The sequence below is a fragment of the Sandaracinobacter sp. T42 genome (assembly GCF_059115405.1).
The window spans coordinates 636412-694082 of the sequence record NZ_CM181101.1; the positions used below are offsets into that span (position 1 = coordinate 636412).

At 66.7% G+C, this 57671-nt stretch carries 51 protein-coding genes, 1 tRNA gene and 1 pseudogene (2 of these 53 only partly in view); 34 read left to right on the forward strand and 19 right to left on the reverse strand.

Annotation, left to right across the window (positions count from 1 at the left end):
- Both ACW9TV_RS03045 and ACW9TV_RS03050 read right to left on the reverse strand, forming a co-directional pair.
- Positions 1-641: the 5' end (the start) of an efflux RND transporter permease subunit gene (locus ACW9TV_RS03045; RefSeq protein WP_494304384.1), read on the reverse strand. 2464 nt of this gene lie to the left of the window's left edge; the window shows 641 of its 3105 coding nt (coding positions 1-641); it begins with the start codon at positions 639-641; its stop codon lies beyond the left edge, outside the window.
- A 1-nt stretch (position 642) separates the two neighbouring features.
- Positions 643-1683, reverse strand: coding sequence for an efflux RND transporter periplasmic adaptor subunit (locus ACW9TV_RS03050; RefSeq protein WP_494304385.1), 1041 nt, complete (start codon positions 1681-1683; stop codon positions 643-645).
- 92 nt (positions 1684-1775) lie between these two features.
- Here ACW9TV_RS03050 and ACW9TV_RS03055 point away from each other — a divergent pair, with 92 nt between their 5' ends.
- The 7 genes from ACW9TV_RS03055 (at position 1776) to ACW9TV_RS03085 (ending at position 9324) form a co-directional block, all read left to right on the forward strand.
- Positions 1776-2432 (forward strand): response regulator transcription factor, encoded by a 657-nt coding sequence (locus tag ACW9TV_RS03055; protein ID WP_494304386.1) that lies wholly within the window; start codon positions 1776-1778, stop codon positions 2430-2432.
- Positions 2429-3805, forward strand: coding sequence for an ATP-binding protein (locus ACW9TV_RS03060; protein ID WP_494304387.1), 1377 nt, complete (start codon positions 2429-2431; stop codon positions 3803-3805). The genes ACW9TV_RS03055 and ACW9TV_RS03060 overlap by 4 nt, the downstream gene beginning before the upstream one ends.
- Before the next feature lie 413 nt (positions 3806-4218).
- Complete coding sequence (locus ACW9TV_RS03065; protein WP_494304388.1) at positions 4219-5442, forward strand: OsmC family protein; 1224 nt, start codon at positions 4219-4221, stop codon at positions 5440-5442.
- Between the two features lie 65 nt (positions 5443-5507).
- A complete protein-coding gene (locus ACW9TV_RS03070) occupies positions 5508-6179 on the forward strand; it encodes a TonB-dependent receptor plug domain-containing protein (protein WP_494304389.1) in 672 nt (223 codons plus the stop codon).
- Between the two features lie 5 nt (positions 6180-6184).
- Complete coding sequence (locus ACW9TV_RS03075; protein WP_494304390.1) at positions 6185-7708, forward strand: TonB-dependent receptor; 1524 nt, start codon at positions 6185-6187, stop codon at positions 7706-7708.
- A gap of 44 nt (positions 7709-7752) precedes the next feature.
- Positions 7753-8604, forward strand: coding sequence for a thioredoxin family protein (locus ACW9TV_RS03080; protein WP_494304391.1), 852 nt, complete (start codon positions 7753-7755; stop codon positions 8602-8604).
- Positions 8605-8760: 156 nt separating this feature from the next.
- Positions 8761-9324 carry a hypothetical protein gene (locus tag ACW9TV_RS03085; protein ID WP_494304392.1) on the forward strand — a complete coding sequence of 188 codons (564 nt, stop codon included), beginning with the start codon at positions 8761-8763 and terminating at the stop codon, positions 9322-9324.
- 79 nt (positions 9325-9403) lie between these two features.
- Here the strand turns inward: ACW9TV_RS03085 and ACW9TV_RS03090 are convergent.
- Positions 9404-9490 (reverse strand) — tRNA-Leu (locus tag ACW9TV_RS03090).
- Positions 9491-9595: 105 nt separating this feature from the next.
- Between ACW9TV_RS03090 and ACW9TV_RS03095 the strand changes: the two genes are divergently transcribed.
- The 6 genes from ACW9TV_RS03095 (at position 9596) to gltB (ending at position 18643) form a co-directional block, all read left to right on the forward strand.
- Positions 9596-10537 carry a complex I NDUFA9 subunit family protein gene (locus ACW9TV_RS03095; protein ID WP_494304393.1) on the forward strand — a complete coding sequence of 314 codons (942 nt, stop codon included), beginning with the start codon at positions 9596-9598 and terminating at the stop codon, positions 10535-10537.
- A gap of 7 nt (positions 10538-10544) precedes the next feature.
- The gene (locus tag ACW9TV_RS03100) at positions 10545-11351 is read left to right on the forward strand and encodes an undecaprenyl-diphosphate phosphatase (protein ID WP_494304394.1); all 807 of its coding nucleotides are present in this window, start codon (positions 10545-10547) and stop codon (positions 11349-11351) included.
- 161 nt (positions 11352-11512) lie between these two features.
- Complete coding sequence (locus ACW9TV_RS03105) at positions 11513-12988, forward strand: NAD(P)-dependent oxidoreductase (RefSeq protein ID WP_494304395.1); 1476 nt, start codon at positions 11513-11515, stop codon at positions 12986-12988.
- On the forward strand, positions 12985-13560 hold the full coding sequence (locus ACW9TV_RS03110; protein WP_494304396.1) for a DUF2059 domain-containing protein: 576 nt from the start codon (positions 12985-12987) through the stop codon (positions 13558-13560). The genes ACW9TV_RS03105 and ACW9TV_RS03110 overlap by 4 nt, the downstream gene beginning before the upstream one ends.
- Positions 13557-14081, forward strand: a complete 525-nt coding sequence (locus tag ACW9TV_RS03115; RefSeq protein ID WP_494304397.1) for a DUF2059 domain-containing protein — start codon at positions 13557-13559, stop codon at positions 14079-14081. Before ACW9TV_RS03110 ends, ACW9TV_RS03115 begins: the two co-directional genes overlap by 4 nt.
- A 20-nt stretch (positions 14082-14101) precedes the next feature.
- Entirely contained in the window at positions 14102-18643 is a 4542-nt protein-coding gene (gene gltB / locus ACW9TV_RS03120; protein ID WP_494304398.1) for a glutamate synthase large subunit, read from the forward strand.
- Positions 18644-18894: 251 nt separating this feature from the next.
- Here gltB and ACW9TV_RS03125 read toward each other — a convergent pair whose 3' ends face one another.
- The gene (locus ACW9TV_RS03125; RefSeq protein WP_494304399.1) at positions 18895-19677 is read right to left on the reverse strand and encodes a glycosyltransferase family 25 protein; all 783 of its coding nucleotides are present in this window, start codon (positions 19675-19677) and stop codon (positions 18895-18897) included.
- Between the two features lie 8 nt (positions 19678-19685).
- Entirely contained in the window at positions 19686-20627 is a 942-nt protein-coding gene (locus tag ACW9TV_RS03130; protein ID WP_494304400.1) for a ribose-phosphate pyrophosphokinase, read from the reverse strand.
- A gap of 143 nt (positions 20628-20770) precedes the next feature.
- Here ACW9TV_RS03130 and ACW9TV_RS03135 point away from each other — a divergent pair, with 143 nt between their 5' ends.
- Positions 20771-21493, forward strand: coding sequence for an SGNH/GDSL hydrolase family protein (locus tag ACW9TV_RS03135; protein WP_494304401.1), 723 nt, complete (start codon positions 20771-20773; stop codon positions 21491-21493).
- Here ACW9TV_RS03135 and ACW9TV_RS03140 read toward each other — a convergent pair.
- The 3 genes from ACW9TV_RS03140 to ACW9TV_RS03150 all read right to left on the reverse strand — a co-directional run bounded on the left by ACW9TV_RS03140 (position 21462) and on the right by ACW9TV_RS03150 (position 25310).
- Entirely contained in the window at positions 21462-22883 is a 1422-nt protein-coding gene (locus ACW9TV_RS03140; RefSeq protein WP_494304402.1) for an SLC13 family permease, read from the reverse strand. The genes ACW9TV_RS03135 and ACW9TV_RS03140 overlap by 32 nt on opposite strands.
- Positions 22884-22999: 116 nt before the next feature.
- Positions 23000-24127, reverse strand: coding sequence for an acyltransferase family protein (locus tag ACW9TV_RS03145; RefSeq protein WP_494304403.1), 1128 nt, complete (start codon positions 24125-24127; stop codon positions 23000-23002).
- 61 nt (positions 24128-24188) lie between these two features.
- A complete protein-coding gene (locus tag ACW9TV_RS03150; protein ID WP_494304404.1) occupies positions 24189-25310 on the reverse strand; it encodes an acyltransferase family protein in 1122 nt (373 codons plus the stop codon).
- Positions 25311-25376: 66 nt separating this feature from the next.
- On the opposite strand from ACW9TV_RS03150, the gene ACW9TV_RS03155 reads away from it, so the two are divergent.
- Positions 25377-26363, forward strand: coding sequence for an NAD-dependent epimerase/dehydratase family protein (locus ACW9TV_RS03155; protein WP_494304405.1), 987 nt, complete (start codon positions 25377-25379; stop codon positions 26361-26363).
- A gap of 4 nt (positions 26364-26367) precedes the next feature.
- On the opposite strand, the gene ACW9TV_RS03160 is transcribed toward ACW9TV_RS03155, so the two are convergent.
- Positions 26368-27345, reverse strand: coding sequence for an acyltransferase family protein (locus ACW9TV_RS03160; RefSeq protein ID WP_494304406.1), 978 nt, complete (start codon positions 27343-27345; stop codon positions 26368-26370).
- A gap of 176 nt (positions 27346-27521) precedes the next feature.
- On the opposite strand from ACW9TV_RS03160, the gene ACW9TV_RS03165 reads away from it, so the two are divergent.
- From ACW9TV_RS03165 to ACW9TV_RS03180, 4 genes are all read left to right on the forward strand, one after another.
- Positions 27522-28427 (forward strand): glycosyltransferase, encoded by a 906-nt coding sequence (locus ACW9TV_RS03165; protein WP_494304407.1) that lies wholly within the window; start codon positions 27522-27524, stop codon positions 28425-28427.
- A gap of 28 nt (positions 28428-28455) precedes the next feature.
- Positions 28456-29700 carry a NosD domain-containing protein gene (locus ACW9TV_RS03170; protein ID WP_494304408.1) on the forward strand — a complete coding sequence of 415 codons (1245 nt, stop codon included), beginning with the start codon at positions 28456-28458 and terminating at the stop codon, positions 29698-29700.
- Between the two features lie 158 nt (positions 29701-29858).
- A complete protein-coding gene (locus tag ACW9TV_RS03175; protein WP_494304409.1) occupies positions 29859-31274 on the forward strand; it encodes a lipopolysaccharide biosynthesis protein in 1416 nt (471 codons plus the stop codon).
- Positions 31271-32110, forward strand: a complete 840-nt coding sequence (locus ACW9TV_RS03180) for a hypothetical protein (protein WP_494304410.1) — start codon at positions 31271-31273, stop codon at positions 32108-32110. The genes ACW9TV_RS03175 and ACW9TV_RS03180 overlap by 4 nt, the downstream gene beginning before the upstream one ends.
- Positions 32111-32136: 26 nt before the next feature.
- Here ACW9TV_RS03180 and ACW9TV_RS03185 read toward each other — a convergent pair whose 3' ends face one another.
- The 5 genes from ACW9TV_RS03185 to murA all read right to left on the reverse strand — a co-directional run bounded on the left by ACW9TV_RS03185 (position 32137) and on the right by murA (position 38646).
- Positions 32137-33063, reverse strand: a complete 927-nt coding sequence (locus tag ACW9TV_RS03185; RefSeq protein WP_494304411.1) for a polysaccharide pyruvyl transferase family protein — start codon at positions 33061-33063, stop codon at positions 32137-32139.
- Between the two features lie 4 nt (positions 33064-33067).
- Positions 33068-34669, reverse strand: a complete 1602-nt coding sequence (locus ACW9TV_RS03190) for a hypothetical protein (RefSeq protein WP_494304412.1) — start codon at positions 34667-34669, stop codon at positions 33068-33070.
- A 135-nt stretch (positions 34670-34804) separates the two neighbouring features.
- Entirely contained in the window at positions 34805-36700 is a 1896-nt protein-coding gene (locus ACW9TV_RS03195) for a right-handed parallel beta-helix repeat-containing protein (RefSeq protein WP_494304413.1), read from the reverse strand.
- A gap of 243 nt (positions 36701-36943) precedes the next feature.
- Entirely contained in the window at positions 36944-37357 is a 414-nt protein-coding gene (locus ACW9TV_RS03200; protein WP_494304414.1) for a DUF2948 family protein, read from the reverse strand.
- 5 nt (positions 37358-37362) lie between these two features.
- Positions 37363-38646 carry a UDP-N-acetylglucosamine 1-carboxyvinyltransferase gene (gene murA / locus ACW9TV_RS03205; protein ID WP_494304415.1) on the reverse strand — a complete coding sequence of 428 codons (1284 nt, stop codon included), beginning with the start codon at positions 38644-38646 and terminating at the stop codon, positions 37363-37365.
- A gap of 76 nt (positions 38647-38722) precedes the next feature.
- Between murA and ACW9TV_RS03210 the strand changes: the two genes are divergently transcribed.
- Both ACW9TV_RS03210 and ACW9TV_RS03215 read left to right on the forward strand, forming a co-directional pair.
- A complete protein-coding gene (locus ACW9TV_RS03210) occupies positions 38723-39355 on the forward strand; it encodes a glutathione S-transferase family protein (RefSeq protein WP_494304416.1) in 633 nt (210 codons plus the stop codon).
- A gap of 210 nt (positions 39356-39565) precedes the next feature.
- The gene (locus ACW9TV_RS03215; protein WP_494304417.1) at positions 39566-40918 is read left to right on the forward strand and encodes a NosD domain-containing protein; all 1353 of its coding nucleotides are present in this window, start codon (positions 39566-39568) and stop codon (positions 40916-40918) included.
- A gap of 56 nt (positions 40919-40974) precedes the next feature.
- Here the strand turns inward: ACW9TV_RS03215 and ACW9TV_RS03220 are convergent, their stop codons facing one another.
- Positions 40975-41268 carry a DUF952 domain-containing protein gene (locus tag ACW9TV_RS03220; protein ID WP_494304418.1) on the reverse strand — a complete coding sequence of 98 codons (294 nt, stop codon included), beginning with the start codon at positions 41266-41268 and terminating at the stop codon, positions 40975-40977.
- Positions 41269-41340: 72 nt separating this feature from the next.
- Between ACW9TV_RS03220 and ACW9TV_RS03225 the strand changes: the two genes are divergently transcribed.
- Together ACW9TV_RS03225 and ACW9TV_RS03230 are read left to right on the forward strand one after the other, a co-directional pair.
- On the forward strand, positions 41341-42147 hold the full coding sequence (locus ACW9TV_RS03225) for a glycosyltransferase family 2 protein (protein WP_494304419.1): 807 nt from the start codon (positions 41341-41343) through the stop codon (positions 42145-42147).
- Between the two features lie 4 nt (positions 42148-42151).
- The gene (locus ACW9TV_RS03230) at positions 42152-42799 is read left to right on the forward strand and encodes an alpha/beta fold hydrolase (RefSeq protein ID WP_494304420.1); all 648 of its coding nucleotides are present in this window, start codon (positions 42152-42154) and stop codon (positions 42797-42799) included.
- 345 nt (positions 42800-43144) lie between these two features.
- Here the strand turns inward: ACW9TV_RS03230 and ACW9TV_RS03235 are convergent.
- Positions 43145-44122: pseudogene (locus tag ACW9TV_RS03235) on the reverse strand (alpha/beta hydrolase); the annotation flags it as partial.
- 159 nt (positions 44123-44281) lie between these two features.
- On the opposite strand from ACW9TV_RS03235, the gene ACW9TV_RS03240 reads away from it, so the two are divergent.
- The 3 genes from ACW9TV_RS03240 to uvrA all read left to right on the forward strand — a co-directional run bounded on the left by ACW9TV_RS03240 (position 44282) and on the right by uvrA (position 48086).
- The gene (locus tag ACW9TV_RS03240; RefSeq protein WP_494304421.1) at positions 44282-44764 is read left to right on the forward strand and encodes a hypothetical protein; all 483 of its coding nucleotides are present in this window, start codon (positions 44282-44284) and stop codon (positions 44762-44764) included.
- A gap of 42 nt (positions 44765-44806) precedes the next feature.
- Positions 44807-45040, forward strand: coding sequence for a hypothetical protein (locus tag ACW9TV_RS03245; protein WP_494304422.1), 234 nt, complete (start codon positions 44807-44809; stop codon positions 45038-45040).
- Between the two features lie 166 nt (positions 45041-45206).
- Positions 45207-48086 (forward strand): excinuclease ABC subunit UvrA, encoded by a 2880-nt coding sequence (uvrA, locus tag ACW9TV_RS03250; RefSeq protein WP_494304423.1) that lies wholly within the window; start codon positions 45207-45209, stop codon positions 48084-48086.
- A 375-nt stretch (positions 48087-48461) separates the two neighbouring features.
- Here the strand turns inward: uvrA and ACW9TV_RS03255 are convergent, their stop codons facing one another.
- Positions 48462-48788: a UrcA family protein gene (locus ACW9TV_RS03255; protein ID WP_494304424.1), complete on the reverse strand. Its 327-nt coding sequence runs from the start codon at positions 48786-48788 to the stop codon at positions 48462-48464.
- Positions 48789-49071: 283 nt separating this feature from the next.
- Here ACW9TV_RS03255 and ACW9TV_RS03260 point away from each other — a divergent pair, with 283 nt between their 5' ends.
- The 8 genes from ACW9TV_RS03260 to ACW9TV_RS03295 all read left to right on the forward strand — a co-directional run bounded on the left by ACW9TV_RS03260 (position 49072) and on the right by ACW9TV_RS03295 (position 55822).
- On the forward strand, positions 49072-49389 hold the full coding sequence (locus ACW9TV_RS03260) for a TraR/DksA family transcriptional regulator (protein WP_494304425.1): 318 nt from the start codon (positions 49072-49074) through the stop codon (positions 49387-49389).
- 61 nt (positions 49390-49450) lie between these two features.
- The gene (locus ACW9TV_RS03265) at positions 49451-49942 is read left to right on the forward strand and encodes a DUF2721 domain-containing protein (RefSeq protein WP_494304426.1); all 492 of its coding nucleotides are present in this window, start codon (positions 49451-49453) and stop codon (positions 49940-49942) included.
- 16 nt (positions 49943-49958) lie between these two features.
- Complete coding sequence (locus ACW9TV_RS03270) at positions 49959-50222, forward strand: DUF6489 family protein (RefSeq protein ID WP_494304427.1); 264 nt, start codon at positions 49959-49961, stop codon at positions 50220-50222.
- A gap of 63 nt (positions 50223-50285) precedes the next feature.
- Positions 50286-51509 (forward strand): tRNA uridine-5-carboxymethylaminomethyl(34) synthesis GTPase MnmE, encoded by a 1224-nt coding sequence (gene mnmE, locus ACW9TV_RS03275; protein WP_494305025.1) that lies wholly within the window; start codon positions 50286-50288, stop codon positions 51507-51509.
- Positions 51510-51646: 137 nt separating this feature from the next.
- The gene (gene mnmG / locus ACW9TV_RS03280) at positions 51647-53470 is read left to right on the forward strand and encodes a tRNA uridine-5-carboxymethylaminomethyl(34) synthesis enzyme MnmG (protein ID WP_494304428.1); all 1824 of its coding nucleotides are present in this window, start codon (positions 51647-51649) and stop codon (positions 53468-53470) included.
- Between the two features lie 117 nt (positions 53471-53587).
- On the forward strand, positions 53588-54148 hold the full coding sequence (gene rsmG / locus ACW9TV_RS03285; protein WP_494304429.1) for a 16S rRNA (guanine(527)-N(7))-methyltransferase RsmG: 561 nt from the start codon (positions 53588-53590) through the stop codon (positions 54146-54148).
- Complete coding sequence (locus ACW9TV_RS03290) at positions 54148-54915, forward strand: ParA family protein (protein WP_494304430.1); 768 nt, start codon at positions 54148-54150, stop codon at positions 54913-54915. Before rsmG ends, ACW9TV_RS03290 begins: the two co-directional genes overlap by 1 nt.
- 196 nt (positions 54916-55111) lie before the next feature.
- Positions 55112-55822 carry a ParB/RepB/Spo0J family partition protein gene (locus ACW9TV_RS03295; protein WP_494304431.1) on the forward strand — a complete coding sequence of 237 codons (711 nt, stop codon included), beginning with the start codon at positions 55112-55114 and terminating at the stop codon, positions 55820-55822.
- A gap of 27 nt (positions 55823-55849) precedes the next feature.
- Here the strand turns inward: ACW9TV_RS03295 and ACW9TV_RS03300 are convergent, their stop codons facing one another.
- A complete protein-coding gene (locus ACW9TV_RS03300) occupies positions 55850-56587 on the reverse strand; it encodes a class I SAM-dependent methyltransferase (protein ID WP_494304432.1) in 738 nt (245 codons plus the stop codon).
- A 77-nt stretch (positions 56588-56664) separates the two neighbouring features.
- Positions 56665-57671, reverse strand: partial view of a dipeptidase gene (locus tag ACW9TV_RS03305; RefSeq protein WP_494304433.1) — the 3' portion only. Its footprint extends 238 nt past the window's final position; 1007 of the gene's 1245 nt are visible here — the last part of the coding sequence; its start codon lies off the right edge, out of view — the gene reads right to left on this strand; it ends in the stop codon at positions 56665-56667.

Here is a 57671-nt window from a genome sequence, read left to right on the forward strand (position 1 = left end):
TCGTTGCGGTTGCCGGCCCGCACGGCTTCGGCAAGATCCGACAGGCTGATCCCGGCGGCCGCCATGGCCTTCAGATCCGGAACGACCTCGAAGGTTTCGACATACCCGCCCAGCGCATTCACATCAGCGACGCCCGGAACGGTGCGCAGGGCCGGCCGGATCGTCCAGTCGAGCAGGCGGCGCTTTTCGGCGAGGCTCAAGGGGCCCTCGATGGTGAACATGAACATATCCGACAGCGGGGTCGAAATCGGGGCGAGGCCGCCCTCGACACCCGCCGGCAGGTCCGCCTGGGCAGCCGCGAAGCGTTCGGCGACCTGGCTGCGCGCCCAGAAGATGTCCGTCCGGTCCGTGAAATCGATCGTGATGTCGGCGATTGCGTATTTGGCGACCGAACGGAGCATCCGCTGCTCGGGAATCCCCAGCATCTGCTGCTCGATCGGCGTGATCACCTTCGCCTCGACCTCCTCCGGTGTCATGCCGGGGGCCTTCAGGATCAGTTTGACCTGGGTGGGCGCGATGTCCGGAAAGGCATCGATCGGCAGCGTCAGGAACGACCACAGCCCGGCTGCGGCCACCAGCAGCGACATGAGCAGCACGACAAGCCGGTTGGACAGCGACCATTCGACAAGGCGGCGAAGCATGTCAGTCGGCCGCCTGCGACTTCAGTTCGGGAAGGTTCGAGATCGCGACCGTGGCCCCGGGCTGCAACCCGTCGATGATGTAGGTCATGCCGTCCGCCGTCGCGCCGACGACGACAGGCGCCGGCTGAAAGCCCTTCGCGGCCTTCACGAAAACCACGTCGCCCCCCGCGAGTCTTGCAACGGCTGCGGAAGGCACGGCTGTCGAGCCGCTCTTGCCGTCCCCCAGTATCGTGACGTTGACGGAACCGCCCGCCAGAAGTCCCGGCGCCCCGTCCAGGGCGGCAATGGCCTGGGCAGACCGCGTGGCCGGATCAAGCCCCGGCGCGACCGAGAGGATCCGCCCGCGCGTTCCATCGGCCAGCAAAACCGCCATGCCCGGCCGGACCTGCCGCACGAGCCGCTCCGGCAGTTGCAGATTCAGCGTATAGCGGCCGCCACCTTCGATCACGAACGGCGCCGTCATGCCGTCCAGCGGGCCGCCCGTCTCGACGGCGATCTTCGACACGCGACCGGCGATGGGCGCGACAAGCCGCACCATCCCGTCGGTGCCGGCGCCGGCGCGGGCCAGCGCACGCGCTGCTTCCGACTGGTCAACCAGCGCCTCGCGCAGGGCCGCCTTCGCCTCGTCCGCACGGGCGCCCGCCACGACACCCTCCGCGGCCAGCTGGCCGATCCGGTTCGCATTGGCCCGCGCCAGATCCACGCGCGCATCGGCGCGGGCCCCATCGGACGCGAGCGACAGCGCCTCCCGGCTGACGACGGTGGCGAGAAGCTGCCCCTTCCTGACGTCCTGGCCCTCGATGACGTGCAGCTGGCGGATCGCCCCGGAAAAGGCGGCGGTCACGGCGACCCGCGCAGCAGGCGGAAAGCTGATCGTGGCGGGCACGATGCCCAGCGGCACCTCGTTCGCGGCCCGCGCAACTGCGGTCTTCGGCTGCTGGGGGGTCACCGGCTCCGGCGGCGCGGCATCCTGGGACTTGCCACATGCCCCCAGCGCGAGTGGCAGCAGCGCGATTATGCAAAGATGGCCCGGCTTAATCATGCCGCGTCGATGCCCGATGAATCTTGCACGAACCTGTCAATCTGTCAGCTTGCTGCAAGGGATGGCGGCTAAGCTGCCCTTCAGGAGGATCGATGCGCCTGCTTCTGGTCGAGGATGATGCGGAACTGTCGGGCCGGCTGAGACGGCGGCTGGAAGCGGCTGGCTTTTCGGTCGACCAGGCCTTCGATGGCGAAACGGCGGCCGACTGGCCGGATCTGGGGCAGCTTGCCGTACTGGTGCTGGATCTCGGGCTGCCGGCCCTGCCAGGCATCGATGTGCTGCGGCACTGGCGTTCCAGGGGCGTGCGCACGCCGGTCATCATCCTCACGGCCCGGGGCAGCTGGCAGGAAAAGGTGGAGGGGCTGAACGCGGGGGCCGATGACTTCGTCGTGAAGCCGGTCCAGTCGGAAGAGCTGATCGCGCGCATCCATGCGCTGGTGCGACGGACACAGGCCGGCGGCGCGCCCCTGCTGCAGGCCGGCGGCATCACTTTGGATCCGGTGGCGCGCACCGCAAGCCGGGGCGGGCAGCCGCTCGATCTCAGCCGGCAGGAATTCCGCCTGCTGGAACTGTTCCTCCGGCGACCCGGCCATATCCTCTCACAGGAAAGCCTGCTGGAACAGCTCTATGCGCTTGAGGAGGAGCGCGACCGGAATGCGCTGGAAGTGCAGGTGAGCCGCCTGCGGCGCAAGATCGGGCGTGAGGCCATCGCGACCATGCGCGGGCTCGGCTATCGGTTTCAGTCATGAAGCCCGCACACGCCGCAGGCAGCCTCAGGCTGCGCTTCCTGCTGGCGATGCTGGTCTGGATCAGCGCCGGGCTGGTGGTGATCGGCCTCAGCACGTCCGCCCTCTTTCGCCGGCATGTGGAAAAGCAGTTCCACGAGGAACTTGAGGTGCACCTGACCGAGCTTGCGGATCTCACCCGGCTGGATGCGGACGGGCGGCCGGTGCTGGAACGCCCCCTCTCCGACCCGCGCTACGCACAGCCGGATTCCGGCTTCTACTGGCAGGTGGTACGGGATGGTCACCCCCCGTTGACATCCGCGTCCCTCACCTCCGGCGCGCTGGAAACGTCGCTGGCGCATCAGCCGAATATCGTGCACCGGCTGGCGCCGGGGCCGACGGGCCCGTCGATGACCTACGGCTTTGCCAGGCCCGTGCCGGGCGGCGGCAGTCTGCACTTCCTGATCGCGACGGACGAGCGGCACCTGGATTCGGTGATCCACGCCTTCGACAGGGAATTGCGGCGCTGGCTCCTGCTGCTGGCGCTGGGGGTTCTGGGCACGGGGTTCCTGCTGGTTGTTTACACGCTGCGGCCGCTGGGCCGGCTGGGCCAGGCGGTCGCGGATGTGCACGCCGGGCGCGCCCGCCGCATGGACGGCGAATGGCCGACCGAAATCGCACCTCTCGTCGCCGATCTGAACGGACTGCTGGACATCAACGAGGACATGGTGACGCGCGCCCGGATTCAGGCGGGGAACCTGGCCCACAGCCTGCGCACCTCGCTCGCGATCCTCACCGACGAAGCGGAAACGCTGGCGCGCAGCCGGGCCGGGGACAGCGCGGTGACCCTGCTGGAACAGTCCAGACGGATGGCGCGACAACTGGACTGGCATCTGGCCCGGGCCCGGGCAGGCGTGCGCCACGGCGCAAGGACAGAACTGCCCGATGCCGTCCGGTCGATTGCCGGCGCGATGGAACGCCTCCATGCCGGCAACGCCATCCGCTTCCATGTTCAGGACGGAACGCCCGTCGCCCTGGCCATCGAGCCGGAGGATTTCGCGGAGATCCTTTCGAACCTCGCCGACAATGCCGGCAAATGGGCCCGAAGCGAAGTCCGCATCAGCTGGGCGGTCGCGCAGGGCAGGGCCCTGATCCATATCGAGGATGACGGGCCGGGCATCGCGGAGGCGCTGCGAAACCAGGTGTTCGACATCGGCAATCGCCTGGACGAACAGACGCCCGGCCACGGCCTGGGGCTTGCGATCGCAAGGGATCTCGCCGTCCTGCACGGGGGCGAGATCCGGCTTGGCGCCCGCACGGACGGGCAACCGGGCCTTTCTGTCCTGCTCTCGCTGGACATCAGCGGCCAGCCAGACACACGCATCACCGAGGCGTGACACCCGCGGCCGGGCCGGCGGGCTCGGCCGGAACGAGCCCCGCATCTCAAATTGTCAACCAAATAGATTAGCTTTCTTTCCGGCTGATCGCCGATGCCATAATCCTGTGCGCAGACGGCCGATCCGGCCGCGTTTCCCGCTGAGACGTCATCGTCAGGCCCCATGGCAAATCTTCCAGGAGGTGCTTCAGACGATGCCGTGCCGGATCCCTTTCCACACCCCCGACGCACCGATGGCTGACGCCTTGCGCAGAGCCTGGATGCGCCCGCCGCCATCCTGAGGCCGCGCCCGCCGCCTGACCGACACAGACCTGATGAAACGACCGGCGGGAAGCGCCCTTTCCCGAAGGCGCCCGCGTGCGCGCGTCGCACATCGCCGAACAACGACAACCGATCCGCATGGGAGAAGCCGACATGTTCACACAAGACGCCGCAGGTCGCAGCGGCAACAGGGGGAAAATCCGGTCCGCAAGCCGTCGGCGTGCGCTGCTGGTGGCTGCAACGGCCGGGCTGGCGCTGCTGGCAGGCACACCGACGGCGTTCGCCGCGGCCGGCGTCTCTCCGCTGAGAGAGGTGCAGGCGAAGAAGCGGGCGGCCCTGCAGCAGCCGGCGGCGCAATCGCACTTCGAGATCAAGGTGCGCACCACGGCGGAAAGCCGGTCCGGCGTCCGCCGGCTTCGCATCGGGGATTTCCAGTATCTGAGCGACAGCGACCGCGACTATGCCGGCTATGATCTGGGCGCAGGATCCTGGGACACCTTTGCCGCCATTGTCGCGAGCGCGCTGGCGGATGAATTCCTGATCCAGGCGACGGCGGCGAACATCCCCGTCGACGCCATCGACGTGATCTTCACCAGCACGCCCGACACGCCGGAAGTCGCGAAGACACGCAAGGTCTCCTACCCGCGCAACCTGGCCTATGTGGCGCATATCGATTCGCCCGCCACCGATGCGCAGCTGGAACAGTTGCGCCAGACGGTCGAGCGCGTCTCGCCGGTGCTGAGCATCGTGCGCGACAGCCAGCAGATCGGCCATGGCCCCGTGAAGCTGACGGCCAGCCCGGCCCTGCGCGATCCCGATCTGCCCCCCGGGCTCCGGGACTTCCTGGTGGAGAAGCGGCAGGCGATCCTGCGGCGGCAGGCGCGGCGGGAAGCGGCGGCGAAGGCGCCCGTGCGGTCCGGGGCGCAAGCGGCTGGGCTCAGGGCGCATGCCCATGTCGAGCCGAACACCGGCATCCGCAACACGCGGACAGGCACGGGCAACTACCAGATCGTGCACGACAGCCGGGCCGGGCAGCTGGGCTATGGCCTGGCGCCGACGGTGGAAGAACATCAGATCGGCGTGCTCGGCACCTGCCTGACGCACATCTTCGAGATCGAGGCCGCGAAGCGGCAGGTGATGCTGGATTCGTTGGAACTGCGCACAGAAGCGACGCTGTCGCCTCGCGTGGACGGAGGAGCAGCGAACCCGCCGCGCTTCCGGAACATTTCCTATAGCGTCCACATCGAATCCCCGGCGCCCGCGCCGGTGATCGAGGAACTGCGGACCGCGGTCGAGGGCTCATGCCCGATCTACAACCTGCTGAAGGATTCGCAGCCGATCGACGGCCGGGTCGTTCGCGGACGCTACGCAGGCTGAACCGCCTGCATCCGAACGGGCGGCCGTCGCCGCCCCCTCAATGCATGAAATCCAGGGGATATCTGATGACTTATCGTTTGGCCCTGTCGGCCATTGTCCTGGCGACCCTGCCATTCCCGGCCACGGCCGCATGGGCCGTAAAGGACGAAGACCCGCGCGAGGCCGGTGGCGAAACGGGCGGCGAAACGGGCGGAGAGACTGCCGGTGCCGGGGATGCCGGAGACTATGCCGACACGATCGTGGTGACCGGCCAGGCCGAACGGGGCGGCGGCGAGATCAGCTCCGGCGCGCTGGGCACGCGCACCAGCCTGGACACGCCTTTCTCGCTGTCGGCGGCGACCGCCGATGACATCGAAAAGCTGCGGGCATTCACCACGGCCGACTATTTCGTGGCCGACGCAAGCGTCTCCCGCGATGGCGGCAGCCGCTACAATATCCACGCGCAGTGGGTGACGGTGCGCGGGGCTGCCGTTCGCACGCACCTCTACAACGGCGTGCCGCTGCGGGATTCGCAAGGTGCGGATACCCCGCCCGAGTTTCTCGAACAGGTGCAGCTGCTGAAAGGCGCGGGCGGCTTCATCTATGGCTTTGCGGCGCCCGGCGGCATCATCAACTATGTCACCAAGCAGCCGACCGAGAACCAGCTGCTGGACTTCAGCTTCGGCTATCAGTCCAGATCGCAGTTCCGCCAGCATGTCGATGTCGGGAATACGCAGGGCCCGTCGGCTATCGGGTGAATCTGGTGCAGGAATTCGGCGACACCTATGCCGGCAGCAACGTGCTGCGGCAGGGGGCCGCCGTCAGCCTCGCACTGAAGATCAGCGAACAGCTGACCTGGCGCGGGGACGCCTTCTACCAGCACAACCGGATCAATCTCGCCGAGCCGAGCTGGGTGGTGGGCGGCAATGCCGCGCCCTTCGTCCCCAGCTACCAGGACAGGAACGTCCCGGCCCCCGTCAGCGGCCGCACGCGCTTCGCATCCGACGACACCTATACCGATGGCCGGCTGCATTCGGCGACCACAAGCCTGACCTGGCAATTCGATCCGGACTGGCACGCCCGCGTCAGCGCCGGCACGGTCGGCAGCAACCACCGGCTCCCGTACGAGCGCATCCTGCTGATCAACCAGCAGGGTGACTATGCGCTGCGGCTGTTCAACGGCCTCAACATCTACAAGAACAACATGATCTCCTTCTATGCGGAAGGGAAATTCGAGACAGGGGGGCTGTCGCACCAGCTTTCGGTCGGCGCGGACTGGCGCGACAGCGAGGGCAAGCATGGGCAGAACCTCGCCACCGTCCAGCCGGGCGGCAACATCTTCAACCCCGTGCCTGCGACCTGGACCTTCGACAACAGGCGCGACCTCGAAGCGCGCAAGACCGGCTGGAACGAAGAGAAATCCGCCTACGTCAGCGACACCGTCACCCTGGTCGACAAGCTGAGCGTCCTCGCCGGGCTGCGCTACACCAGCTACAAGTCAAAGTCGTGGAACTGGCTCTCGCAGGCTTTGACCAGCGACTACAGGACCGACGGCTTCACCCCCACCTTCGCGCTGCTGTTCAAGCCCGATCCCGGCACCACCATCTATGCCAGCTACATCCAGGCGCTGGCGGAAGGGACCATCGTCGGCGACGTCTATGCGAACAAGGGCGAGATCCTCCCCGCGCTGACCAGCAAGCAGTATGAGATCGGCGCAAAATGGCAGCGCACCGACTGGGATGCGACCGTGGCGCTGTTCCGGCTGGACCGGGGCGCCAACCTGATCACCGACGACAACCGCCTCGTGCAGGATGGCGTCGAACGCTATCAGGGCCTCGAGGTCGCCGGGCGCTACCGGGTGAACCCCGCATGGTCGTTCGGCCTTTCCGGCGTCTATGTGGATGGCACCCATCAGAAGGCCGCCAACAGCTGGCTGATCGGCCGCCCGCTGCACGGCACGGCGAAGTTCAGCGGTGTTGCCGATGTCGCCGTCTCGCCGGCCTTCCTCGAGGGGCTGAGCCTGCGCGGGCTGCTGCGCTACCAGGGCAAGGCCGCCATCTACAACAATCAGGCGAAGAACTGGACGGTCTATACACCAGACGTGCTGCTGGCGACGGCGGGCGGCGAATATGCCTTCGAGCTGGGCGGCCGCGAACTGACGCTGAGGGGGCAGATCCAGAACCTCTTCGACACCCGCTACTGGAACAGCGGCACCAGCACCTGCTGCTACTCGCTGTCGCCCGGGCAACCGCGCACCATCAGCCTTGATCTGAAGATCAGCCTTTAATCCCCACCCGCCCCCTGTCCCCCTCTCCCAGCGGAGTTGCCAACATGGTCACGACGTATCCCTCGCGCCTGCGCAAATCCCACCTGCTGGCCGTGCCGGTCGCCCTTCTTTCATCGGCGCTTGCCCTGCCCGGGTGCGGGAAGTTGCAGCCGGAAAAGACCGCCACCAGCCAGCAGGCGAGCGAAATCGCCTGGCGTCAGGGCGATGTCGCCGATGCCTTCGCCGAAGCCGTCGAGCAGAAGAAGCCGGTACTGCTCTACTGGGGTGCTGTGTGGTGCCCGCCGTGCAACCGGCTGAAAGCCGGGCTGTTCAAGGACCCCGAATTCGTTGCCCGCACCCGGGATTTCATCCCCGTCTATCTGGACGGGGATTCAAAGGGCGCACAGGCTTGGGGGGAACGCTTCGCCATCAAGGGCTATCCGACGCTGATCGTGCTTCGCCCGGACCAGAGCGAGATCACCCGGCTTTCGGGCGGGGGCGAACCCGATCAGGTGGCCGCGGTTCTGGCAGCAGTGCAGAAGGGCACCGGCAGCTTCGCGGAACTGGTGCAACGGGTCCGGACCGACCCCGGGAGCCTTTCCGACGCAGACTGGACACTGCTTGCCGGCTATGGCGGCTGGAGCAACGAGGAAGGGTCTGGCGGCCCTGCGGCCGTGCTGCCCAAGCTGGCCGCGGCCGCCCCGACGCCGGAACTGCGCCGGCAGTTCGCGCTGCAGGCGCTGGCACGCCGTTCGCCGAAGGATCCGCCGCCGGCGCCCGCCGCGCAGGCCGTGGCAAGGACCGTGCTGGAAGCGGTTCTGGCGAACCCCGCGGAACTTCGGGCCAATCGCGCCACGCTGGCGCAGAATGCCGTTCCGCTGGTGCAGGCAGCCGCCCCCGCCGGCCCCGCGCGCTAAGCGCTCGCGCGCAGGCTGACGACCGCGCTGGAGAGCTTTCAGGGCGACGAGGGCCTGACAGCTTCGGATCGACTTTCCGCGGTCGGGGCCGAGATCGCGCTCTTTCAGGCGGCGGCCGGAAAGGAAGCGTCGCTGCCGGCCGAACTGGTGCGGAAGGTGCACGAACGTGTGGCCTGGGCCGACAAGGCGGCGCGCAACCCCCACGAGCGGCAGTCGCTGATCAGCACAGCCGCGCGGCTGCTTTCCCAGGCCGGGGACAGCAAGGGCGCGGAAGCGCTGCTGAAGGCCGAACTCGGGAAGTCGGCGGCGCCCTATTACTATATGCCGACACTGGCGAAACTGGCCGAGGAACGCGGCGACAGGGCGACAGCGGTGGACTGGTTGCGCCGCGGCTACGAGACGTCCGAAGGGCCGGCAAGCCGGGTGCAGTGGGGCGTGACCTATGTGGAAGGCCTGCTCCGGCTGACACCGGAGGATGACGCCGTCATCGAGAAGGCGACGGGCCAGGTAATCGGTGAACTGGCTAGCCAGCCAGATGGATATCGCCAGCGGACCCGCCAGCGGCTGGAGGGGCTTGGAAAATCCCTGCAAGAGTGGAGCAACACGCATAACGGGGCAGGAACGCTGCAACGGCTGCGCGCCCGCACGGCAGAGGCCTGCGCGGCACAGGCCGACAGCAAGGTGCTGGACGCGTGCCGGAACTGGCTGAACGCCGCCTGATCAGCTCGGCCGCCCGTATGCCGGGAAGGCGCCACAATCGCTCTGTCGGGAAATTCTGGCGCCCCCGAAAGGGGGCGCCTGGTGCCCAGGAAAGGACTCGAACCTTCACGGCCTCGCGGCCACAGGTACCTGAAACCTGCGCGTCTACCAATTCCGCCACCTGGGCACTGGGGCGTCACCCGCAGCCGGCCATGGCTGACTGCGAGGCGCGCTCGTTATTGGGCGTCCTCGCGATTGTCAACAGGCCAATCGCCCGGCTAAGGGCTGCGGCATGCAGATCGCTCCTTCCCCAGGCCTCGCGGTGCTCATCGGTGGCGCCGGTTTCATCGGAACCGCAGTTGCGGAATCGCTCGCCCGCGCAGGCTGGCAGCTCCGGATCGCCAGCCGCAATCCGGAACGTGCCCGTCGGCTGAAGCCGCTGGGGGATGTGGGCCAGATCAGCTTCGCCCGCGCCGATCTCAGGGTGCCGGCCAGCGTCGCGGCGGCCGTCCGCGGGGCGGATGTCGTGGTCAACCTCGTCGGTATCCTCGACGAAAAGGGCGGCCAGCGCTTCAGCGAAATCCAGGCACAGGGCGCAGGCGTCGCCGCGCAGGCCGCAGCCGCAGCCGGTGCGCGCGCCTTTGTCCAGCTGTCGGCCATCGGCGCAGATCCCGCCAGCCCGTCGGCCTATGGCCGCACCAAGGCCCAGGGCGAAGCGGCGGCGCTTGCGGCCTTCCCGCTGGCCGCGATCGTCCGCCCCAGCCTGGTGTTCGGCGCAGAGGACGGCTTCACCAATCGCTTCGCGTCATTGATCGCATCCGCGCCGGTCGTTCCGGTGATTGCCCCTGAAACCCGCTTCCAGCCGGTCCATGTGAAGGATGTGGCCGCGGCGGTTCATGCCATCATCGCCGGTGGGCGCAGCGGCGTTCACGAACTGGGCGGCCCGGAAGTTCTCAGCATGCGCCAGATCATGCGCTTCATCGCCGATGAAACAGGGAATGCGGCAAAGGCCCTGGTCGATACACCCGATATCGCCGCACGCTTCATCGCGGGGCTGGGCTTCCTTCCCGGCGCGCCGCTCACGCAGGATCAGTATCTGATGCTGAAGGCCGACAACATCGTGTCCGGCGCCTATCCGGGGCTCCCCGATCTCGGCATCGCGCCCGTATCGCTGCAGGCCGTCGCCGGCCAGTGGCTCGCCCGCTATCGCGCGGGCGGCCGATTCGCCGCCTGAGCCGCGAATGGATCCCACAGCCATCCTGCAGGCCCTCCTGCTCGGCCTGCTTGAAGGCCTCACCGAGTTCCTGCCCGTCTCCTCCACGGGGCATCTCATCCTCGCCTCGGAACTGATCGGGTTCAGCGGCGAAGGTTCCGTCGCGTTCAAGATCGCGATCCAGCTCGGCGCCATCCTCGCCGTGCTGGTCGCCTACCGGGACCGCTTCACCCGCATCGCCATCGGCGCGCTCCGCCGCGAACCGGGTGCCGTCGCCTTCGTGCGCAACATCCTTCTGGGTTTCCTGCCCGCGATGCTGGTTGGCGTCGTCGCCTACTCCGCCATCCGTGCGCTCCTCGAAAGCCCGATGGTCGTCGCCGTCGCCCTCATCGTCGGCGGGTTTCTGATCCTGCTGATCGAACGGCTGGTGAAGCCGCGAGTCCCCGGCACGGTGGAGGACATGCCCTGGAAGACAGCGCTCGGCGTCGGCGCCGTGCAGTGCATCGCCATGATCCCCGGCGTCTCACGTTCGGGCGCCACCATCATGGGCGGCCTGCTGATGGGGCTGGATCGCAAGACGGCCGCCGAATTCAGTTTCTTCCTCGCCGTGCCCACCATGGCGGCCGCCACCGTCTATTCACTCTACAAGGAACGGCATCTCCTCAGCTTCGACGATCTCGGCCTCATCGCCATCGGCTTCGTCACGGCCTTCCTCTCGGCCCTGCTGGTGGTGCGCTGGCTGGTCGGCTTCGTCGGGCGGCACGGCTTCGCCCCCTTTGCCTGGTACCGGATCGCCCTGGGCAGCCTCGCACTCGTCTGGCTCCTCGCCAGATAATACCGGATCGGAACTAATGGCGGGTCGCAATAATGAGAAAGGCCTGAAATCTGTTCTCAAGCAGGAAAATAAGGTCAGTATAGCTGACCCACCCACTGGCAAGGCATGAAAATGGCTGTTATGGCCCACCCCGCTTTCCGATTCTGTGGGGAACAAGGCCCGTGGCGAACAGTCGAATGCTCAGCTTCATCCATACGGGTCAGGCGTTCCCGGAAAAGCGCTCGCCCCAGGATCGCGCGCACGATTTCCACGAAATCAGCCAGGGCTTCCTCGTCGCCAAGGCAGAAGAGCAGGCCTCGCGCTGCTCCCAATGCGGGGTTCCCTTCTGCCAGGTTCACTGCCCGCTCAACAACCATATCCCGGATTGGCTGAAGCTCGCCGCCGAAGGCCGCCTGCAGGAAGCCTATCAGCTCTCCGCCTCCACCTCCACGATGCCCGAAATCTGCGGCCGGATCTGCCCGCAGGATCGCCTGTGCGAAGGCAGTTGCGTGATCGAACAATCCGGCCACGGCGCCGTCACCATCGGCTCGGTGGAAAAGTTCATCACCGACACCGCCTGGAAGGAAGGCTGGGTCGAACCGCTCGTCCCCCTGCGCGATCGCTCCGCCCAGTCCGTCGGCATCATCGGCTCTGGCCCGGCGGGGCTCACCGCCGCCGAACTGCTGCGCGTGCGCGGCTATGATGTCCATGTCTATGAACGGGCGGATCGCGCCGGCGGCCTCCTCATCTATGGCATCCCCGGCTTCAAGCTCGAGAAGGACGTGGTGGAACGCCGCACCCGCCGCCTGGCCGAAGGCGGGGTCCACTTCCACTTCAACACCGAAATCGGCACCGACATCCGCTTCGCGGATCTGCGCAGGCGCCACGATGCGCTGCTGATCGCAACCGGCGTCTACAAGCCGCGTCCGCTGGGCCTCGCCGGTTCCGGGCTCCCGGGCGTCACGAAGGCGCTGGATTATCTCATCGCCTCCAACCGCAAGGGTCTGGGCGACAGCGTTCCCGCCTTCGAATCCGGCGAACTCAACGCCCAGGGCCGCCACGTCGTCGTCATCGGCGGCGGCGACACGGCGATGGATTGCGTGCGCACCGCCGTCCGGCAGGGGGCCGCCAGCGTCACCTGCCTCTATCGTCGGGATCGCGCCAACATGCCCGGCTCCCAGCGCGAAACCCTGAATGCCGAGGAAGAGGGCGTCCGCTTCGAATGGCTCGCCGCACCAGCCGCCTTTGCGGCCGGGCCGGATGGCCGCGTCGCCTCCGTCACCGCGCGGCGCATGCGCCTGGGCGCGCCGGATGCGTCGGGCCGTCGCCAGCCCGAACCGGAACCGGGACAGGAATTCACCCTCCCCGCCGATCTCGTCATCGAAGCGCTGGGCTTCGATCCAGAGGATCTGCCCGCCGCCTTCGCCGAACCGGCGCTCGCCACCACGCGCTGGGGCACGCTGAAGGCCGATGGCGCGCGCCTGTCCACCAGCCTCCCCGGCGTCTTCGCTGCCGGGGATATCGTTCGTGGTGCCAGCCTCGTCGTCTGGGCTGTTCGCGAGGGCCGGGATGTCGCACAGTCGATGCACGCCTGGCTCAAGGCCCAGGCGGGCACAGCCGCTGCCGCAACCGGCACGGCCCTTGAGGAGGTAGCATGACGATCCTTACCCGCGCCCTTGTGGCGCTGTCCGTCCCGGCGGTGCTTGCCGCCGCAACCCCGGCACTTGCGCAGGCCGATGCCCGCACGGCGGCGGCCGCCGTGGCGGATGTCACCAATCCGCCCGTACGCTCAAAGGCGCAGCTCGATGCCCAGATCGCCGCGATGCGCAAGGGCGAGGTGATCCGCGCCGTGCTCAGCCAGAACCCCAATTTCCGCGCACTGGCGCAGAAGAATCCGGCGCAGGTGAACGCCACACTCGCCCGCGTCGGCGCGCTTCAGGCCGATGCGCTCGGCCCCATCCAGCGCGAGATGCTCACCGCTTCCCGCCAGGCCGCGATCGACGCCTATGCCCGCGAATTCACCGCGGCCGAACTGAACGACATCCTCGCATTCTACAAGTCACCGGCCGGTGCCAAGCTGCTGGCGCGGCAGGGCGCGATCAACGCAGAAGTCGGCAAGGCCATGCAGGCGAAGTTCGGCCCGCGCGTCGCCGCCGCCGAAAAGTCCGTCGGTCCCAAGATCGACGCCGAACTGCGCAAACTCGGCCCGCAGCAGGCGCCCGCGAAGTGATCCGCGCCGCCGCCATCGCCCTTCTTCTGGCCGCAAGCCCGGTGGCCGCCGGGCAGCCTGCGACTGCCGCCGCCATTTCCGCGGAAGACAAGGCGGAGCGGCTTGCCGTCGCAGAGGAACTGATCGCCGACAGCGGCATGGCGGACATCCTCGACAAGATGACGCGAGCCATCATCGCCCAGGTCCTGCCCGCCCTTTCGTCCGCCAACAACGGGCGTGAATCCGAAGTCAGGGCCATCCTCCTGGACGAACTGACCAGCGCGATGAAGAAGGCCTCCCCGGCCATCATCGAGAATGCGCGCAGCCTCTATGTCGAAAGCTTCACGGCAGGGGAAATGCGCGAAATGCTCGCCTTCAACCGCTCGCCCACCGGACGGAAGGTGATGAAGGTCCTGCCCGACATGCAGCTGCGCATGATGGCGTTCGGCCGCGATGCGGGCCAGGCGGCAGTCGCCGCCGCGCTGCCCCGCATCATCGACAGGCTGAAGGCCGCCAACCTCAGCGTCCCAACCACCTCCTGACACCCGACGGGATCCGACCCATGCACCACCCCGCCGACATCCTGCTTCCCGAACATGCCGCGCGCCGCCGGCTGGCCGAAGAAGGGCTCTACCGCCCGGATCTTGAATCCGATGCCTGCGGCGTGGGCCTTGTCGCCGCGATCGACGGCAAACCCAGCCGCCGCGTGGTCGAGGCCGGGATCGAGGCGCTGAAAGCGGTGTGGCACCGGGGCGCGGTGGATGCCGACGGCAAGACGGGCGACGGCGCCGGGATCCACCTCGACCTGCCGATCGCCTTCTTCCACGATGCGATCGACCGCGCCGGCCAGCGCCCGCGCCCCAACCTGCTCGCCGTCGGCATGGTGTTCATGCCGCGCACCGATCTGGCCGCGCAGGAAACCTGCCGTTCCATCGTCGAATCCGAAATCATCGCGGAAGGCCATTTCATCTACGGCTGGCGGCAGGTGCCGGTGGATGTCTCGGTGATCGGCACCAAGGCGCAGGCGCTCAGGCCCGATATCGAGCAGATCATGATCGCCGGCCCGTCCGACACGTCGGAAGAAAGCCGCGAGGCCTTCGAAAAGCAGCTCTACATCCTCCGCCGACGGATCGAGAAAAAGGTGATCGAGGCCCAGATCCAGGGCTTCTACATCTGCTCGCTCAGCTGCCGCTCCATCATCTACAAGGGCCTCTTCCTCGCGGAGAGCCTTTCGGTCTTCTATCCGGACCTCACCGACGCGCGCTTCGAAAGCCGCTTCGCCATCTATCACCAGCGCTATTCCACCAACACCTTCCCGCAATGGTGGCTGGCCCAGCCCTTCCGCTGCCTCGCCCACAATGGGGAAATCAACACGATCCGCGGCAACTCCAACTGGATGAAAAGCCACGAGATCAAGATGGCCGCCAGCGCCTTCGGCGACGCCAGCGAGGACATCAAGCCGCTGATCCCGGCGGGCAGCTCGGATACCGCCGCGCTCGACGCCGTGTTCGAGGCGATCGTCCGTTCGGGGCGCGACGCCCCCACCGCCAAGACGATGCTCGTCCCCGAAGCCTGGGCAAAGGACGCGGACATGCCGCCCGCCCACAAGGCGATGTATGCCTATTTCGCCAGCGTGATGGAGCCGTGGGATGGCCCCGCCGCGCTCGCCATGACGGACGGGCGCTGGATCGTCGCCGGGCTCGATCGCAACGCCCTGCGCCCCATGCGCTACACTCGCACGAAGGATGGCCTGCTCATCGTCGGCTCGGAAACCGGCATGGTCTTCACGCTCGAGGAGAATGTGGTCGAAAAGGGCCGCCTCGGGCCGGGCCAGATGGTGGGCGTCGATCTCGCCGAAGGCCGCCTCTTCCACGACCGCGAACTGAAGGACCGCCTCGCAGCCGCCCAGCCCTATGCGGACTGGGTCGGCGATTTCACCGGCATCGCGGACATCGCCGCCGCGAAGTCGCCGCCGGCCTATCCCTCGGGCGCGGATCTCCGCCGCCTGCAGATCGCGGCCGGCCGCACGCTGGAGGACATGGAACTGATCCTTGGCCCCATGGTGGAGGATGCCAAGGAAGCCGTCGGCTCCATGGGGGATGATACTCCGCTTGCCGTCATCAGCGCCAACTCCCGCTCGATGGCGGATTTCTTCCGCCAGAATTTCAGCCAGGTCACCAACCCGCCCATCGATTCCTTGCGCGAATCCCGCGTGATGAGCCTGAAGACCCGTTTCGGGAACCACGGCAACATCCTCGATTCGCACGAGCAGCAGAAGGGCGTCATGGTGCTCGACAGCCCGCTGATCACATCAACGGAATGGGCCGCCCTCAAGGACCATTTCGGCAGCGCCGCCGCCGAGATCGACTGCACCTTCGATTATGCAAAGGGCGCAGACGGCCTCAGGGCCGCGATCACCCGCATCCGCGCAGAGGCGGAGGCCGCCGTCCGCTCCGGCAAGACGCAACTGTTCCTGACAGACGAACACCAGTCGCAGGATCGCTGCGCCGTCACCATGATCCTCGCGGCCGCCGGCGTGCACACGCATCTGGTCCGCAAGGGGCTGCGCACCTTCGCCTCCATCAATGTCCGCTCGGCGGAATGCCTCGATACCCATTATGTCGCGGTGCTGATCGGGGTGGGCGCCACCACGGTCAACGCCTGGCTCGCCGAAGCCTCCATCGCGGATCGCCACGCGCGCGGCCTGTTCGGCCCGATCAGCCTGGGCGACTGCATCGCCCGCTACCGCAAGGCCATCGACGACGGGCTTCTCAAGATCATGTCGAAGATGGGGATCGCGGTGATCTCCTCCTATCGCGGCGGCTACAATTTCGAAGCCGTCGGCCTCAGCCGCGCCCTCGTCGCCGATTTCTTCCCCGGCATGCCCACCAAGATCTCGGGCGAAGGCTATCACAGCCTCTTCCTCTCGGCACAGGAACGGCACGAACGCGCCTTCGACGAAGCCGCAACCGCCCTCCCGGTCGGCGGTCTCTACCGCTTCCGCTCCGGCGGGGAGCCCCATGTCTGGCAGGCCGGGCTCATCCACACCCTGCAGGAAGCGGTCGCGAACGACAGCTACAGCCAGTACAAGCGCTTCTCCGAAGGCCTCAGGAAACTGCCGCCGATCTTCCTGCGCGACCTGCTGGAGTTCAACTACGCCCAAAAGCCGCTGCCCATCGAAGAGGTGGAAAGCATCTCCGAAATCCGCAAGCGCTTTGTCACGCCGGGCATGTCGCTGGGCGCCCTCAGCCCCGAAGCGCATGAAACGCTCGCCATCGCCATGAACCGGATCGGCGCCAAGGCCGTGTCGGGCGAAGGCGGCGAGGATTCGATCCGCTACAAGCCCTATCCCAACGGCGACAACGCCAATTCCAATATCAAGCAGATCGCGTCCGGCCGCTTCGGCGTCACGGCGGAATATCTGAACGCCTGCACCGAGATCGAGATCAAGGTGGCGCAGGGCGCAAAGCCCGGCGAAGGCGGCCAGCTCCCCGGCTTCAAGGTCACGGAAATGATCGCCCGCCTGCGCCACGCGACGCCGGGCGTCACCCTCATCTCCCCGCCGCCGCACCACGACATCTACTCGATCGAGGATCTGGCCCAGCTCATCTACGACCTGAAGCAGATCAACCCGGATGCGAAGGTCTGCGTGAAGCTCGTTTCCTCGGCGGGCATCGGCACCGTCGCGGCCGGCGTCGCCAAGGCGCATGCGGATGTCATCCTCGTCTCCGGCAATGTCGGCGGCACAGGGGCATCGCCGCTCACCAGCATCAAATATGCGGGCACACCCTGGGAAATGGGCCTCTCGGAAGTCAACCAGGTCCTCACCCTCAACGGCCTCCGCCAGAAGGTGAAGCTCCGCACGGATGGCGGCCTCAAGACCGGCCGCGACATCGTCATCGCCGCCATCCTTGGGGCAGAGGAATATGGCATCGGCACCCTCAGCCTTGTCGCCATGGGCTGCATCATGGTGCGCCAGTGCCATTCCAACACCTGCCCCGTCGGCGTCTGCACCCAGGACGAGTCGCTGCGCCGGAAGTTCAGCGGTTCGCCGGAAAAGGTCATCAACCTGATGAGCTTCATCGCCGAGGAAACCCGCGACATCCTCGCCCAGCTCGGCGTCCGCTCCCTCGACGAAGTGATCGGCCGCACCGAACTGCTGCGGCAGGTCAGCCGGGGCGCCGAACATCTGGACGACCTGGATCTGAACCCGATCCTCGCCAAGGTCGACGCCGCAGATTCCATGCGCCGGTCCACCAAGGATGCCCCTCGCAATCCGGTGCCCGACAGCCTCGACGCGGACATCCTGCGGGATGCAGCCCCCGTCTTCGATCGCGGCGAGAAGATGCAGCTCACCTATTCGGTGCGCAACACCCACCGTGCCGTCGGCACCCGCCTCTCGGCCGAAATCACCCGCAAATACGGCATGCGGGGTCTGGCCCCCGGCCATGTCCATATCCGCCTGCGCGGCTCGGCCGGCCAGTCGCTCGGCGCCTTCGCGGTGCAGGGCGTCCATCTGGAAGTGTTCGGGGACAGCAACGACTATGTCGGCAAGGGCCTGTCCGGCGCCACAATCGTCGTGCGGCCGATGGTTTCCTCGCCGCTCGCCACGCAGAAGAACGCCATCATCGGCAACACCTGCCTCTATGGCGCAACGGCCGGCGAACTGTTCGCGGCCGGCCAGGCCGGCGAACGCTTCGCCGTCCGCAACTCCGGCGCCGTCACCGTCATCGAAGGCTGCGGCGCCAACGGCTGCGAATATATGACCGGCGGCACCGCCGTGATCCTGGGCGCAGTCGGGGACAATTTCGGCGCCGGCATGACGGGCGGCATGGCCTTTGTCTATGACGAACAGAACCTGCTGCCGAACAAGGTGAACCCCGAATCGATCATCTGGCAGCGCTTCGCCAGCCACCATTGGGAAGATGTCGCCAAAGGCCTCATCGCCCGCCACGCCAGCCTCACGGGCAGCACATGGGCCCGAAGCCTGCTGGAAGACTGGGATCGCGCCCGCAACCACTTCTGGCAGATCTGCCCCAAGGAAATGGTCAGCCGCCTTACCCACCCGCTCAGCGACGAAGTCGCCGTGGAAGCAGCCGAGTAAGGGCCTGCTTCCCGGCCTCCGGCGGGCTTGTCTCTCGCCTCCGGCGGGCAGGGAAATGATTTCCCTGCACCCTCCCTGCTGGCGTCGCGCGCAAACCCGCAAAGCTGCGCGCGTGAACAGATTCGATTGCCTGCGGCGCAGGCAGATAACCCGGTCGTCAGCACAACCTGGACGACCGGCCTGAGAATGTGGGTGCAGGGAGCACGGCTCCCTGCCCGCCGGAGGCAAGCGACATGCCCCGCGCCAAACCCCTAGCCGAAGCGGATCACCTCATAGCGGCTGCCCAGCCGCAGCCGCCGCAGTTCCTCGCGCGCGCGCCGGATCACCCGTTCCAGCCGCCCTTCGCGCCCCGGCGCGGTCGGCCCGCCTTCGGCGAAGCGCGCCATGATCGACCCGGCCGCCCATTCGGGTTCCGCGGTTCCGCTGTCGCTGCGCTTGCCCTGCACGGCAGGCGCGGGCTGCATCTGGTAGATCGTCGCGGTGGGGAAGAACGCCAGCCTCTCGTTGAACAGCAGTTCGTCCACCGGATCCGCGAACCGTTCCGTCATCGCCAGCAGCCGCTTCGCCGTCGCGGCCGTCAGCACATAACAGCCCGCCCCAATATGGCTGGAAAGCAGCCGCCCCAGGTGCCGCCCGCCCACCTTGCGGCCCGCCTTCGAAACATGCGCCCGCGTGCCCCAGGTTTCCAGCTTCACGAGGTCGGCGTCGGCCGGAATCCAGCTGGCGTCGGCCACCAGCGCCCCGAAGCCGGGTGCCAGGATCATGTCGTCCTCCAGCACCATTCCATGCGGCTCCCCGCTCGCCACGATGGCGGCCCAGGCCGCGCGATGGCTGTGGAAACAGCCGAAGGCGCCCGCGCTCATCCGGTGGCCGTTCGCCATGGGCAGCACGCCAGCCGCCGCGGCGGCGATGGCCGGGTCCTGCGCGTCGGTGGCGCTGATCCGCACCAGCTCGAAACCGGCCCCGGCCGCCTCGCGCTGCATATGGGCCCAGCGGTCGGGCCGGCGATCCAGGTTCAGGCAATAGGCCTTCACCCCCAGCCTCAGTCGAACAGGGAGGAGACGGAGCTTTCGTCGGAAATGCGCCGGATCGCCTCACCCAGCAACGGCGCGATCGTAAGCAACCGGATCTTCTTCGCTTCGGCGACCGGCGGCGTCGCGCCGATGGAATCGGTGATCACCAGTTCCGTCAGCGCCGAGCCTTCCACCCGGGCCACCGCCCCGCCGGAAAGCACGCCGTGCGTCACATAGGCGGCCACCCCCGCCGCGCCTGCGTCCATCAGCGCCTGCGCGGCGTTGCACAGCGTGCCCGCCGAATCGACAATGTCGTCGATCAGGATGCAGAAGCGCCCGGAAACATCGCCGATGATGTTCATCACCTCGGATTCACCGGCCCGTTCCCGCCGCTTGTCCACGATGGCCAGCGGCGCATTGCCCAGCCGCCGCGCCAGCGCGCGGGCGCGCACCACGCCGCCCACGTCGGGCGAAACCACCATCAGCTTGCCGGCATGATCCGGATAGCGCGCCTGGATATCGGCCGACATCACGGGCGCGGCATAGAGATTGTCCGTCGGGATATCGAAGAAGCCCTGGATCTGCCCGGCATGCAGATCCACCGAAAGCACGCGCGACGCGCCCGCCACGGTGATCAGGTTCGCCACCAGCTTGGCCGAAATCGGCGTGCGCGGCCCGGGCTTCCGATCCTGCCGGGCATAGCCGAAATAGGGAATCACCGCCGTGATCCGCTTGGCGCTGGAACGACGCAGCGCGTCGATGCAGATCAGCAGCTCCATCAGATTGTCGTTGGCGGGCGCGCTGGTGGATTGCAGCACGAACACATCCTCGCCGCGGACATTCTCGTGGATCTCCACGAAGATCTCCTCGTCGGCGAAGCGTCGCACGGACGCCTTCGTCAGCGGAATTTCCAGATAGCGGGCGACATCGGCCGCGAGCGTCGAGTTGCTGTTGCCGGCGAGCAGTTTCATCAGGTCATCACCCCTTTGGATTGCCCCGCGCCTAGCGGATGCCCGCCGCTGCCGCAACGGCTTCGCATCCACCCCTTGCGCAGTCCCGTCCGCTGTCGGACAAGTCCGCCTTCCCGGCCGGAGCATCCCCGCTGTCCAGACTCGTGAAAATCCTGCTTGTCCTTGCCCTTGCCGCCGGCGCCGCCGGGCTTGCCGCGGGCTGGCAGTGGCGCAGTGAAAAGCTCGTACGCCTGCATCCTGCCCCCGGGCCGCTTCCGGCCCGCCCCGATCCGGGCAACGCCGTCGGCGGGGTCCTCCTGTTCGGCGACAGCCGCGTCGCCCAGTGGCGGCCGCTGCCCGATCGCCCTTATCCCGTCACCCGCCACGGCCATTCCGGCGAAAGCGCCATCCGCCTCGCCTTCAGCTTCGAAGCCGCGCTCGATCGCCACCGCCCCGAACTCGCCATCGTGCAGGCCGGCGTGAACGACGCCGTCGCCGCCAGCCTCGCCGGCCCACGGGATCGCGAACGCGCGCTGGCGGACAGCAAGGCCGCGTTCGCCCGGATGGCCGCCGCCGCGCAGGCGCGCGGCGTCGCCCTCGTCCTGCTGAAGCCGATCCCGCCGATCCGCCCTGATCCGGCGCGCCGCCTGCTGTGGCGCGGCCACGTCGGGCCCTATCTCGAAAGCCTCTCCGCCGCGCTGCCGGCCATTGCCGCCGCCCATGGCGCAACGGTTACGGATCCGCTCCCCCTGCTCGGCCCCGATGCCGCCTCGGTTCCATCGGCCTACCGGGCCGATGCCCTGCATCTCACGCCTGCCGCCTATGAACGGCTTGGCGTCCTGCTGCCGGAAACGCTCAGCCCAGAAACGCCGCCACCCCGAAGCTGACGCCCACCATCAGCAGGATGCCCAGCAGGTTCACCAGGAATCCGGCCCGCACCATCTGCCCGATCGAAACATGGCCGGTGGCGAACGCGATCGCATTGGGCGGCGTGCCGGACGGCATCATGAACCCCCAGGTCGCTGCAAAGGCCGACGCCATCACCAGCGGCAGCGGCGCGGTTCCGGTCTGCACTGCCACGGCCGCCACCACCGGCATGAAGGCGCTGGCTGCGGCCACATTGCTGGCGAACTCCGTCACCAGCACCACCAGCCCCACCACCAGCAGCGCCAGCAGCAGGGTGGGCAAGGCTTCCAGCGCCGAAAGCTGCGCCCCGATCCAGGCCGCCAGCCCCGAATCGGTAATCGCCCCCGCCAGCGCAAGACCGCCGCCGAACAGCAGCAGGATGTCCCAGGGCAGCCGCGCCGTCGTCGCCTTCCAGTCCAGCAGCGCCCCCTCCCGCTCGGCGGAAGGCACGATGAACAGCAGCAGGCTCACCGCCATCGCCACCATCCCGTCGTCCGTCGCCGGCAGCCCGAATGCAACGGCCACCAGCGGCCACACCACCCAGCCCAGCAGCAGCAGCGCCAGCAGCGGCAGCAGCCGTTTCTGATCCGGCGTCAGCGCGCCCTGCCGCCCCAGCAGCGCCACCAGCTCGCCCCGGTCCAGCCGCCCGCCCGGCACGCGGAACAGGGCGATCAGGATCAGCGCCGTCGCCGGGATCGCCAGCAGCACCAGCGGTACGCCAAAGGCCAGCCAGGTCAGGAAATCCACCTGCAACCCCAGGGACCGCTCCACGATCCCGGCCGAAATCGCGTTGGTCGGCGTGCCCACCAGCGTGCCCAGCCCGCCGATGTTGGCGGCATAGGCCACGCCCAGCACCATCGCCGTCACCAGCCCCGCGCCGCCCGAAGCCGGCCCGGCCAGCGCGCCCGCCACGGCCAGCGCAACGGGCATCATGATGAAGGCCGTCGCCGTGTTCGAAACCCCCATCGAAACCAGCGCTGTCGCCGCCATGAACGCCACCACCAGCCCGCGCGGAGAGGCGGGCGCCCGCGCCACCACCGCCAGCGCCAGCCGCCGATGCAACTGGTGCGTCTCCACCGCGACCGCCACGATGGCGCCGCCCAGAACCAGGAAGATCACGGGGGACCAGTAAAGCCCCGCCACCCCGGCGGGCTTCATCACACCCGTCAGCGGCAGCAGGATGAAGGGCAGCACCGATGTCAGCGCCAGCGGCAGCGCAGCCGAAAGCCACAGCATCGCCATCACCACCGCCAGCGCGGCCACGGCCCAGCCCTCTCCGGAAAGCCCGGCCGGCGCCGGCAGCAGCCGCATCAGCGCGAACAGCCCAACCGCAAGCGCCAGCACCGACAGGCGCCTTTCATGGCCGGTCAAGTCCGGATTCCCTGCGCGGCCGTCATTCCCGTCCCCCTTCTTCGTCCCGCCGCCAGCCGAACGGAATCGACCGGGCAATCAGGGTCATTGCAGTCCGCCGTCGGGCAGGCCCGGCCTCAGGCCGGCCCGGCCACCTTCCGCTGTTTCGCGGCCTTCCCGTTGAACAGCAGCGTCAGCAGCGGGCTCGGCGCGATCACCCGTTCGTGGATCAGGAACAGGGCCGGAAACCCCGCGGCCAGGATCACCGCGAAGGTCAGATACACATTGTCCGTGAAGGGCCGCAGCAGATTTGCGATGATGTAGATCAGCAGGAAGTGGAAGATGTAGAAGCTGTACACGCCGTCGGTCAGACGGCTCAGCATCGGCGTCCCCCGTGTCACCAGCCGCCTTGCAATCGCCATCAGGCCGCACACGATCAGGAAGATGAAGCCGGCCCGCGGGATCCAGTAGGTCACCCGTTCCAGCGCGCGGGGCAACTGGTCTTCGAACAGGGGGTGCAGCAGATAGGCGGCGCCGAACAGCAGCAGGCCCGGCCAGAACAGCCGGTGCATCAGATCGAACAGATCGCGGTGCCGAAAGGCCAGCACGCCGATCGCGAAATAGGCCAGATAGTTCAGCGTCGCCATCGGCAGGAAGGCATTCGGCTGGAAGAACAAGGGCGTCACCACGGCGTCGTTCAGCCCTCTCAGCAAGGTCACGGCCACGCCGAACAGCAGGGTCAGCAGCAGAAGCCCGGCCGATCCCGGCAAACCCGTCAGCCAGCGCACCGCGCGGGAAACGGGCGCGCTGCCCGCTAGGGCAGAAAGCAGGGGCGTCAGCAGGGCATAGAGGAACAGGGAAATCAGGAACCACAGGTGCAGGTGCCACACCATCGGCCCGGGCAGCGGAAGCCGCCAGCCCCCGTCCAGGAAGAAGCTGGAAAAACTCTCCCCCCCGCCGTGATAGCGCTGGATCAGCCACAGCGTCAGCGGGTTCAGCAGCACCAGCCCGGATACCAGCGGAATCAGGATCAGCCGCCCCCGATTCACCAGAAAAGCCTGCACCCCGCTGCGCAGGAAAACCATGGTCGTGAAGAAGCCCGAAACCAGGAAGAAGGTCGCCATCCGAAAGTGGTCGGATACCTCGGCAATTGCTTCGAACAGCAGGCTGTTGCCAATGGTCGCCCCGTGAACGGCCAGTCCCACCAGCATGCAGAAGCAGCGCAGGGCATCCATGTGGTGCAGGCGTTGGGCGTTTCCGGTCACGATGCCCCGCCTAGCCCAGCAGGGCGGCATCCTCCACCGCTTTCTCGCCTCCGCATCGCGCTCAGGCCGGCACGGCCCGCCGCACGATCTTGCCGTTGAACAGCAGCATCAGCAGCGGACTGCGCGCGATGATCTTCTCATGGATCGCAACAAGGATGGGAAAGCCGGCCAGCAGGATCGCCACGAAGATAAGGTACAGATTGTCCGTCAGCTTCAGCATCAGGTTCGCGATGATGTAGATCACCAGGAAGTGGAACATGTAGAAACTATAGACAAGGTCCGTCAGCCGGCTCAGCCAGGGGCTGCCCTTCGTCACCAGCCGCCTTGCCAGCGCCATCAGGCCGCACACGATCAGGAAGATGAAGCCGGATCGCAGCATCCAGTAACTCGCCCGCTCCAGCGCATGGGGCAGCGCACCGGCCCACTGGCCGTGCATCAGATAGGCCGCCCCCACCAGCAAAAGGCCCGGCCAGAACAGCCGGTGCATCGTCTCGAACAGCTCGCGGTGCCGGAAGCCGATGGCGCCGGCTGCGAAGAAGGCGAAGTAGGTCATTGTCGCGCGCACAAGGAAATGGGTCGAATCCGGCAGTCGCGGCACCAGGATCTGGTCGGAAACAGCGCGCATCACCGTCACGCACAGGGCGACGGCCGCTGTCATCAGCAGCAGGCGGAACCAGGCCGGCAGCCGCCCCAGCAGGGCGGCTGTTGCGGATCCGCCGCGCGTATCCGCCAGCCACAGCAAGGCCGGGCTCAGCAGGGCATAGACGAACAGGGTCGCCAGGAACCACAGGTGCAGAAGGTTCAGCCCCCAGAAGTCCGAAGGAGAGATCGGCAGCCGCCAGGTCCCGTTCACATAACCGCTGGCCAGCGGATCCCCCAGGTGGAACAGCCGGATCAGCCACAGGGTCGGCGGATTCAACAGCAATGTGCCGATCAGCATCGGCAGCAGCAGCAGTCGCGCCCGGTTGCGAATGAAATCCCGCGTGCCGCCACGTGACAGCACCATCGCCGAAAAGAAGCCGGAAACCAAGAAGAAGGTCGCCATCCGAAAATGGTCGGATGCGTCCTTGATCGCGATGAAGAACCAGCCGTTGCCGATGGTCGCCCCGTGCAGCGCCAGCCCGAACAGCATGCAGAAACAGCGCAAGGCGTCCAGGTGATAGATGCGCTGCTGCCCGCCCATGGAAACAAAGGATAGGTCAGCCCGCACGCTTGCTCAAGCCGCCATTGTCCGCCATCCAGCCTTGTAATGGTTACTCTTGTCACAGGCGCAGCCGGCTTCATCGGATCGGCCGTCAGCCGGGCCCTGCTGGCGCGCGGCGAAGCCGTCGTCGGGCTGGATTGCTTCATTCCCTATTACCGCCTCGATCTGAAGGAAGCCCGCGCCGCCTCGCTCGAAGGCCCCGGCTTCACCCTGCTGCGACAGGATTTGGCCGATGCGCCCGGCCTCGAAGCGGCGCTGGCCCCCCATCGGATCGACCGGATCATCCACCTCGGCGCCCAGCCCGGCGTGCGCTGGTCCATCGATCATCCGCTGGATTATGGCCGCTGCAACCTCTCCGGCCATCTGAACATGCTGGAACTCGCCCGCCACAGGCAGGTGCCGATGGTCTACGCCTCCTCCTCCTCCGTCTACGGGGCCAACAGGAAGCTGCCCTTCGCCGTGGAAGACAGGACGGATCAGCCCATCTCGCTCTACGCCGCCACCAAGAAGGCCAACGAGCTGATGAGCGAAACCTACGCCCATCTCTATCGCACCCCCTTGACCGGCCTGCGATTCTTCACCGTCTACGGCCCCTGGGGTCGCCCGGACATGGCCGTCTGGAAGTTCACCGAGGCCTGCCTAAAGGGCGAACCCATCCCCTACTACAATGGCGGCCGGATGCGCCGGGATTTCACCTACATCGACGATATCGTCGCCGGCGTCCTCGCCTGCGCCGATCGCCCCCCGGCGGACGACAGCGCCCCGAAGCCGGGCGGCAGCGTCTCCCCCCACGCCATCTACAACATCGGAAACCACCGGTCAGAGGAACTGTCCCGGCTCGTCGCCGTGATCGAGCAGGCCTGCGGGCGGCCGCTGCGCCTCGATCACCAGCCGATGCAGCCCGGTGACGTGCCGGATACCTATGCCGACATTTCCGCCATCGCGGCGGATCATGGCTTCGCCCCCACCACCCCCATCGATGTCGGCGTGCCGGAATTCGTGCGCTGGTACCGGGGGTGGACGGGGGCGTGATCCGTCAGGCCGCGCGCGCCCTGCGCGTCTGAAGCCGTCGCCTGCGCCACGCCTCGATCGGCCGGTCGATCCACAGGTTCACCGCAAGCGTCAGCGCCAGCGAAACCGCCAGCGCCAGGATCTTCATCAGGGGCGTATCGCCCAGAAACTGCGTCAGCGCCCAGATCAGCGGGAAATGCAGCAGGTAGAAGGGGTAGGAAAGATCCCCCAGCCAGCGGTCGCGGGGGCCGGATGGCTGGTGCACGTTCCACGCGACGAAGGGAATGGCCAGAACCGCCACCAGCAGTGTCGCCAGGCTGAAATGCTCGACTCCCAGCGCCATCGCAGCCTCCAGATCCGGCGGGGTCAACCGCGCATAGACGGCAAGTGCCGCCAGAAAGGCCACCAGCGACAGCATCGCCGCCCCGCGCCCCGGCGTCCATTGACTGCGCTCCATCCAGATGCCGGCCGCGAACGCCGGCGCGAAGATCAGCGCCGTCAGCCAGCCCATGCGGCCCAGCCAGATGCCGGCGAAGAAGGCCGCCACGGCGCCGGCCGCCAGCGCCAGCTGCCAGCGCCGGCCGGCCGCTGCAAGGCCCGCCATCACCAACGGCAGCAGGATGTAGAACTGCAGCTCGATGTCGAGCGACCAGACAGTCCCGACCACATCGTCCCCGCGCGATGCGATGCCCGGAAACAGGATCGTGGAAACCAGGCTGCCCATGGGATAGCCCCGCACCGCCATCTGGATCGCCCAGGCCGTCAGCGCGGCCACGATCACCAGCGGCCACAGGCGCATCACCCGCCCCGCCAAATAGTGGCCCACGCCGTCATAGCTGCCCTGCAGATAGATACGGGAAACCCAGTAGCCGCTCAGCATCAGGAACAGCACCACGGCAGCCGTCCCGATGTTCCACACGCTCACATGGCTCACGAACACCATCAGCGCCAGGATCAGGCGGACCGCGCCAGGGCCCAATGCAAGCCGTGGCGCTGAAACCATCCGCAATTCCCCCAGCTCTGCCGCCTGACAACCCCATCCATGCCGCCTGCGGTCGGCCCGATCAAGGCATGACGGCCGCTGATTCAACAATCTGTTTCAACGCGCCCCCGCGCCGGGCATGACAGGCGCGGCGCAGTCGCCTATCACCGGTTGCCATCAGCAGGGGCAGCGAAGGCATGGCATCCACACCGTCCATTTCGGTCGTCATTCCGGCCTACAACCGGGAAGCCACGATCGAAACGGCCATCCGCAGTGTCCTCGGGCAGACGGTTCCGCCCCTCGAAGTGATCGTCGTCGACGACGGCTCGGCCGACGGCACCGCCGCCCGCGTCGAAGCCATGGCCGATCCGCGGGTCCGCCTCCTCCACCAGCCTAACGGCGGCATTTCCGCCGCCCGCAACAGCGGAATCCGCGAAGCGAAGGGCGATTGGGTCGCCTTCCAGGATTCGGATGACGAATGGCTCCCGCGAAAGCTCGAGCGCCAGCTGGAAACGCTCGCCGCGGCGTCGGAACCGCCGGTCGCCTTCTATTGCGGCCTCCTCATCACCGGCACGCCGGACGATCCCGCCGCCGGCCCGGGCGGCAGGCTGAAGATCGCCTACCACCCCGATCCCGCCGTGCGCGCCGTTTCCGGCCACATCCTCCCCACGCTGATGGCCACGAACCCCATCAGCACGCAGACCCTCGTCGCCCGGCGCGAAATCCTGCACGAAGTCGGCCTGTTCGACACGGGGCTGAAATCCCTCGTCGACTGGGACATCGCCATCCGCCTCGCCGCGCGCGGCGCCATCGCCTTCACGGACGAGCCGCTGGTGATCCAGCGCTTCACGCCGAACAGCGTCACGCGCGATCGCGCCAAGCGCATCGAAAGCTGGATCGCCGTCCTCGAAAAGCACCGCTCCCTGTTCGAGGCGCACCCGGCAGCGCACCTGACCCATCTGCACCGCATCGCGGGCAACCTCCGCCAGATGGGCGAACATGCCCGGGCCGCCCCTTATTTCCGGCAGGCCGTCCGGCTTGATCCCCTCGGCCCGCGAACACGTCTGCTGGCGCTTCTCAATGCCCTCGGCATCGCGCGCTGAGCCGCAGCGCCCAAGGAAAGGATTTCGCGTGCCCCCCCATGTCCGTGCCATCGCCCTCTTCGCCTTCCCCTTCCTCGTGCCCGTCTGCGGCAGCGCCGAAGCCCGCACCATCAGCGTCGCCACCGATGCCCAGCTCGCCAGCGCCGTCGCGGCGGCCAGGCCCGGTGACAGGATCCTGCTCGCGCCGGGCAGCTACCAGGCGCTGCGCATCACCGGCCGCAAGCTTTCGGGCGAACCCGCCGTCCTCAGCGGCAAGGGCGCGATCCTCGCCTTCGTGCAGATATTCAACTCCTCCGGCTGGTCGCTCGACGGGCTGGAGATCGGCGGCGGCTTCGACGAGCGCGGCCGCATCCTCCGCATCGAGAACAGCGCCGATATTCTGGTCCGCAACAGTCTCATCCGCGGCCAGAACATGAACAATGACGCCTGGGACGACGGCGGTATCGGAATCGGCCTGCGCAACGCCGACGGGGTGGAAATCCGCGGCAACCGCTTCCGCGAGATGAAGGTGGCGATGTCCGCCGGAAGCAGCCGCAACATCCGCGTCACCGGCAACAGCTTTGCCTACATAAGGGAAGGCATCAACTGGGTCGCCGTCGATGGCGGCGTGATCCGCTGCAACCGCTTTTCCCACTTCCAGCCCAATTATGCGAAGCGCGAACATCCGGATGCCCTCCAGTTCTGGCAGAACAACGACGGCTCCGCGAACAACACCCTGATCGAAGGCAATTTCTTCAGCCTCGGCGGGCCCAGGGCGGTCCATGGAATCTTCGGCGGCGGCACCCAGTCCGCCGAAAAGGATCCGAAGTTCCGGATGCGCAACACCACCATCCGCGACAACATCTACTATGGCTCCGCGCTCCACGGCATTTCGCTGGGCGGCGCGGAAAACACCGTCGTCGAACGCAACACCGTGATCGGTTCCGATCACACGGAAACCTCGCCGCCGCCTGTCCGCTCGGCCGACGGCCGCGATTCCGCAGCCCTCATCCCCAAGATCCGCATCGTCGGCACGAATTCCAGCGGCCGGATTGTCGGCAACATCGCCTCCTCCTTCACCATCCCCGCCGAACTGCCCATCGAAGGCGCGAACAACACGACGGCGCAGGTGCGCGGCGGCAAGGGTGTGCCGCTCAGGAAGATCTTCCTGAACCCGCCCACGGGCCCCAACCCCCCGCCGGAAGCGTTCCTCGTCAATCCCGCATCCGCCGCCGGAAAGGCCGGGCAGGGCGCCCGCCTCGTCTGCGGGGCAGAGCTTCCGCCCGCCCCTTAAGCATGGTTTCGCTTGAGCCCCGCCCGGAAGGCCGTCATGAAGGTCATATCGCAGGTGCAGCAAAAGCGGGGCAATCCAGCCGGGATCCGATGAACATGCCGTCTCCCCCACCCACGGCAGGCCCACGGCAGAAAACTGGCCTGGCCCGTGCCGCCCTCATGGGGTCGGGTGCGGCGGCGCTGTCGCGGGGCCTCCGGGCGGTCATCGGCATCGGCACCATCAGCCTCCTGTCGCGCTTTCTCGGCCCGGCGGAATTCGGGCTGTTCGCCCTCATCTTCTTCCTCATCAACTTCATTCAGGTGTTCGCCGATTTCGGCCTCCGCGTCGCCCTCGTGCAGCGCAAGGACGTCAGCGACATCGAACTGAACAGCGTCTTCTGGGCCTCCGTCGCCCTGGGGGTCGCCGCAGCGCTCCTAGTCTTCGCCCTCGCAAACCCGATCGCCTCGCTGTTCGACGAGCCGAAGCTCGCCCCCTATGTGCAGGCCATCGCCCCCCTGTTCCTGCTCATCGCGGCGCAGGGCGTCCCCAATTCCATCCTTGAACGGCAGTTCCGGTTCCAGCGCCTCGCCACGGCGGAACTCGCAGCCGGCATCGCGGGGGCCGTCGTCGCCGTCGGCCTCGCGGCGGCGGGCGCATCCGTCTTCGCGCTGCTCGCCCAGCAATATGTCATCACCTTCGTGATCTTCGCCGTCTATTTCGCCTCGGCGAAATGGCGCCCGCGCCTCGCCTTCTCGTGGGAGGCGCTGAAGCCCCTCATCGGCTACGGCAGCTATGTCACGCTGGCGGGCGCAGTCGGAATCATCTCCGGCTACGCAGACCGGCCGATCGTCGGGAAAAAACTCTCGGCCGCCGATCTCGGCTATCTCACGCTCGCCCAGCAGATCCTCATCTCGCCCCAGCGCACCATCACCCAGGCGATCCGGCGCACCACCTTCCCGATCATGTCGTCGATCCAGTCCGAACCGGAACGCGTCGCCAGCGGCTATCTCACCACGCTCCACGCCACCTTCCTGGTGATGGCGCCCGTCACCTTCGGAATCTGGGCGCTCGCCACCCCGATCGTCCGCCTGCTGCTGGGGGATGGCTGGTCGATGGTCGCGCAGGTGCTGGGCGTCCTCTCGGTCGTCGCCCTCATCAGCACCATCAGCGAACTCAACGCCGCAATCTATTCCGCCCATGGCAAGGCCCGCTTCCAGTTCCGCTGGAGCCTGTTCTGCGCCGCGATCAACATCGGCTTCCTCTGGGTCGCCGCCAGCCACGGGCTGATGGCGGCCGTCTGGGCAAAGGCCGCGGCCGTCTGCATCCAGATCCCGCTCAACTGCTGGTTCCTCAGCCGGCTCCTCGGCCTGCGCTATGCCCGTATTCCCGCTTCCGTCTGGCGCCCGGCGCTCGCCGCCGCGCTGATGGGGGTGGCCGTCGCCTCACTCGATGGCTGGCTGGCGCTTCAGGGCCTCAACAGCATCGCGCGCCTGCTCGCGGGCGTCCCCGCCGGCGTCCTCGTCTATGTCGGCCTCATCGCCCTCCTCGACCGGCGCGACAGCCTCGCCCTTCTTCAGAAAGTCCGCCGCCGGTGAAGGTGAAACCCATCGGAACCGACCTTCGGGCCCCGGTGGCGCTCACCTTCGTGATTCCCGTCCGCCACCCGGAAAACGCCGCCAGCTGGCGCGACCTGCAGGACAATATCGCCCAGACCTTCGCTTCCGTCGCCGGCCAGCTGCACCCGTCGTGGCGCGCCTATGTCGCCGTGCAGGAAGGTGCGGATCTGCCGCCGCTGCCGCCCGGAATCCAGGATGTGCGGGTGCGCTTTCCGCCGAATCCCGCCTACAGCCCACACGGGCAGAGCCGGCGCGAATTCCACGAGGCAGCCCGGCTCGACAAGGGCCGCCGCGTGCTCGCCGCCCTGCTGGCCGCCGGCCCCACCAGCCATGTGATGGTGGTTGACGATGATGATTTCGTCAGCAACCGCCTGGCCGGCACCATGGCGGAAGCCGCGCCCGGCACCGCCTTCCGCTTCGATGAGGGCTTTGTCTGGTCGCCCGGCAGCCGGATGCTGATGACGCACCAGGATTTCAGCAATCTGTGCGGCACCTCGGCCATCCTGCCCTTCGCCGCGCTCGGGCTTCCGCATTCGCTGGAGGCCGCCTCGCCCGATTATGTGAAGACAATGCTGGGCAGCCATGTGCTGGTGAAGGCCGCGTTGGAGCAGCAGGGGCAGATCTTCACCCCGCTGCCCTATCCCGGCGCCGTCTATCGCGTCGGCCATGTCAACGCCCACAGCCGCTCGCAGGGCGTACTGCGCGCCCATCTCGCCAATGGCGGCATGATCCGAAACCCGCGCCGCATGCTTCAGAACGTCCAGTTGATGCGCCGCTACGGAAAGCTGGAACGCGCCGAATTCGGCCTGCCCTAGAAGGCCAGGCCATCACGCCGGTTCCGCTAGGCGGTGGCGTCCGCCGCCATTTCCGCCGAAAGCCCGGCGAACCGCGCCCGCAGCCGTGCCTGCGCATCCGCCAGCCGCGTGCGGTCGCTCAACTGGCCGGGCTGTCGCGCCAGCGCCCCGATCTTCGGCTCGACAGACATACGCTCCAGCGCCAGCCGCAGACGCCCTTTCCAGCTCGTCCCCGGTCGCGCCGGCGCACCACGTCCGCCATCGCCGGCACCCGAGGCCACCACGCGCGCCGGCGCCCGCCGCAACCGCCGGATCAGCGGTTCCAGCGCAGAGGCAAGCGGATGGATGCGCACGTCAACCCCCAGGCTCTCCCCCCAGTCGGCCCATTTCCAGCCGTTGAACTGCGCGTTGATGGAAACCGCGTGCCAGGGCACGCCGAAGGCGTCGGCCAGGATCGCGCCATGCATGCTTTCCGTCACCACCAGCCTTGCGCCCGCGATCCGGCGGATCACGCCCTTCGCCTCGCCACAGGGCGAAAGATAGGAAAGCCCCGCCCGAGCGCACAGGGCGGCCCAGTCCTGCCGGTGGACGGACCGGTGGTGCGGGATGAACAGGGTTTCCCCATGGCGCTCGATATCCGCGAAATCCGGCAGCAGCGGAATCAGCGCCGCCGGATCCAGGATACCCAGTTCCGGCGCGATCCCCAGCGCGGCCGCTGATCGCGGCCCGCGAACGCTGACGAACCGGCATTCCGCCAGCATCCCGGGCGACGGCAGCTCGCCATAGCCCACGCCGGATCCCATCACCATCTTCGGCGCGCCCGCCGGCATCTTGCTGTTGATCAGCGTCCCCACGCCCACCAGCCAGGTGTCGGGCCAGGCCGCCCGCCATCCGGGCAGCAGGGCATCCCACAACCAGTGGTTCAGATCGTCCCCGAAATTGCCTTCGGGGTCGTGGAAGTGGTGAAGCTTCACGATTTCAGGCGAGGCGGCGGCGCGGCAGCCACTGCGGCAGCCGCACGGGCTTCAATGCGGCCGGCTGTCCCTGCGATGCCATCTGGCGCTGACGGAAGGCATAGATTCCACCCACGATGATCATCAGCAGCGGCAGGTTGCCTGCAAAGCTGATGGTGTAGGTCGTCAGGATGAACCCGCCAACCGCGATCGCGGCCGGTCCCATCAGCTTTGTCGTCGGATCTTTCGCGGTCAGGTACATGCGCACACCATAATACATCGTCACACCCAGGAAGAGCATGAAGGCGCCGAAGGCGAGCACACCGAAATCCAGCATGAAGTTCAGCCACAGGCTGTCGATAATGTAGCGGTCACCGGCCATCCGGCCCGCCAGCGGGCCCGAGTTGCCGCCGCCGTAACCGAATGGGTTTGCCTTGATGGCGGCCGTTCCCTTGATCCACTGCATGTCACGGCCAAGGTCGCTGGACCGGGTCTGCGCCCCGCCGATCGTCATGGTCTGCAACCGGGGGCTCAGCGCCACCAGCACGCCGAACGCCATCATCCCGACAGGGGCGGCCAGGAAGATGCCGGGCGCCACCATGTCACCCTTGTTCGTCGGGTTCAGGAACCGGCGAAGCGCGAACAGGCCGATCATGCCCGCCGAAACCAGGATGAAGCCCGACATGCCGGTCCGCGTGTTGGTCATCCAGATGATCAGCAGCGTGAACGCCATCAGCGCCCAGGCCCAGAAGCGTTCCCAGCCCCGGCTTTCGATGGCCCTGTGCAGGATGAAGGGGACGACCAGCAGGATATATTGCGCGAAATACAGGTGGACCGCGAACACGCCCCGCGCCCGATAGCGGTTGTCCCCCACGCGGACCTGTTCCTGCATGATGGCATGATACAAGGGCCCGTCGATCTTCATGAACGAAGGGATGTAGCCGAACCAGATCGGCTTGCGCTGGAGATATTCGAAGATCGTCATCACGAAGATGAAGGCCGTCGCCCAGATCAGCGCCGTCACGAAGCGGGAAAAGGCGTCCTGGTCCCGGAAGACCAGACACGCCACAAGGAACGGCATGTTCCACAGCAGGAACCATTCGACCAGCATCACGAACGAGGCGCTCGGCGTGCGGGAAATCAGGCAAGTCGCAAAGGCCGTGGCCCAGAAGATGCCCAGGAACCAAAGCGCCAGCTTGGCCGCACCGCACACCTCGATCAGGTCACCGCGCGCACGCGCCGATTGCGCGAGCTGAAGCGTCACCACGAACATCATGACGGCCAGCAGCATGCGCGGTGGCGTCAGCCAGGGCAGCCCGGGTATGTCGACCGCCACATAAGAGGGCCATGTGGCCTCCAGCACGACATACCAGACCAGGAGTGTGGTGATCTTCGCCCGGTAGTCGGGTTCGGTATCGTCCATCATCCACAGCGCCACCACGAACAGGATGCCGACAAGGAGGAAGAAAGGCTGCGCCACCAGCGTGCCGAACACCGCCAGCCAGAAACCCATGAACATGGCGGTCATAATCAGCAGGCACACGGCCAGCATCTTCAGCAGGCTGTGCCGCAGATCATGCACGCGCCGCGTATAGGGGCGAAGGATCCGGTCGCGGGCGCTGATCATGCCATCCCTATAGCGAAGGCGGGGCGCGGCCTCCAGAAGGAAACCGGTAAACGACTGTCCGCTGCTGCAACCCGGACATGCGAAGGGGCGCGCAGACCTTCCGGTGCCGCGCGCCCCCGCATTCCAGGCTCCGCCTCAGGCGCCCTTGGCGTGCGCCGCCAGTGCATCCAGCAGGGCGTCGGTCGCCCCCAGATTGCGGCGCCCGTGCGGGAACGCCTCCAGGATGCCACCCTTCTTGGTCCGGGTCAGCGACGGGTCCTTGGTCACGAACTCGGAAAGCGCGGGCTTGTCGGATGTCATGCGCCCGTTCACGAACACATCAGCCCAGGGCAGCCCGCCATAGAAGGCGTCCACAATATCCCAGTTGTCATACTTCAGCTCGCCATCGGCCAGCAGCGGGGTGGTCATGCCCACATTGTTGTAGGCTTCGACATTGGTGGACGTGGTGGCGCGCATGCGCGGGCTGTAGCCCCCGCTGCACTTCCCGTCGGCCGAGCGGTCGCTGTTGTTGCGATCGCCGTTGGGCGAGGCAACGACCACGTTGTTGGCCAGCTTCAGCCCATTGGTGCGGGTCACCGAAATCCCGTGTGGAGAAGATCCATAGTAGACATTGCCCCGGATCTCCAGGTTCGAATGCCAGTAGGCCGCACGCTCGGCGCCCAGGAAGAAGCCCTGAACCGCCCGGCAACCACCGTGGATCATCACATTCTCGATCAGCTTCGAGTTGGACACGCCGGCCGTCTCGTTCACGTTCCAGAACTGCACCGTGTCGGGATGTTCGCCCTTGGCATAGTTGGGATGGAACTCGGTGAAATAGTTGCGGTACAGCAGGAAGCGGTCCGTCGCGGCCACGTTCATGCCCTCGCGCAGCCAGTTCATGGTGTTGTAACGCACGATCACGTTGCTGGACCGCTGCACATAGATCGCCAGCCGCAGATCCTCGAAGGTCACGTCCGAAACCGTCACGCCGGTGGCGCTGCGGATATGGATGCCCGTGTTGCCATTGTCCCAGGGATTGCGGTCGTTGTTGGCGCTGGTCAGCATGGTATCGGTCAGCAACATGTCCTTCGCACTGGCGAAGGAGATCAGCACCGATTCCCCGCTGGCCACCTTCACGCCGCTGATCGCGATGTTCTGCGAACCGCCGAAGTCCATCTTCGTGAACACCGGCTTCTCGGCCGTCGCGGCGACAAGGAACACCCGCCCCTTGGTGTGCAGGCGCTTCTTCCAGAGCAGGGAGCCATAGTTGCCCGGATGGATGCGGATGATCGCGCCAGACAGATTCAGCGATTCCGTCAGCGCCGTCCACAGCTGGGCGCGGTCATACACGTCGAAGGTCTTCTCCACGGCGGGCAGCTGGCCCGTCGGCAGGCTGGGCCCGGCCGGCGCCGAATTGTCATCGACAGCCGGCGGCCCCGCCGTCACGACATCGCGCGGCCCCGCCACCTGGATGTCGCCGGCTGTCGGGATCGTCACGCCAGCCGTCGAAGTCGATTGCGACGGACCGGTCACGGCATCGACAGCCGCGTCCACCACCGCCACCACCGTATCGACGACGGCGTCGACAGCGTCGGTCACCGCTTCCACGACATCCCGAACCACCTCCGTCACGGTTTCCACCACGCCCGCGTCACCCGGGGAGGCGGTATCCGTCACGGTAACCGGCATGTTGGACGTTGTGGCCGTCAGCGAAGACAGCAGGGACTGCAGCGATGCGACGCTCAGGCTGTTGAACCATTCGCCGCTCAGGAAGGTGGAGGAGTTGAAGGTCGTGGTCGCGGGCGCCGTCGTCGTGGTCGCCGCCGGGGCGGGGGCCGCAATCAGGACATTGCTCACCTTGATCGACGAAAGCTGCGTCGAGGTAAGTCCAGCGGTCCGAACCGCCGCGCCAGAGGAAGTCCCGCCCAGCGAGACGCCGCTGTCCCGGGCATCATCCTCGACCAGTTGAAGTGTGGATTGCGCCATCGCCGGATACGGAACGGCAGCCAGCACCATCGCGCCGCACAGCGCGAGACCCTTGTTAAACAACATTTAGCAACCCTTTGTTTTATAGTTTTTTACGACTTTGGGGATCAATCCCTCGTCAACGGCCGGGCCACAAGAAAATTCGGCAATTTCATCGACGAGCCGTGCTTAAATATCGACGAACCGTTTATCGCGCCTCAAGCACGATCTAACGGTTTTCAAACAAGTGGCTGCATTTAAAAAGAAATCAGTTTCGCAAATATCTGAATGACGTCCGCGCGACTCGCGGCAGCTCGCCGGAAGGTCGAATCAGCCCCGCCCGCCCCCGTGCGTCGGCACGGCCAGCGCGCCCCAGGCGCCGGAAACATCCTCCAGCGTCGCGTCGATCGCCTCGATCTCCAGGCGCAGCGCCGTCCCGCCTCCGAACGAAAGGATCAGCGCACACTCGCCCTCCGGCGCCACCGCCAGCAAGGGCAGCACCGCATGCCGCTCCTCCGGCCACTCGCGTCGCGCCACCTTCAGCACGCCGTCGAACCGCAGGGCGCTTCGCACCCGCGTCGGCTGCCGGGCCTCCCAGCGATAGCGGTTGCCCAGCAGCACCAGCCGCCGCCGCGCCGGTTCCCAGGCCACGTCCAGCGCCTTCACCGCCATGTCCTGCACGCAGGCGGACAGGATCTTCAGGTCGTCGGCATCCTCGGCCCGCAGCAGCAGAAGCTCGGTCATTCCGGTCAGTCCCCGTCCACCCGCTCGATATCGGCGCCCACGGCCTGCAGCTTTTCCTCCAGCCGCTCATAGCCCCGGTCCAGGTGATAGACGCGGCGCACGATCGTTTCGCCTTCGGCCGCAAGCCCAGCGATCACCAGGCTCATCGAGGCGCGCAGGTCGGTCGCCATCACCGGCGCCCCGTGCAGCCCGGCCACGCCCCGCACCATGGCGGATCGGCCCTTCACCATGATGTCCGCCCCCATGCGCGCCAGTTCGGGCACATGCATGTAGCGGTTCTCGAAGATCGTCTCGGTCAGCATCGAAGCGCCGTCCGCCACCGTCACCAGCGCCATCAGCTGCGCCTGCATGTCGGTCGCGAAGCCCGGCCAGGGCGCGGTCGTCGCCGTCACCGCGTGCAGCCCGTTCGCCCGGCTCACCTTCAGCCCGCCCTTCACATCCTCGAAGGAAACCCCGGCCTCTTCCAGCACCGGCAGGGTCGAACCCAGCAGCTCCCGGCTCGCGCCGGTCAGGATCACCTCGCCCCCCGTGATCGCGGCCGCACAGGCATAGCTGCCCGCCTCGATCCGGTCGGGCATCACGGCATAGGTCGCGCCATGCAGGCGGTCCACGCCCTCGATCACCAGCCTTTCGGTGCCGATGCCCGAAATCCGCGCGCCCATCGCGTTCAGGCAGTTCGCCAGATCCACGATCTCGGGCTCGCGCGCAGCATTCTCCATCACCGTCTGGCCCTTCGCCAGCACGGCGGCCATCAGCACATTCTCGGTCGCGCCCACGCTCACCACGGGGAAGATGATGTGGCCGCCGTGCAGCCCGCCCTTCGGCGCCTTCGCCCGCACATAGCCCGCCGTCAGCTCGATCTCCGCCCCCAGCGCTACCAGGCCTTTCAGATGCAGGTCGATCGGGCGGTTGCCGATGGCGCAGCCGCCCGGCTGGCTCACCGTCGCGATCCCCTCGCGCGCCAGCAGCGGCCCCAGCACCAGGATGGAGGCGCGCATCTTGCGCACGATATCATAAGGCGCCGTGGTCGATGTCATCCGGCTGGCCGAGATCGTCATCACCCGGCCGAAATCCTCCGGCCGCGACCCCTGCGTCTGGGTCGAGGCGCCCAGCACGTTCAGCAGATGGCCGAAGGTGTCCACGTCCGCCAGTCGCGGCAGGTTGCGCAGGGTCAGCGGCTCGTCCGTCAGCAGCGCGGCCGGCAGCAGCGTCAGCGCCGCGTTCTTCGCCCCCGAAACCGGGATCTTCCCCTTCAGCGGGCGTCCGCCCGAAATCCGTATCTGGTCCATAAGGTCAGGGTGATTAGCGCCTGCCGCCCCGCTAGGCGAGTGGCAATAGGAAAGCCGCCAGGGGAGACAGAGGTTGATGGAATTGTGGCATTGCGCAGACGCCCGCTCGTTCCGGCCGCTCTGGATGCTGGAGGAGATGGGGCTGCCCTACACACTCCACCTGCTGCCCTTCCCACCGCGCTGGCAGCAACCCGACTATCTCGCCACCAATCCGCTCGGGACCATCCCCTATTTCAGGGACGGCGCGGCCGAACTCACCGAAAGCACGGGCATCCTCCACTATCTCGCCGCGACACACGGGCCCACCCCGCTCGCCGTCACCCCTGAGGAACCCGATTTCGCCGCCTACACCAACTATCTCTTCCAGTCGGACGCCACCTTCACCTTCCCGCAGACGCTCGTGTTGCGCTACCGCCTGCTGGAACCGCCGGAAAAGCGGCTGCCGCAGGTGGCGGACGCCTATGCGAAATGGTTCCTCGCCCGCATGTCCTGGGTGGAATCCCATCTGGGCGGCACCGAAGGGGCAGGCGACCGCGAATGGCTCGTCGCCGGGCGCTTCACTGCCGCCGACATCGCCGTCGGCTACGCCTGCCTGCTGGCCGGCACGCTGGGCCTCCTGCCGGAACTCGGCCCCCGCACCCGCGCCTGGTGGGATCGCTGCCAGCAGCGGGATGGCTACCGGCGCGCCCGCGCCGCCCAGTCCCGCTAGCGGAATCTCCCGAACAACGCCCCAGGGCCCTGCCGCCTGCCAGCGGCGGGGCAATGCCGTGCGCGCGGAAACCCTTCCAATCCTTCACCTATTTTCCGGCTGAACCGCCCGCGGGCGCGGCCGTCTCCTGCCATGGGCCGGGTCACAACTGGGTCGCTTTCAACCCAACTCCTGCAACAGACCCGGCCGCCACACAGGAGACAGAGCCAAATGCCCACCGCCCCAGCCGTTCGCGGCGCGCTCTTCGGCGGCGCCCTCCTCGCATCGCTCGTCGGCGCGTTCGCAAGCCCCCTCTCCGCAAAGACCTTCGCCGTCGCCACCCGCGGCGAATTGTGGTCCGCACTCTCGGCCGCCACCGCCGGAGATGTGATCCTCCTCGCACCCGGCGACTATGGCGACTTCAACTTCACCAAGTTCCGCTACACGGGCGGCCACGTCTTCCTCCGCTCGGCAGACGCCGCAAACCGCGCCCGCTTCGGCCAGATGAGCCTCGGCGGCGCGCAAGGCCTCTCCGTCAGCGGCGTCGATGCGCAGAGCGCGAAGAACCCCGTCGTCTCGATCGCGGGCGCCAACATCCGATTCACCGGCAACCGCATCCGGGGCGGCACCGCCAACCAGGACGGCTTCGACGACGCGCAGGGCGGCCTTCATGTCCGCATGGCCACGAACGTGCTGGTCGGCTCCAACGAGTTCCAGGATCTGCGCAGCGCCGTCTATGTCCAGCGCTCCAGCCGGGTCGCCATCGTCCACAACAGCATCGGTTTCGTGCGCGAAGGCATCAACATCGCCGCCGTGGCCGATTCCGAAATCAGCAACAACCACTTCCACGATTTCAACCCGAACTATGGCAAGGGCGAGCATCCCGATGCCATCCAGTTCTGGACGAACCAGGAAGAAACCGGCGCCACAAATTTCCGCATCCGGAACAACTTCTTCCAGCTGGGCCTGAACGGCGCGGTGCACGGCATGTTCATCGGCGGCGAACGCACCGGCATCTATCACCGCAATCTCGAGATCAGTGGCAACGTCTATTATGGCTCCGCCCTGCACGGCATCAGCCTCTACCGCGTGATCGGCGCGCGCATCCTCAACAACGTCATCGTCGCCTCCCCCTGGGCCGACAACAACAACAGCAAGCTGCGCACGCCAGACGGCCGCACCGGCGGCGCGATGCAGCCGCAGATCCGCGTCTCCAGCGCCGAACAGGTGGAAGTTGCACGCAACATCACCATGAAGGGCATCCCGGTGGGGCCCCAGTCCACCGCCGCCGACAACATCGACCTTTATGATACCGAACGAAAGATCGGCGAAAGCTGGGTCTCGGTTTTCGGGAGCCGCCCCGTGTCAGCCGCCCCCGCCCTGAATGCGTTCCTCACCCTTACCCCCTCGGCGGCCCGCACCCGCGGGATCGGCCTGCTCGCCCCCTTCGCCCACGGGGTCGTCACCCTCGATCCTGTCCGGGCCGAAAACTGGGCGGCATCGCTGGGCGGCAGCGGCACCGCGCCGGCGCTCAAGCCGATCACCGCGAACCTGCCCACGCCCGCCGGCGCCTCGTTCGATTGACCCCCCGCTGTGGCGCGGCGGCATCCGCCCTCGGCCCGCCGGCCGGGGGCCCCCGCTCAGCGCAGCTCATGCCCCAGCAGATCGCCCTGCTCCAGGGGCCGGAACAGGTGCGGAAACAGCGCCCCGCCGCGCGAAACCTCCCACTTAAGCGCCGGATCGTCCGCCACGGACACTTCAGCCACCACCAGCCCGCTCTCGCCCGCGAAGTGCCGCCGCAGCGTGCCGTCCAGCTGCTCGCCGGTCGAAAGATGGATGAACCCGTCACGCAGATCGTCCGCGGATCCCGCGAACAGCCCCGCCGCCTCGAACGCCGCCCATTCGGCGGCCCTGAAGATCTTGAACAGCGCCATTTCCGCCATCTGGCGCGGCCAAAGGCCCTTCGCAAGCTTTCACTCCCAAGCTGCAACGGCTAGGGGCCGCCAATGGCCCCTGCCCGCTGGACAATCGTGATCCCCTATTTCAACGAGGAAAAGTGGCTTCCCGCCACCCTCGCCAGCCTGGCCGCGCAGACGCTCCGCCCCTTCCGGGTCGTGCTGGTGGACAATGGCTCCACCGATTCCGCCCCGGCGATCGCCCGCCGGTGGGCCGCCGGGCAGCAGGGCATCGAAACCACCCTGCTCACACAGCCCGTGCCCGGCCAGGTCCATGCGCTGAACATGGGCATCGCCGCCGTCGAAACGGAATTCATCGCCATCTGCGACGCGGACACCCTCTATCCGCCCCATTATCTCGAAACAGCCACCCGCCGCCTCGATGCCGCCCCGCCCGGCATCATCGGGTTCATCGCCCATGATACCGGCCCCAACCCGGACAGCCTGTGGGAACGCGCCGGCCGCTGGCTCTACACCCATGTCATTCCGAACCTCCTAACCCACCAGGCGCACGGCGGCGGCTATGCCCATCTGTTCCGCACCGCGCCCTACAAGGCATCGGGCGGCTATGATCCCGCGCTGTGGCCCTATGTGCTGAAGGATCATGAACTGGTGCATCGCCTGTGGAAGCAGGGCCGCATCGCCTATGCCCGCGATCTCTGGGTCCAGCCTTCGCCCCGCCGGGCAGACCGCACCTCGGTCCGATGGACACTGCCCGAACGCATCCTCTACCACGCCACGCTGCCGTCTCAGAAGGACTGGTTCTTCTACGACTATCTCAGGCCCCGCTTCATCGCGCGCGGCCAGAAGGATACCGTCCTGCGCCAGCAGAACTGGGCCGCCCCGGAAAATAGCTGACGCGATGACCGCAGGCGTCCTTCTCCTTCACGGCCATGGCCGCACCGGCCTGTCCATGTCGTTCCTCGCGTCCGAACTGGCGGATGCCGGCTTCGCGTCCACCGCGCCCAGCTACGGGATGCGCCGCTCGATGGACGAGATCCTCGGCTATCTGAAACCCCGCGTCGCCGCCTTCGAAGCCACCCTGGATGGCCCGCTCCACATCGTCACCCATTCGCTGGGCGGCCTTGTCGCCCGCGCGCTTGTGAACAGCAGCCGCCCGAAGCGCCTCGGCCGCATCGTGCAGCTCGCCCCGCCGAACCAGGGCTCCGAACTGGCGGACACCCTGTTCGATTTGAAGCTGTCCGATGCTGTCCTCGGCCCGGTCGCCCCGATGCTGCGCACCAACCGGCTGCGCGCGCACGAAGCGATGTTCGGCCCGGTCGATTATGAACTGGGCGTCGTCGCCGGCGATGTCAGCGTGAACCTGGTGCCGGAAAGCATCCTGCCCCGCCCGAACGACGGAAAGGTATCAGTCGCCGCCACCCGGCTTCCCGGCATGGCCGATCACATCGTCGTCCATGTTCCGCACAGCCTGATGCCCTTCCACCCTGACAGTGTCGGGCAGGCTCTCGCCTTCCTTGAAGCGGGCCGGTTCCGCCACAAGGGCTGACGCACGGGCCAGCACGGCCGGCAGCCGCGCCTCGTAATCGGGCGGGAACACCCAATAGGCCAAGCCGCTCGTCCCCGGCCCCGGGGCAAGTCCGCGATCCGGCGCGCCCAGCCCGAACATCAGCTGGATCAGCACGTCGCTGGCAGCCCAGGGGTCCATGTACCAGAAGCCGTGCGAGCGCGGACCCACGCCCTGAAGGTCGCCGGGCCGCACCCGCACGATCTCCAGCCCCAGATCCCGGTTGGCCTGCTGCAGGAAGCGGATGTCGCCCGGCGACAGCTCCTTCAGGTCGGGCCGGCCCGCGCGGGATCCCCGGTTCAGCACCTCGGAAAGCCGCAGCGCCGAATCCTCCATGTTCAGGCCCACCGTCACCCGGTCGGGCAGCCCGGCATAGTCGCGCAGGTCGCCAACGAAATCCCTCAGGTCGGCGTCCGGCGCGGAATGATGCACCTGCCCCAGCCGCGGATCATAGTTGCGCTGCCGGCTCAGCGCGCCCACCCGCGCCAGCCCGTCGGATGCAACCGTGCCGCCCGCCGAATAGCTCAGCACGTCGATCTTTCGCACCCGCGTGTGCGTCGCCAGCAGCTCCACCAGCCGCGCAAACTGCGGCGCCGCGCCAAAAGCCGTTTCGATGTCGCGCGGATAGACCAGGAAATTTTCCGCCGTCGGCCAGGCGAACAGCAGCACCACCGCGTTCTGCCCGGTGAAATGGCGCAGCTGCGCTGCCTGCCCCGCCGCCCGCTCCACCGTGGAATTGGCGCCGTGCACATAGATGATGATGTCGGGATCCGGGCTGCGCGCCAGCGCCTCGTCCACCAGCCCCAGCCAGGCCCGCAGCGACGCATCCATCACCGGCCCCGCCGGCGGCACCTCCTCGTCACCGGGCAGGGACGCCAGCTCCGCCATCCGCTCCAGGATCAGCTGCGGGCGTCGCTCCCCATCCTCTCCGAACGACCATTCATAAACCCGGTCCCACGCCGTCCCCTCGTCGCCGATGCGGATGGTCGTCACCCCCAGCAGCAGGTCGCGGCCCGGCGTGATGACGTGCGTCCGGTCGTTGCGCGGCCCCAGCGCCAGCCGGTTGGTCGCATAGAACAGCTCGATCCGGTTGTCCCGGCGCAGGTTCGGATTCGCCTCGAACAGGGCGGATCCCGATTTCACGAAGGCCGCCGGCACCGGCATCAGCCGCATCGGCGGGTTGTGGAACGCCATCAGGATTGTCACCAGCAGCCCGATCAGCGCCAGGAATCCCGCCCAGCGCAGAATCCGCCGCCGCAGGCTCCGCGCCTTGCGCGGCTTTTCCGAACCAGCTGTTCCAGTCATTCCACCTGCATGCCGCAGCGCCGCGCCCCCCACAAGGCAGGCCGCGCCACATCCGCCGTCGATTCCGTCGATTCCGTCCAAGACCGCGCCGCCCGCATCCGGCAAATCCCACGGCCGAGAGGGGTACACCCGCAAACCACATCAGGAAGTGTACCGAACATGCTGTTTCATCTGTCCACAGACGCCGAAAACCCCCAGCGCGTCGCAACCGTCCTCGCCGAAATCATGGGCGGCAAGGCCACGCCCTTCCCGCCCGTCGCAGACGGCAGCTGGGTCGCCCACGCGAACGACGCCACCAACACCCTGGTAGAGGTCTATCCTGCCGGCACCCGCCTCGTCGAAGGGCCGGATGGCACCGTCGGCCTGCCCGGTCCCGCCCGGCAGCGCTCGGCCGTCCACTTCGCACTGGGCACCCGGCTCTCCCGCGATCAGGTCTACGCCATCGCTGCCCGCGAAGGCTGGCCCGTCGAAACCTACAGCCGCGGCGGCATGTTCCGCGTGATCGAACTGTGGATCGAAGGCGTCCGCCTCGCGGAAATCCTCACAGAGGAGATGCAGCAGGAATATCTGGATTCGGTCCGCCTCGATCGCTGGGAACAGGCCCTCGCACAGGGGCCCGCGCCGCACGCGAAGGCAGCCTGAAAAGTTCGTCACGCGCGCCCCGCCATCCGGCGGGGCGCCAGCGTGGCCCCATATCCTTTCCGTCCCGCAACCCATGGGGGCATCACCATGCGCGTCATCCGGTTCTGGGCCATCCTGCTGATGGCCACCTTCGTCACCACGTCCGTCCGGGCCAAAACCCCTCTCAGCGACGGAGCGCAGTCCGAACTGCTGCTCTGGGCCCTGGCGAACGTCGGTGTCTGCCTGCTCGTCACCTGGCTCAGGCGGCGGCCCGGCGACATCCGCACTCTGGCCTGAGGGCAGGGGCGCACCCCACGCGCCCCCCTCACGGCCGGCGAACGGATCTGGAAGGGCGGCGGGGAATCTCCCGGCCGCCCTTCTCTTTTCCCGCAATTGCCCCCACCTGTGCCGCCGTCGCCCGACCCCTTCCAACGCGCACGGAACATAGGTAGAACGATCCCCCATGAGCCTCACCCACATCTCCGTCCGCGGCGCCCGCGAACACAATCTGAAATCCGTGGACATCGACCTGCCGAGAGACAGGCTGATCGTCATCACCGGCCTCTCCGGCTCCGGCAAATCCTCCCTCGCCTTCGATACCATCTACGCCGAAGGCCAGCGCCGTTATGTGGAATCGCTGTCCGCCTACGCCCGTCAGTTCCTGGAACTGATGCAGAAGCCCGATGTCGATCATATCGAAGGCCTCAGCCCCGCCATCAGCATCGAGCAGAAGACGACCAGCCGGAACCCGCGCTCCACCGTCGGCACCGTCACCGAAATCTATGATTACATGCGCCTGCTCTGGGCGCGCACCGGCGTCCCCTACAGCCCCGCCACCGGCCTCCCCATCTCCGCGCAGACGGTCAGCCAGATGGTGGATCGCGTCCTCGCCCTACCCGAAGGCACCCGCCTCATGCTGCTCGCCCCCGTGGTGCGCGGCCGCAAGGGCGAATATCGCAAGGAAATCGCGGAGTGGAAGAAGGCCGGCTTCCAGCGCCTGCGCGTCAACGGCGCGGTGGTCGACATCGAGGAGGCGCCGGCGCTCGACAAGAAATACAAGCATGACATCGACGTCGTCGTCGACCGTCTCGTCGTCCGCCCCGACATCGCCGGCCGCCTCGCGGAATCCTTCGAAACCGCGCTGAAACTGGCGGACGGCCTCGCCGTCGTGGAACTGGTGGATGGCCCGTCGGCGGAGGACGACAAGGCAGAAAAACGCGAGCCGATCACCTTCTCGGAAAAATTCGCCTGCCCCGTCTCCGGCTTCACCCTGCCGGAAATCGAGCCGCGCCTTTTCTCCTTCAACGCCCCCCAGGGCGCCTGCCCCACCTGCAACGGCCTTGGCGAACGCCTCTTCTTCGATCCCTTCCTAATCGTCCCGAACGAGGCCGTTTCCCTGAAGGACGGCGCCGTCGTCCCCTGGGCGAAGTCCTCGCCGCCCTCGCCCTATTACATGCAGGTGCTCGGCTCCGTCGTCCGCGCACTCGGCGGCACGCTCGATCAGCCCTGGGCCAAACTGCCGGAAGAAACCCGCGAAGCCATCCTCCACGGCACGAAGGGCAAGGCGATCCCCCTCGTGTTCGAGGACGGCCGCAAGCGCTACGAGGTGATGAAGCCGTTCGATGGCGTCATCGCCAACCTCGACAAGCGCTTCCGCGACACCGAAAGCGCCTGGATGCGCGAGGAGCTGGGCCGCTACCAGTCCTCCGCCCCGTGCGAGGCGTGCGGCGGCGCGCGGCTGAAGCCAGAGGCGCTCAGCGTGAAGATCGCCGGCGAAAGCATCAGCGATTCAACCCGCCGCTCCGTCGCGGAGGCCGCGCAATGGTTCCAGGCCCTCCCCGCCCGCCTCACGCCGAAGCAGAACGAGATCGCCGCCCGCATCCTCAAGGAAATCAACGAGCGCCTCGGCTTCCTCGTCAACGTCGGCCTCGGCTACCTCAGCCTCGATCGCACCTCGGGCACGCTGTCAGGCGGCGAAAGCCAGCGCATCCGTCTAGCCTCGCAGATCGGCTCCGGCCTGTCGGGCGTCCTCTACGTGCTGGACGAACCCTCCATCGGCCTCCACCAGCGCGACAACGACCGCCTGCTCGAAACGCTGAAGCGCCTGCGCGATCTCGGCAACACCGTGCTGGTGGTGGAGCATGACGAAGACGCCATCCGCACCGCGGACCATGTGGTGGACATGGGCCCCGGCGCCGGCCGCAACGGCGGAACCGTCGTCGCGCAGGGCACCCTCGCCGACATCCTGAACAACCCCGCCAGCCTCACCGGCGACTATCTCACCGGCCGCCGCCGGGTGGATGTGCCGGCCACCCGGCGCAAGGGCAACGGCCACCGGCTCACCGTGAAGGGCGCCCGTGCCAACAACCTCAGGGACGTCACCGCCTCGATCCCGCTCGGCACCTTCACCTGCGTCACCGGTGTCTCGGGCAGCGGCAAGTCCAGCTTCGTGATCGACACCCTCTATCCCGCCGCCGCCCGCGCGCTGAACGGCGCCCGCATCCACGCCGGCCCGCACGACAGCCTCACCGGCCTCGAACATCTCGACAAGGTGATCGACATCGATCAGTCCCCCATCGGCCGCACCCCGCGCTCCAACCCCGCCACCTACACCCAGGCCTTCACCCACATTCGGGACTGGTTCGCCGGCCTCCCCGAATCCCTGGCCCGCGGCTACAAGCCCGGCCGCTTCAGCTTCAACGTGAAGGGCGGCCGCTGCGAAGCCTGCCAGGGCGACGGCATGCTGAAGATCGAAATGCACTTCCTCCCCGACGTCTATGTCCAGTGCGACGTCTGCCATGGCAAGCGCTACAACCGCGAAACGCTGGAAGTCACCCACAAGGGACACTCCATCGCGGACGTGCTGGACATGACCGTCAGCGACGCGGTGAAGCTGTTCGAAGCCGTCCCCCCCATCCGCGATCGCCTGCGCATGCTGGAGGAAGTCGGCCTCGGCTACGTCCACGTCGGCCAGCAGGCAACCACGCTCAGCGGCGGCGAAGCCCAGCGCGTGAAGCTGGCAAAGGAACTGTCCCGCCGCGCCACCGGCCAGACCCTCTACATCCTCGACGAACCGACAACGGGCCTCCACTTCGAGGATGTCCGCAAACTCCTCGAAGTCCTCCACGCGCTGGTGGATCAGGGCAACACGGTCGTCGTGATTGAGCACAATCTCGAGGTGATCAAGACCGCCGACTGGGTAATCGACCTCGGCCCCGAGGGCGGCTCCGGGGGCGGGGAAATCGTGGTGGTCGGAACGCCCGAGGAGGTGGTGGCGTCAGGCCGGGGGTTCACAGGGGGGTATCTGGCACCGCTACTGTCTGCCGCCAAAGCAGCGGAATAGGCGGCGTCCCCGACCCGGCGGCAAGGCGCCGCCATCGCCTGATCGGCCGGCAAACGCAAAGCGGCGCCGCACCCTCCGCGACGCCGCTTCCTGCCACCGCCGGCAGTAGACCCTACGCAACACAACAACACAATCCAGCGACAGTCGGGCTATCCCCGCTCTTCTTATCACTCGAAAAGTGTCAATCAGGCTGTCAGCTGTCAACGCATCCGCCAACGCTTCGTCGCAAAGCCATGCGAGGCGGGTGGAAACCGCCGGCCTCTGTGGCCCGAAAACATCAGACGGCCCGGCGGAGAGGGGGTCCGCCGGGCCGTCCTTCTGTGCTTCGCCGGGGTTGAGAGAGGGGGGATACCCCGGCGAACTCGAGAAGCTCTGTTACCGCGAAGCCAGCTGGGTCCGCGTCGAAAGGGCCGAAATCTGGATGCGGGCGTTCGCCACCGCATCCGAAACGCAACGCTTGTGGGCGCTCGCCTCACCCAGGTTCCGCCAGTCGACACCGCCCTTGGCGCAGACCGCGTCGGCCACGGCCGCCACCCGCGCTTCCGCAGCCTTGCGGCCGGCCGGGGTGCCCAGTTGATACTTCGAAACCTCCACCTGCACGCTCGCGGCTTCGGCCGGGGCCGCCGCGAAGCCCAGCATCGTGGCCGAAGCCACCAGCGCCAGAACCAGGCTCGAGATCGGGTTGGTCATCGTCGTCGTCATCTTACAGCTCCTGTTGAATGTGTGATGCCAGAAGCAATGCATCCCGCGTGCCAAGTGCGGCTCCGCTATTTATATATCTATATTTCAATGAGTTGAGCTAATCCATCGACGAACCGATCTTTCTGCAAGATGAATATATCGCAAATTTGCGGCACATGATGCCAATAATTCGGAAATTTCACATGGTCGCTCAGGCCCGTGCCAACTGCCAGGTGGACTTGACGGGGATCAACGACGGGCCAACCCTCATCGACCACGATCATCCGGCAACAAGGAAGCAGGCATGACAAACACAGATGAACTCCGCACCCGCCTTCAGGCCCGGTTGAAGGAACTCGGCGCCGAAGTGGAACGGCTCGAAACGGAAAGCGCCCAGCCCCTCGATGCCGACTGGTCCGAACAGGCCAACCAGATCGAGGATCTCGAGACCTCGGAAGGCCTTGAACAGGTCCGGCTTGAAGAGGCCCGCGAAATCCGCGCCGCCCTGCAACGCATCGCCGACGGCACCTATGGCACCTGCGCCAGTTGCGGCGCGGAAATCGCCCCTGCCCGGCTGAAGGCGCTGCCCACTGCCACCTTGTGCATCAACTGCGCGCCCTGAAGTCCACGAGGGGCGGCATCCATCCTTGACTTGGACGCGGCGAAACCCCAGCCATGGCGCGATGTTTCCGCTGAACGATCCGAATATCCCGGTGCTCTCGCAGACGATCCAGCTTGCGATCGCACCGGTGTTCCTGCTCACCGCGATCGGGTCCTTCCTGTCGGCAATCACCACCCGTCTGGGCCGTGTGATCGATCGCGCCCGCAAGCTGGAATCGGTGGAACCCGTCAACGATCAGGAACGCACCCTCATCACCAATGAACTTGCCGTCCTCGATCGCCGCATGCTGCTCGCCAATCGCGCCGTCGGCCTGGCGGTCGCCTCCGCGCTCACCATCTGCTCGCTGATCACCGTCCTCTTCATCTCCGCCGTCAGCCCGTTGCACCCCGATCAGCTGGTGCCCATTCTCTTCATTCTCGCGCTCATCCTGCTGATGGCCTCCCTGTTCGCCTTTTCACTGGAAGTGCGCATCTCGATCCGCACCGTCCGTGTCCGCGCGGAACTGATCCGCCACGCCCCCCGCCCACCCGGAGACATCAGCTTCCGGGCCTGACCAAAGGGAAAGCCAGATGAAATTCGAAGTCGAAATCGAAGCCACCCCGGCCGAAGCCCGCGCCTTCCTTGGCCTGCCGGATCTCACTCCCCTGCACGAAGCCTGGGTCGAACGCATGAAGGCCTTCACCATCGATGGCCCTGCCCCGGAAGACTGGCAGAAGCTGATGAAAACCTGGACCAGCGGCGTCCCCGGCATGAACGAAGGCATCGAAGCCTGGGGCAAGATGATGATGACCGCGATGACCCCACCAGCCGCAAAGCCCGAAAAGAAGGACTGAAGCGCCCTGTCCACCCCGATCTTCGCGCTGTCCTCGGGCCCACCGCCCGCCGGCGTCGCCGTCATCCGCCTCAGCGGCGCGGGCGTGTTCGACATCGTCCGCCGCCTCACCGGCTCGCGTCGCCTGCCCCCCTCGCGGGAGGCGCGGCTGCGCACGCTTTATCGCCCGTCCGATCATGCTCCGCTGGATCAGGCGCTGGTCCTGATCTTCCCCGGGCCCAACAGCTTCACCGGCGAAGATTCAGCGGAACTCCACTGCCACGGCAGCCCGGCGGTTGTCGCGGGCGTCCAGGCCGCCCTCTCATCGCTCGGCGCCCGGCCGGCCGAAGCCGGCGAATTCACCCGTCGCGCCTTCCAGTCCGGCCGCCTAGACCTCACCCAGGTCGAGGCGCTGTCGGACCTGATCGTGTCAGAAACCGCACTTCAGCGCGATCAGGCCCTTGCACAGGCGGGCGGGCGGCTCAGGGATCTCGCGGAAGGCTGGCGCGACCAGTTGGTCGCCGTCATGGCCGGCATCGAAGCCCAGCTCGACTTTTCCGATGAAGGCGATGTCGAAGCCGCCGTCGAATATGCCGAACGGCTCCGGTCGGGCCCGCTTGCCGCACTTGCGTCCGGCATGGAAACGGCACTCGGGTCAGCTACCGTCGCGGAACGTGTCCGTCACGGCCTCACAATTGCCGTCACTGGCCCGCCAAATGCCGGAAAATCAAGCCTGATCAATGCTTTGGCTCGTCGGAATGTTGCGATCGTCACCCCCCATGCCGGCACGACGCGCGATGTGATCGAGGTGCATCTGGATCTGGATGGCCGCCCGGCCATCCTGTTGGATACAGCCGGCCTGCGCGACACGGATGATCCGATCGAAGCCGAAGGCATCGCCCGCGCCCGCGCCCGCGCCGCCACCGCGGACCTGGTCCTTGATCTCGGCCCCGGCGGCAATGTCGTGAACCGGATCGATGAAAGCGGGCACACCCCCGGCCTCCACGACGGCCGCCTTCATATCTCCGCCCGCACAGGCGCCGGACTTCCGCAGCTCGAAGCCTGGCTGGCGCAATGGGCGGCCAGCCAAATTCCGTCAGGCGAACCCCCGGCCATCACTACGTCCCGGCAAAGGCATCTGATCGAAGAAGCACTCACCGCCGTCCGTTCGGCACTCACCCAACAGGACCCCGTCCTGGTCGCAGAGGATCTCAGAACCGCCGCTCACGCCCTCGGCCGCCTCTCCGGCCGCATCGACCCAGAGGTCGTTCTGGGGGCAATTTTCGCCCGCTTCTGCATCGGAAAATAGGGCGTCCGCTCCGGATTGTTCCACGTGGAACAATTGCCCGCACCCAAATTGTTCCACGTGGAACATTTCGACCCCAAGAGGGACCCCACCCGCTCAGGACAATTGTTCCACGTAGAACAATCGGCTATGGCGAAGCCGTGATCCCCTATGATGTCATCGTGATTGGCGGCGGCCATGCCGGCTGCGAAGCGGCCTGCGCGGCAGCGCGAACCGGCGCACGCGTGGCGCTCATAACCTTCCGCGCAGACAATATCGGTCAGATGAGTTGCAACCCGGCAATCGGCGGGTTGGGCAAGGGGCATCTTGTTCGCGAAGTCGATGCAATGGACGGCATCATGGGTCGGGCTGCAGACGTGGCCGGCATTCAGTTCCGTTTGCTGAATCGCAGTCGTGGGGCAGCCGTTCAAGGTCCCCGCGCCCAGGCAGACCGCAAGCTATATGCCGCAGCCATCCGAAAACTGGTGGCAGAAAGCGGGGTCCATATTGTCGAGGCGGAAGCCACCGATCTCATCGTGCGAGATGGACGTTGCTGCGGTGTGGAAACGACAGTTGGCCGTATAAGCGCCGGCGCAATCGTTCTAACAACCGGAACATTCCTTGGCGGCGTCCTGCATATCGGGGAAAAGCAAATTGAAGGCGGGCGCACTGGCGAAGCAGGGGCCACAAGGCTTGCCGCCCGACTTCGGGCGCTGGGCCTGCCAATGGGTCGCCTGAAAACCGGCACGCCGCCCCGTCTTGATGGCAGAACAATCGACTGGGCGAATCTGGAACGCCAGCCGGGTGACGACACGCCCGCCTTCTTCTCGGCTCTTACCAGTGGGACCAGCACGCCGCAGGTCGATTGCCACATCACCCGAACCACGCAGCAGACGCACGACATCATTCGGGCAAATATTCACCGCTCGCCGATGTATGCCGGCCGGATCGAGGGCGTGGGGCCGCGTTACTGCCCGTCCGTCGAAGACAAGGTGATGCGCTTCGGCGACCGGGACGGCCACCAGATCTTTCTGGAACCGGAAGGGCTGGATGACCCACTGATCTATCCCAATGGGATCTCCACCAGCCTGCCAGCCGAAGTTCAGGCAGATATCGTCCGATCGATACCCGGTCTGGAGCAGTGTCGCATTGTCCAGCCCGGCTATGCCGTGGAATATGATCATATCGATCCACGCGCGCTCGATTCGACACTTCAGCTTCAGGCCCTCCCCGGCCTCTGGCTGGCTGGTCAGGTGAACGGCACGACAGGCTATGAAGAAGCTGCTGCCCAAGGCCTGGTCGCCGGCCTGAACGCGGCGGGCCGTTCGTGGACGCCCGATCGTGCAACAAGCTACATTGGCGTGATGGTGGATGATCTCGTCACCCACGGCGTGTCTGAGCCCTATCGCATGTTCACCTCCCGTGCGGAGTATCGGCTGAAGCTTCGCGCGGACAACAGCGACCTCCGCCTTACCCCGATTGCCGCGAAGCTTGGTTGCGCGAGCGCCATGCGACTGGAGGCCTATCGGGCGCGCGAAGCCGAGGTTCATCAGTTGACACGGCAGATGCAGGAGGTCCGGGTGCCGGCCTCCGCCTTCCCTGAGCTGAAGAGTGACGGCCTCGCCCGGACATTGTGGGAATGGGCCCGGTTTCCCGGCGTGGACTGGGCGGCCATCAGCCGAGCCGCGCCACAGCTCGAGGCCTCAGAGGCCACGATCGAAACGGTCCTGACCGATGCATCCTACGCCGTCTATCTGGAGCGCCAGGCACAGGAAGTCGCCCGGGTTCGCCAGGATGAAGCGGTAATTGTTCCACGTGGAACAATTTTCCGTGAGATCCCCGGATTGTCCAACGAGATGGCGGAACGTCTGCAGCGGGCAGAGCCTGAAACGCTCGGTCAGGCATCACGCGTTCGCGGTGTCTCGCCTGCCGCGATCACCGCCCTGCTTGCCTGGATCCGGAAGCAGCAACTGGCAGCCGCCTGAAGCTGAAATCTGTGGATGGCCGGGAGAAAGGCCTTTCCTCAATCCGGCAATTGTTCCACGTGGAACATTATGGACCGCGGGGCTTTCGAAACTGAGTTCAATGTTCCACGTGGAACAATGGCCCGGCTCGACCGCTATGAATTGCTGCTGCGTGAATGGCAGGCGCGGATGAATCTGGTGGGCCCGGCGACACTGACAGACGTCTGGGGTCGCCATTTCGCCGACAGTGCGCAGCTGGTCCGGCTAATTCCCAAGGGAAGATCCTGGCTAGACATGGGTGCTGGCGGGGGATTCCCGGGTATGGTTCTGGCCGCAATGGACTGGGGCAGAATCACCCTTGTCGACTCCATCGCCAAAAAGTGTCGCTTTCTTGAAAGCGTCCGAGAGGAACTGGGGCTTCAGAGCGCCGCCACGGTGATCAACGCCCGTGTCGAACAATTGCCAACCCTGGGCGTCGATGTCGCAACAGCCCGCGCGGCGGCGCCGCTGACCACCCTGTTCGATTGGGCAATTCGTCATGTCCGGCCTGGGGGGCAGTTCGTCTTCCTGAAGGGGCGTCGATGGGCGGAAGAGGTTGACGCCGCCGCAGAACAATTCGTCTTCGATCTGGAAACACACGCAAGCCTGACAGACCCGGAGGCCCGGGTTCTCGTGGCACAGAATGTAAAGAGGCGCTGATGCGAACCATAGCCGTCGCAAACCAGAAGGGCGGGGTCGGCAAGACGACGACTGCCATCAACCTCGCGACCGCATTGGCGGCCAGCGGGCACAGGGTGATTCTTCTTGATTTCGATCCGCAGGGGAATGCCTCCACCGGCTTCGGCATCCCCCGCGACCGCAGATCGCCTTCCAGCTACGACTTGCTGTTCCAGCCGGAACTGGCGACTGACGCAGCGCAGGATACGCTGGTGCCCGACCTGAAGATCGTGCCGGCCGTGGATTCGCTGGCAGCGGCCGAAATCGAACTGACAGGGCAGCCCAATGCGGCCGGCCGTCTCAAGGCGGCGATCCAGCAACTTCCAGCCTGCGACTGGCTGTTCATCGACTGCCCCCCTTCCCTTTCACTTCTGACGCTGAATGCGCTTGTCGCGGCGGATGGCGTGATGATCCCGCTTCAGACGGAATTCTATGCGATGGAGGGGCTGTCGCAGCTTCTGAAGACGGTTGAACAGGTTCGGGCCCGTCAGAATCCCAGACTCGACATCGAAGGCGTTGTGCTTACGATGCATGATCGGCGGAACCGGTTGTCGGACCTGGTTGCAGCGGATGTCCGCGCGGCGCTTGGGGCCCGCGTGTATGATACGATGATCCCGCGCAACGTCCGATTGTCGGAAGCCCCGAGCCATGGGATGCCGGCGCTTCTGTACGATATTCGTTGCCCGGGGTCGGAAGCCTATATGGCGCTGGCGCGGGAAATGATCGGTTCGGCCGCCAAGGCGGCCTGAGGCAATGCAGACTGGGGGTCAGGGGGATATCATGGAAGGTGGTTTCATGACGGCACGCCGTGCAGGACTGGGTCGCGGACTTTCGGCACTTCTGGAGGAAATGGGCTCTGCCCCGCCGGCGCCGGCATCGGAGGGCAAGGCCGCGAGCCTGTTGCCGATTGCCTCCATCAGTCCGAATCCAAATCAGCCGCGGCGGATGTTCGATGAGGTCGCGCTGAGCGAACTGGCCGATTCCATCCGGATCAAGGGCGTGCTGCAGCCCATTCTTGTCCGCCCTGTCGGCGAGAACCGCTATGAGATCGTGGCGGGTGAACGGCGCTGGCGGGCGACCCAGATGGCTGGCTTGCATGAAATTCCGGTGGTGATCCGCAGCTTCAGCGATATCGACGGGTTCGAGGCCGCCATTATCGAGAATGTCCAGCGGACAGACCTGAATCCGATTGAAGAAGCACAGGGTTATCAAAGACTTATATCCGATTTCGGGCATACGCAGGAGATGGTTGCATCTGTTACCGGAAAGGCGCGGAGCCATGTGGCCAATCTGCTGCGCCTGCTGGACCTGCCGGAAGACGTGCAGACACTGGTGAAGATGGGGCTGCTTTCGCTGGGCCATGCCAAGGCGGTGATGCAGGCGAAGGATCCGAGTGCGCTGGCGAAGGAGATTGCGGCGCAGGGCCTGACTGTCCGCCAGGCTGAGGAAGCCGCGCGCAGGAGCCAGGGGATCACCGCGTCGAAATCGGGCAGCCCTGCCCGGCGCGATCCCGAGCTGGATGCCCTGGAGTCCCAGCTTTCGGAAGCGCTTGGTCTTCAGGTTGCGATCGAGGCGCGCGGGAAGCGGGGCACCGTGACCCTGCGCTTTTCCGATCTGGATCAGCTGGATTCGATCATCGCCCGCCTGCAGGGCTGAGCATCTTCGGCGGATTGCGGGGGCCGATCAATCCGCCTTGCAGGGGCGGATGGCTGCCGGATCTGGCCGGAAGGCGGGCTGGAACACGGCCAGATAGCTGCCATTGTCCAGCCGGCTGAAGCCGATCTGCCGGTAACCGACCGCCGCGAGTTCGCAGCGCAGAAGTGACGGCGGCGTACCGTGCCGCGAGGTGGGCCTGTCGGAATCGATGATCGCCACGCGGCCGCCGGGCTTCAGATCGTCCTGAAGGTGCCACAGAAGAGCGAACGGATCGGCAATCTCGTGATACATGTGAACCATCAGCGCGAGATCAACACTCTGCTGCGGGAGGTTCGCATTCCCCTGATCACCCAGCACGAATTCGATGTTTGACAGGCCGGCCTGCGCCGCGCGGCGTTTCAGCCGGGCGAGATAATCCGGGATGATGTCGTTCGCATAGATCCGGCCTTCCGGACCGACCACGGGCGACAGGCGCACCGCATAATAGCCAGATCCCGCCCCGATATCCGCGACATGCAGACCCGGACGGATGCCCAGGCGTCGGACGATGTCAGCCGCCTCCCCCACGTTGTCGCGCGTGGTTTCATCGGACCAGCTTGCAGAGGCGATGTCGGCCACAGGCCGATCCGGAGCCGGGAACAAAGGCCCCAGCGGCGCCTTTTGCTGTTGCCGCGCATCCACGGCAGGTGTGGACCGGACAGCGGCCTCTGCCGAGGGAACCGCATCGCAGCCGGCGAGCAGGAGGATTGGAAGGAGGCGCCACATCGAAACGGCAGGTTGGGCCGCCGCGCCCGAAGGTCAAGCCGCTTTTCGACGGATGCAGTACGCAGAAGCGGGCTTGATCAGCCCTTCTGCTTCGAAAGCTTCGCTGCCACAGCCTCGTTCGCGCGCAGAACGCGCAGGAAATTGCCATTGGCGAGCTTCTTCAGATTTGCATCCGACCAGCCGCGACGGGCCAGCTCTGCGAAGAGCGCCGGATAGGTGGAGACATTCCCGAGCCCGACTGGCAGATCCGGGACCCCATCGAAATCGCCGCCGATCCCGACATGATCATGTCCGGCCACCCTGGCGACATGATCGATGTGATCGGCAACCATCGAAAGGGTGGAAACCGGCCGGGGATTGGCCGCATCCCACGCCTTCATCGCGGCTTCGGCATCAGCGCCGGCGGCCTGCCGCGCGGCATCCCGGCGAACCTGCCAGTCTGCCCGGGCCTGATAGATGAAGGCTGGAACGAAGGTGACCATCACGATCCCGCCATTTGCGGGCAGCCGCTTCAGGACATCATCCGGCACGTTGCGCGGGTGATTGGTGATCGCCTTTGCCGAACTGTGCGAAAAGATGACGGGCGCCCGGGTGATATCGATCACCTGGCGCATCACATCGGGGGAGACGTGGGAGAGATCCACCAGCACGCCAAGCCTGTTCATCTCGGCGATGAAGGCCGGTGCTTCGGGGGCGATTCCGTTGTGGCGCGGCGCATCGGTGGCGCTGTCGAACAGCCGGGTGCTGCGGCTGTGGGTGAGCGTGAGCGAGCGGACGCCGGCCGCATGGGCCTTTCGAAGGGTTTCGATGTCATCGTCGATCTGGTTCGCACCCTCGATCGCGACGAAGCCGGCGAGGCGGCCGCCCTTCACGGCCCTCACGGCTTCATCCGCCGTGAGCACATTGGCGAATATATCCGGGCGGCGTTCCGCGAAGCCTTTGGCGATTCCGATCTGTTCGAATGTCTGCTTCACGGCTTCGGCCGGCGCGAGGCTGGCCGGGACGTAGACAGACCAGAGCTGGATGCCGAGATGACCTTGGCGGATCCATGGAATGGAAGTGTGCCCCACAGTCTTCCCGCCGG

Bases quoted from the DNA above. Each gene is read 5' to 3' on its own strand.
- ACW9TV_RS03050 (WP_494304385.1), bottom strand. From the start codon at position 1,683: ATGATTAAGCCGGGCCATCTTTGCATAATCGCGCTGCTGCCACTCGCG.
- ACW9TV_RS03055 (WP_494304386.1), top strand. From the start codon at position 1,776: ATGCGCCTGCTTCTGGTCGAGGATGATGCGGAACTGTCGGGCCGGCTG.
- ACW9TV_RS03060 (WP_494304387.1), top strand. From the start codon at position 2,429: ATGAAGCCCGCACACGCCGCAGGCAGCCTCAGGCTGCGCTTCCTGCTG.
- ACW9TV_RS03065 (WP_494304388.1), top strand. From the start codon at position 4,219: ATGTTCACACAAGACGCCGCAGGTCGCAGCGGCAACAGGGGGAAAATC.
- ACW9TV_RS03070 (WP_494304389.1), top strand. From the start codon at position 5,508: ATGACTTATCGTTTGGCCCTGTCGGCCATTGTCCTGGCGACCCTGCCA.
- ACW9TV_RS03080 (WP_494304391.1), top strand. From the start codon at position 7,753: ATGGTCACGACGTATCCCTCGCGCCTGCGCAAATCCCACCTGCTGGCC.
- ACW9TV_RS03095 (WP_494304393.1), top strand. From the start codon at position 9,596: ATGCAGATCGCTCCTTCCCCAGGCCTCGCGGTGCTCATCGGTGGCGCC.
- ACW9TV_RS03100 (WP_494304394.1), top strand. From the start codon at position 10,545: ATGGATCCCACAGCCATCCTGCAGGCCCTCCTGCTCGGCCTGCTTGAA.
- ACW9TV_RS03110 (WP_494304396.1), top strand. From the start codon at position 12,985: ATGACGATCCTTACCCGCGCCCTTGTGGCGCTGTCCGTCCCGGCGGTG.
- gltB (WP_494304398.1), top strand. From the start codon at position 14,102: ATGCACCACCCCGCCGACATCCTGCTTCCCGAACATGCCGCGCGCCGC.
- ACW9TV_RS03130 (WP_494304400.1), bottom strand. From the start codon at position 20,627: ATGAAACTGCTCGCCGGCAACAGCAACTCGACGCTCGCGGCCGATGTC.
- ACW9TV_RS03150 (WP_494304404.1), bottom strand. From the start codon at position 25,310: ATGGGCGGGCAGCAGCGCATCTATCACCTGGACGCCTTGCGCTGTTTC.
- ACW9TV_RS03155 (WP_494304405.1), top strand. From the start codon at position 25,377: ATGGTTACTCTTGTCACAGGCGCAGCCGGCTTCATCGGATCGGCCGTC.
- ACW9TV_RS03160 (WP_494304406.1), bottom strand. From the start codon at position 27,345: ATGGTTTCAGCGCCACGGCTTGCATTGGGCCCTGGCGCGGTCCGCCTG.
- ACW9TV_RS03165 (WP_494304407.1), top strand. From the start codon at position 27,522: ATGGCATCCACACCGTCCATTTCGGTCGTCATTCCGGCCTACAACCGG.
- ACW9TV_RS03175 (WP_494304409.1), top strand. From the start codon at position 29,859: ATGGGGTCGGGTGCGGCGGCGCTGTCGCGGGGCCTCCGGGCGGTCATC.
- ACW9TV_RS03190 (WP_494304412.1), bottom strand. From the start codon at position 34,669: ATGATCAGCGCCCGCGACCGGATCCTTCGCCCCTATACGCGGCGCGTG.
- ACW9TV_RS03195 (WP_494304413.1), bottom strand. From the start codon at position 36,700: ATGTTGTTTAACAAGGGTCTCGCGCTGTGCGGCGCGATGGTGCTGGCT.
- ACW9TV_RS03200 (WP_494304414.1), bottom strand. From the start codon at position 37,357: ATGACCGAGCTTCTGCTGCTGCGGGCCGAGGATGCCGACGACCTGAAG.
- murA (WP_494304415.1), bottom strand. From the start codon at position 38,646: ATGGACCAGATACGGATTTCGGGCGGACGCCCGCTGAAGGGGAAGATC.
- ACW9TV_RS03210 (WP_494304416.1), top strand. From the start codon at position 38,723: ATGGAATTGTGGCATTGCGCAGACGCCCGCTCGTTCCGGCCGCTCTGG.
- ACW9TV_RS03215 (WP_494304417.1), top strand. From the start codon at position 39,566: ATGCCCACCGCCCCAGCCGTTCGCGGCGCGCTCTTCGGCGGCGCCCTC.
- ACW9TV_RS03220 (WP_494304418.1), bottom strand. From the start codon at position 41,268: ATGGCGCTGTTCAAGATCTTCAGGGCCGCCGAATGGGCGGCGTTCGAG.
- ACW9TV_RS03225 (WP_494304419.1), top strand. From the start codon at position 41,341: ATGGCCCCTGCCCGCTGGACAATCGTGATCCCCTATTTCAACGAGGAA.
- ACW9TV_RS03230 (WP_494304420.1), top strand. From the start codon at position 42,152: ATGACCGCAGGCGTCCTTCTCCTTCACGGCCATGGCCGCACCGGCCTG.
- ACW9TV_RS03240 (WP_494304421.1), top strand. From the start codon at position 44,282: ATGCTGTTTCATCTGTCCACAGACGCCGAAAACCCCCAGCGCGTCGCA.
- uvrA (WP_494304423.1), top strand. From the start codon at position 45,207: ATGAGCCTCACCCACATCTCCGTCCGCGGCGCCCGCGAACACAATCTG.
- ACW9TV_RS03255 (WP_494304424.1), bottom strand. From the start codon at position 48,788: ATGACGACGACGATGACCAACCCGATCTCGAGCCTGGTTCTGGCGCTG.
- ACW9TV_RS03260 (WP_494304425.1), top strand. From the start codon at position 49,072: ATGACAAACACAGATGAACTCCGCACCCGCCTTCAGGCCCGGTTGAAG.
- ACW9TV_RS03265 (WP_494304426.1), top strand. From the start codon at position 49,451: ATGTTTCCGCTGAACGATCCGAATATCCCGGTGCTCTCGCAGACGATC.
- ACW9TV_RS03270 (WP_494304427.1), top strand. From the start codon at position 49,959: ATGAAATTCGAAGTCGAAATCGAAGCCACCCCGGCCGAAGCCCGCGCC.
- rsmG (WP_494304429.1), top strand. From the start codon at position 53,588: ATGGCCCGGCTCGACCGCTATGAATTGCTGCTGCGTGAATGGCAGGCG.
- ACW9TV_RS03290 (WP_494304430.1), top strand. From the start codon at position 54,148: ATGCGAACCATAGCCGTCGCAAACCAGAAGGGCGGGGTCGGCAAGACG.
- ACW9TV_RS03295 (WP_494304431.1), top strand. From the start codon at position 55,112: ATGTTCGATGAGGTCGCGCTGAGCGAACTGGCCGATTCCATCCGGATC.
- ACW9TV_RS03300 (WP_494304432.1), bottom strand. From the start codon at position 56,587: ATGTGGCGCCTCCTTCCAATCCTCCTGCTCGCCGGCTGCGATGCGGTT.